This is a genomic window from Pseudomonas paraglycinae (assembly GCF_021601625.1).
Taxonomy (GTDB): Bacteria; Pseudomonadota; Gammaproteobacteria; order Pseudomonadales; family Pseudomonadaceae; genus Aquipseudomonas; species Aquipseudomonas paraglycinae.
The window spans coordinates 1-57,569 of the sequence record NZ_BQHR01000026.1; the positions used below are offsets into that span (position 1 = coordinate 1).

44 protein-coding genes and 4 pseudogenes are annotated in these 57,569 nt (G+C 57.0%); 25 read left to right on the forward strand and 23 right to left on the reverse strand.

Annotated features, from left to right (window positions below; genetic code table 11):
• Positions 1 to 352 precede the first annotated feature (352 nt).
• Together L6D82_RS26715 and aptA are read right to left on the reverse strand one after the other, a co-directional pair.
• Positions 353 to 1,846 carry a CoA-acylating methylmalonate-semialdehyde dehydrogenase gene (locus L6D82_RS26715; RefSeq protein ID WP_236191985.1) on the reverse strand — a complete coding sequence of 498 codons (1,494 nt, stop codon included), beginning with the start codon at positions 1,844 to 1,846 and terminating at the stop codon, positions 353 to 355.
• 76 nt (positions 1,847 to 1,922) lie between these two features.
• Positions 1,923 to 3,272 carry an omega-aminotransferase AptA gene (gene aptA / locus L6D82_RS26720; protein ID WP_011332325.1) on the reverse strand — a complete coding sequence of 450 codons (1,350 nt, stop codon included), beginning with the start codon at positions 3,270 to 3,272 and terminating at the stop codon, positions 1,923 to 1,925.
• 139 nt (positions 3,273 to 3,411) lie between these two features.
• Here aptA and L6D82_RS26725 point away from each other — a divergent pair, with 139 nt between their 5' ends.
• The 6 genes from L6D82_RS26725 to L6D82_RS26750 all read left to right on the forward strand — a co-directional run bounded on the left by L6D82_RS26725 (position 3,412) and on the right by L6D82_RS26750 (position 9,801).
• Entirely contained in the window at positions 3,412 to 4,332 is a 921-nt protein-coding gene (locus L6D82_RS26725; protein WP_236191986.1) for a LysR family transcriptional regulator, read from the forward strand.
• A gap of 95 nt (positions 4,333 to 4,427) precedes the next feature.
• Positions 4,428 to 5,078, forward strand: a complete 651-nt coding sequence (locus L6D82_RS26730; protein WP_102688494.1) for a TetR/AcrR family transcriptional regulator — start codon at positions 4,428 to 4,430, stop codon at positions 5,076 to 5,078.
• Between the two features lie 8 nt (positions 5,079 to 5,086).
• Positions 5,087 to 5,668, forward strand: a complete 582-nt coding sequence (locus tag L6D82_RS26735; protein ID WP_102718463.1) for an IMPACT family protein — start codon at positions 5,087 to 5,089, stop codon at positions 5,666 to 5,668.
• A gap of 537 nt (positions 5,669 to 6,205) precedes the next feature.
• Positions 6,206 to 7,756 carry an ABC transporter ATP-binding protein gene (locus L6D82_RS26740; protein ID WP_102718464.1) on the forward strand — a complete coding sequence of 517 codons (1,551 nt, stop codon included), beginning with the start codon at positions 6,206 to 6,208 and terminating at the stop codon, positions 7,754 to 7,756.
• 12 nt (positions 7,757 to 7,768) lie between these two features.
• On the forward strand, positions 7,769 to 8,875 hold the full coding sequence (locus L6D82_RS26745) for an ABC transporter permease (protein ID WP_236191987.1): 1,107 nt from the start codon (positions 7,769 to 7,771) through the stop codon (positions 8,873 to 8,875).
• A complete protein-coding gene (locus L6D82_RS26750; protein WP_236191988.1) occupies positions 8,875 to 9,801 on the forward strand; it encodes an ABC transporter permease in 927 nt (308 codons plus the stop codon). The genes L6D82_RS26745 and L6D82_RS26750 overlap by 1 nt, the downstream gene beginning before the upstream one ends.
• Here the strand turns inward: L6D82_RS26750 and L6D82_RS26755 are convergent.
• Positions 9,798 to 10,214 (reverse strand): hypothetical protein, encoded by a 417-nt coding sequence (locus L6D82_RS26755; RefSeq protein WP_236191989.1) that lies wholly within the window; start codon positions 10,212 to 10,214, stop codon positions 9,798 to 9,800. The two genes, L6D82_RS26750 and L6D82_RS26755, sit on opposite strands and share 4 nt — an antisense overlap.
• 83 nt (positions 10,215 to 10,297) lie before the next feature.
• On the opposite strand from L6D82_RS26755, the gene L6D82_RS26760 reads away from it, so the two are divergent.
• The 3 genes from L6D82_RS26760 (at position 10,298) to L6D82_RS26770 (ending at position 12,914) form a co-directional block, all read left to right on the forward strand.
• Complete coding sequence (locus L6D82_RS26760) at positions 10,298 to 10,648, forward strand: MerR family transcriptional regulator (protein ID WP_236191990.1); 351 nt, start codon at positions 10,298 to 10,300, stop codon at positions 10,646 to 10,648.
• A gap of 36 nt (positions 10,649 to 10,684) precedes the next feature.
• Positions 10,685 to 11,371 (forward strand): SDR family oxidoreductase, encoded by a 687-nt coding sequence (locus L6D82_RS26765; protein WP_236192011.1) that lies wholly within the window; start codon positions 10,685 to 10,687, stop codon positions 11,369 to 11,371.
• Positions 11,372 to 11,555: 184 nt separating this feature from the next.
• Complete coding sequence (locus L6D82_RS26770) at positions 11,556 to 12,914, forward strand: 8-oxoguanine deaminase (protein ID WP_236191991.1); 1,359 nt, start codon at positions 11,556 to 11,558, stop codon at positions 12,912 to 12,914.
• A 45-nt stretch (positions 12,915 to 12,959) separates the two neighbouring features.
• Here L6D82_RS26770 and L6D82_RS26775 read toward each other — a convergent pair.
• Positions 12,960 to 13,745 (reverse strand): annotated as a pseudogene (locus L6D82_RS26775) (calcium:cation antiporter); the annotation flags it as partial.
• Between the two features lie 302 nt (positions 13,746 to 14,047).
• On the opposite strand from L6D82_RS26775, the gene L6D82_RS26780 reads away from it, so the two are divergent.
• Complete coding sequence (locus tag L6D82_RS26780) at positions 14,048 to 15,271, forward strand: hypothetical protein (RefSeq protein WP_236191992.1); 1,224 nt, start codon at positions 14,048 to 14,050, stop codon at positions 15,269 to 15,271.
• A gap of 538 nt (positions 15,272 to 15,809) precedes the next feature.
• On the opposite strand, the gene L6D82_RS26785 is transcribed toward L6D82_RS26780, so the two are convergent.
• The 3 genes from L6D82_RS26785 to L6D82_RS26795 all read right to left on the reverse strand — a co-directional run bounded on the left by L6D82_RS26785 (position 15,810) and on the right by L6D82_RS26795 (position 18,897).
• A complete protein-coding gene (locus L6D82_RS26785; RefSeq protein ID WP_236191993.1) occupies positions 15,810 to 17,300 on the reverse strand; it encodes a Shedu immune nuclease family protein in 1,491 nt (496 codons plus the stop codon).
• Between the two features lie 94 nt (positions 17,301 to 17,394).
• Positions 17,395 to 18,381: a restriction endonuclease gene (locus tag L6D82_RS26790; RefSeq protein ID WP_236191994.1), complete on the reverse strand. Its 987-nt coding sequence runs from the start codon at positions 18,379 to 18,381 to the stop codon at positions 17,395 to 17,397.
• Between the two features lie 48 nt (positions 18,382 to 18,429).
• Positions 18,430 to 18,897 carry a 3'-5' exoribonuclease gene (locus L6D82_RS26795; RefSeq protein WP_236191995.1) on the reverse strand — a complete coding sequence of 156 codons (468 nt, stop codon included), beginning with the start codon at positions 18,895 to 18,897 and terminating at the stop codon, positions 18,430 to 18,432.
• Between the two features lie 150 nt (positions 18,898 to 19,047).
• Between L6D82_RS26795 and L6D82_RS26800 the strand changes: the two genes are divergently transcribed.
• Positions 19,048 to 19,383 carry a hypothetical protein gene (locus L6D82_RS26800; RefSeq protein WP_236191996.1) on the forward strand — a complete coding sequence of 112 codons (336 nt, stop codon included), beginning with the start codon at positions 19,048 to 19,050 and terminating at the stop codon, positions 19,381 to 19,383.
• A gap of 319 nt (positions 19,384 to 19,702) precedes the next feature.
• Here L6D82_RS26800 and L6D82_RS26805 read toward each other — a convergent pair whose 3' ends face one another.
• The 8 genes from L6D82_RS26805 to L6D82_RS26840 form a co-directional block, all read right to left on the reverse strand.
• A complete protein-coding gene (locus L6D82_RS26805; RefSeq protein WP_236191997.1) occupies positions 19,703 to 20,464 on the reverse strand; it encodes a hypothetical protein in 762 nt (253 codons plus the stop codon).
• A gap of 989 nt (positions 20,465 to 21,453) precedes the next feature.
• Positions 21,454 to 22,959, reverse strand: coding sequence for a hypothetical protein (locus L6D82_RS26810; protein WP_236191998.1), 1,506 nt, complete (start codon positions 22,957 to 22,959; stop codon positions 21,454 to 21,456).
• Between the two features lie 464 nt (positions 22,960 to 23,423).
• The gene (locus L6D82_RS26815; RefSeq protein WP_090465155.1) at positions 23,424 to 24,086 is read right to left on the reverse strand and encodes a hypothetical protein; all 663 of its coding nucleotides are present in this window, start codon (positions 24,084 to 24,086) and stop codon (positions 23,424 to 23,426) included.
• Positions 24,087 to 24,880: 794 nt separating this feature from the next.
• A complete protein-coding gene (locus tag L6D82_RS26820; protein WP_236191999.1) occupies positions 24,881 to 25,543 on the reverse strand; it encodes a hypothetical protein in 663 nt (220 codons plus the stop codon).
• A gap of 397 nt (positions 25,544 to 25,940) precedes the next feature.
• Complete coding sequence (locus L6D82_RS26825; protein ID WP_236192000.1) at positions 25,941 to 26,606, reverse strand: HNH endonuclease; 666 nt, start codon at positions 26,604 to 26,606, stop codon at positions 25,941 to 25,943.
• Positions 26,606 to 28,102: an AAA family ATPase gene (locus L6D82_RS26830; RefSeq protein WP_236192001.1), complete on the reverse strand. Its 1,497-nt coding sequence runs from the start codon at positions 28,100 to 28,102 to the stop codon at positions 26,606 to 26,608. Before L6D82_RS26830 ends, L6D82_RS26825 begins: the two co-directional genes overlap by 1 nt.
• A 566-nt stretch (positions 28,103 to 28,668) precedes the next feature.
• Complete coding sequence (locus tag L6D82_RS26835; RefSeq protein ID WP_236192002.1) at positions 28,669 to 33,168, reverse strand: NACHT domain-containing protein; 4,500 nt, start codon at positions 33,166 to 33,168, stop codon at positions 28,669 to 28,671.
• A gap of 214 nt (positions 33,169 to 33,382) precedes the next feature.
• Entirely contained in the window at positions 33,383 to 34,303 is a 921-nt protein-coding gene (locus L6D82_RS26840) for a DUF808 domain-containing protein (protein ID WP_236192003.1), read from the reverse strand.
• A 351-nt stretch (positions 34,304 to 34,654) separates the two neighbouring features.
• Between L6D82_RS26840 and L6D82_RS26845 the strand changes: the two genes are divergently transcribed.
• Both L6D82_RS26845 and L6D82_RS26850 read left to right on the forward strand, forming a co-directional pair.
• The gene (locus L6D82_RS26845) at positions 34,655 to 36,574 is read left to right on the forward strand and encodes an ATP-dependent nuclease (protein ID WP_236192004.1); all 1,920 of its coding nucleotides are present in this window, start codon (positions 34,655 to 34,657) and stop codon (positions 36,572 to 36,574) included.
• Entirely contained in the window at positions 36,571 to 38,247 is a 1,677-nt protein-coding gene (locus tag L6D82_RS26850) for a UvrD-helicase domain-containing protein (RefSeq protein ID WP_236192005.1), read from the forward strand. Before L6D82_RS26845 ends, L6D82_RS26850 begins: the two co-directional genes overlap by 4 nt.
• A gap of 540 nt (positions 38,248 to 38,787) precedes the next feature.
• Here the strand turns inward: L6D82_RS26850 and L6D82_RS26855 are convergent.
• Positions 38,788 to 39,114, reverse strand: a pseudogene (locus L6D82_RS26855) (calcium:proton antiporter); the annotation flags it as partial.
• Positions 39,115 to 39,400: 286 nt separating this feature from the next.
• On the opposite strand from L6D82_RS26855, the gene L6D82_RS26860 reads away from it, so the two are divergent.
• The 3 genes from L6D82_RS26860 (at position 39,401) to L6D82_RS26870 (ending at position 42,636) form a co-directional block, all read left to right on the forward strand.
• Positions 39,401 to 40,474 carry a BMP family ABC transporter substrate-binding protein gene (locus L6D82_RS26860; protein ID WP_011332314.1) on the forward strand — a complete coding sequence of 358 codons (1,074 nt, stop codon included), beginning with the start codon at positions 39,401 to 39,403 and terminating at the stop codon, positions 40,472 to 40,474.
• Between the two features lie 162 nt (positions 40,475 to 40,636).
• Entirely contained in the window at positions 40,637 to 41,602 is a 966-nt protein-coding gene (locus L6D82_RS26865; RefSeq protein ID WP_236192006.1) for a 2-oxoglutarate and iron-dependent oxygenase domain-containing protein, read from the forward strand.
• Between the two features lie 80 nt (positions 41,603 to 41,682).
• A complete protein-coding gene (locus L6D82_RS26870; protein WP_085748592.1) occupies positions 41,683 to 42,636 on the forward strand; it encodes an adenosine deaminase in 954 nt (317 codons plus the stop codon).
• A 49-nt stretch (positions 42,637 to 42,685) separates the two neighbouring features.
• Here L6D82_RS26870 and L6D82_RS26875 read toward each other — a convergent pair whose 3' ends face one another.
• Positions 42,686 to 44,065, reverse strand: a complete 1,380-nt coding sequence (locus L6D82_RS26875) for an MFS transporter (protein ID WP_102688504.1) — start codon at positions 44,063 to 44,065, stop codon at positions 42,686 to 42,688.
• 126 nt (positions 44,066 to 44,191) lie between these two features.
• Positions 44,192 to 44,927 (reverse strand): annotated as a pseudogene (locus L6D82_RS26880) (ArsR/SmtB family transcription factor).
• Here L6D82_RS26880 and L6D82_RS26885 point away from each other — a divergent pair.
• The gene (locus tag L6D82_RS26885; protein ID WP_236192012.1) at positions 44,848 to 45,018 is read left to right on the forward strand and encodes a hypothetical protein; all 171 of its coding nucleotides are present in this window, start codon (positions 44,848 to 44,850) and stop codon (positions 45,016 to 45,018) included. The pseudogene L6D82_RS26880 and the gene L6D82_RS26885 overlap by 80 nt on opposite strands.
• Before the next feature lie 214 nt (positions 45,019 to 45,232).
• Here the strand turns inward: L6D82_RS26885 and L6D82_RS26890 are convergent, their stop codons facing one another.
• Positions 45,233 to 46,162 (reverse strand): LysR family transcriptional regulator, encoded by a 930-nt coding sequence (locus L6D82_RS26890; protein ID WP_085748594.1) that lies wholly within the window; start codon positions 46,160 to 46,162, stop codon positions 45,233 to 45,235.
• A gap of 117 nt (positions 46,163 to 46,279) precedes the next feature.
• Here L6D82_RS26890 and L6D82_RS26895 point away from each other — a divergent pair, with 117 nt between their 5' ends.
• From L6D82_RS26895 to L6D82_RS26905, 3 genes are all read left to right on the forward strand, one after another.
• Positions 46,280 to 46,573, forward strand: a complete 294-nt coding sequence (locus L6D82_RS26895; protein WP_011332308.1) for a putative quinol monooxygenase — start codon at positions 46,280 to 46,282, stop codon at positions 46,571 to 46,573.
• A 31-nt stretch (positions 46,574 to 46,604) separates the two neighbouring features.
• Positions 46,605 to 47,618, forward strand: coding sequence for a zinc-binding alcohol dehydrogenase family protein (locus tag L6D82_RS26900; protein ID WP_236192007.1), 1,014 nt, complete (start codon positions 46,605 to 46,607; stop codon positions 47,616 to 47,618).
• 167 nt (positions 47,619 to 47,785) lie between these two features.
• Complete coding sequence (locus L6D82_RS26905; RefSeq protein ID WP_011332306.1) at positions 47,786 to 47,959, forward strand: hypothetical protein; 174 nt, start codon at positions 47,786 to 47,788, stop codon at positions 47,957 to 47,959.
• A gap of 10 nt (positions 47,960 to 47,969) precedes the next feature.
• Here L6D82_RS26905 and L6D82_RS26910 read toward each other — a convergent pair whose 3' ends face one another.
• Both L6D82_RS26910 and L6D82_RS26915 read right to left on the reverse strand, forming a co-directional pair.
• Positions 47,970 to 49,172, reverse strand: coding sequence for a multidrug effflux MFS transporter (locus L6D82_RS26910; protein WP_102718472.1), 1,203 nt, complete (start codon positions 49,170 to 49,172; stop codon positions 47,970 to 47,972).
• A 103-nt stretch (positions 49,173 to 49,275) separates the two neighbouring features.
• Entirely contained in the window at positions 49,276 to 49,473 is a 198-nt protein-coding gene (locus tag L6D82_RS26915; protein WP_007958490.1) for a heavy-metal-associated domain-containing protein, read from the reverse strand.
• Positions 49,474 to 49,621: 148 nt separating this feature from the next.
• On the opposite strand from L6D82_RS26915, the gene L6D82_RS26920 reads away from it, so the two are divergent.
• From L6D82_RS26920 to cueR, 3 genes are all read left to right on the forward strand, one after another.
• Positions 49,622 to 50,005: a hypothetical protein gene (locus L6D82_RS26920; protein ID WP_085609268.1), complete on the forward strand. Its 384-nt coding sequence runs from the start codon at positions 49,622 to 49,624 to the stop codon at positions 50,003 to 50,005.
• A gap of 137 nt (positions 50,006 to 50,142) precedes the next feature.
• The gene (locus tag L6D82_RS26925) at positions 50,143 to 52,536 is read left to right on the forward strand and encodes a heavy metal translocating P-type ATPase (protein WP_236192008.1); all 2,394 of its coding nucleotides are present in this window, start codon (positions 50,143 to 50,145) and stop codon (positions 52,534 to 52,536) included.
• On the forward strand, positions 52,533 to 52,946 hold the full coding sequence (gene cueR, locus L6D82_RS26930; protein WP_236192009.1) for a Cu(I)-responsive transcriptional regulator: 414 nt from the start codon (positions 52,533 to 52,535) through the stop codon (positions 52,944 to 52,946). Before L6D82_RS26925 ends, cueR begins: the two co-directional genes overlap by 4 nt.
• Here the strand turns inward: cueR and L6D82_RS26935 are convergent.
• Complete coding sequence (locus L6D82_RS26935; protein WP_236192010.1) at positions 52,900 to 54,117, reverse strand: MFS transporter; 1,218 nt, start codon at positions 54,115 to 54,117, stop codon at positions 52,900 to 52,902. The genes cueR and L6D82_RS26935 overlap by 47 nt on opposite strands.
• A 56-nt stretch (positions 54,118 to 54,173) precedes the next feature.
• A complete protein-coding gene (locus L6D82_RS26940) occupies positions 54,174 to 55,070 on the reverse strand; it encodes a PA4780 family RIO1-like protein kinase (RefSeq protein WP_192563381.1) in 897 nt (298 codons plus the stop codon).
• Positions 55,071 to 55,512: 442 nt separating this feature from the next.
• On the opposite strand from L6D82_RS26940, the pseudogene L6D82_RS28780 reads away from it, so the two are divergent.
• Together L6D82_RS28780 and L6D82_RS28785 are read left to right on the forward strand one after the other, a co-directional pair.
• A pseudogene (locus L6D82_RS28780) lies at positions 55,513 to 56,601 on the forward strand (cache domain-containing protein); the annotation flags it as partial.
• Between the two features lie 129 nt (positions 56,602 to 56,730).
• The gene (locus tag L6D82_RS28785) at positions 56,731 to 57,459 is read left to right on the forward strand and encodes a methyl-accepting chemotaxis protein (protein WP_371320909.1); all 729 of its coding nucleotides are present in this window, start codon (positions 56,731 to 56,733) and stop codon (positions 57,457 to 57,459) included.
• Positions 57,460 to 57,569 lie beyond the last annotated feature (110 nt).

The window sequence follows — 57,569 nt, forward strand, 5'->3', positions numbered from 1 at the left end:
TCCGATCTCTCGTTAGCGGGAGGCGAATTCTACAGCGTTACACGCTGCTGTCAACACCTCTTTTTCTCCGCTTTCGACCGAGAAGATCGAACCGTTGAAAGCACCAAAAGAACCGGCATTTCCAACTGCTTCCAGGCTTCGATGAACTGAAGCGACCCGCCTTCGAAACCTACCTAACTCATTGAATCTCAAGGAGTTTTCCGTTTCGACTGCGCCGGAAGTGGGGCGAATTATAGAGACTCAGAATTTGCCGTCAACCCTTATTTTCATAAATCTGTCATATCGGTCAAAAAAGCCCCGACACGCGAAGGCCGACCTTAAAAGGTCGGCCTTCGTTGCACTGCCCTTCTACTTACAAGCTAGGGAATGCGAATTGCGAAGCCTCATGGCTCGCACGCTGCGGCCAGCGCTGGGTGATCGCCTTGCGACGGGTATAGAAGCGCACACCATCCGGACCATAGGCATGCAGATCGCCGAACAGCGAACGCTTCCAACCACCGAAGCTGTGGTAAGCCACTGGCACCGGCAATGGAACGTTGACGCCGACCATGCCGACTTCGATCTCGTCGCAGAACAGACGCGCCGCTTCACCGTCACGGGTGAAGATGCAAGTGCCGTTGCCGTATTCGTGATCGTTGATCAGTTGCATCGCCTCTTCCAGGCTGTTCACCCGGACGACGCACAGCACCGGCCCGAAGATCTCTTCTTTATAGATACGCATCTCAGGAGTGACGTTGTCGAACAGGCAGCCCCCCAGGAAGAAGCCTTCTTCATGACCGGCAACGCTCAGACCACGTCCGTCGACCACCAGGGTCGCGCCCGCCGCCACGCCGTCTTCGACATAGCCGCTGACCTTGTCGCGCGCCTGACCGGTAACCAGCGGCCCCATGTCCAGACCACACGAAGTGCCGGCACCGATTTTCAGCGCCTTGATCTGAGGAACCAGTTTGGCCACCAGTGCATCCGCCACCTGATCGCCCACACACACGGCTACCGAAATCGCCATGCAGCGCTCGCCGCAAGAACCGTAAGCCGCGCCCATCAGTGCGCTGACCGCGTTGTCCAGATCCGCATCCGGCATCAGCACCGCGTGGTTCTTCGCGCCGCCCAGTGCCTGAACGCGTTTGCCGCGCTTGGTGCCTTCGGCATAGATGTATTCGGCAATCGGCGTCGAACCCACGAAGCTCAGCGCTTTGACTTCCGGCGCTTCGATCAGCGCGTCCACCGCAGTCTTGTCACCGTGCACCACGCTCAGCACACCTTTCGGCAGGCCTGCTTCCAGCAGCAGTTGTGCGATCAGCAGGGTCGAGCTCGGATCACGCTCGGACGGCTTGAGGATAAAGCAGTTGCCGCAGACGATCGCCAGCGGATACATCCACAGCGGCACCATCGCCGGGAAGTTGAACGGGGTGATACCGGCCACCACGCCCAGCGGCTGGAAGTCCGACCACGCATCGATGTTCGGGCCGACGTTGCGGCTGTACTCGCCCTTGAGGATTTCCGGCGCTGCGCAGGCGAACTCGACGTTCTCGATACCACGCTTCAGTTCACCGGCAGCGTCTTCCAGGGTCTTGCCGTGTTCTTCGCTGATCAATTGCGAGATACGTGCTTCGTTTTGCTCCAGCAATTGCTTGAAGCGGAACATCACCTGAGCACGTTTGGCCGGTGGCGTGTTACGCCAGGCCGGGAACGCAGCCTTGGCGGCATCGATGGCGTGCTGGATGGTTTCGCGAGTCGCCAGCGGCAGTTTGTGGATAGCCTGACCGGTAGACGGGTTGAACACATCGACCGCGCGACCGTTCTCGGTCACCAGTTCGCCATTGATCAAATGCGGGATAACGCTCATCGGGGAACTCCTGAATTCTTGTGCGCAGACGCCCGGAAGGGCGCCTGCTATTGGCGTATCTATATAGAAGGAAAAATCAGTCGAGCTTGTTCAGCACTTCGCCGACCGCGTCGAACAGACGATCAAGGTCCTGCGGCTTGCTGTTGAAGGTTGGGCCGAACTGCAGGGTGTCGCCACCGAAGCGCACGTAGAACCCGGCTTTCCACAACGCCATACCGGCTTCGAACGGACGCACGATGGCGTCGCCGTCACGGCCCGCAATCTGGATCGCACCGGCCAGGCCGAAGTTGCGAATGTCGATGACGTTCTTCGCGCCTTTCAGACCATGCAGAGCATTTTCGAAATGCGGTGCGACTTCGGCCACGCTCTGCACCAGGTTTTCCTTTTGCAGCAGGTCGAGAGCTGCCAAGCCAGCGGCGCAAGCCACCGGGTGCGCCGAGTAGGTGTAGCCGTGCGGGAATTCCACGGCGTATTCCGGGGTCGGCTGGTTCATGAAGGTCTGGTAGATCTCGGAGCTGGCAATCACCGCGCCCATCGGGATCGCGCCGTTAGTGACTTGCTTGGCGATGCACATCAGGTCCGGGGTCACGCCGAACGTGGTGGCGCCGAACATGGTGCCGGTACGGCCGAACCCGGTAATCACTTCGTCGAATACCAGCAGGATGTTGTGCTGGTCGCAGATTTCACGCAGACGCTTGAGGTAGCCCTGTGGCGGAACCAGCACGCCAGCGGAACCGGCCATCGGCTCAACGAACACCGCTGCGATGTTCGACGCATCGTGCAGTTCGATCAGCTTCAGCAGCTCATCGGCCAGGGCGATACCGCCCTGCTCCGGCATGCCACGGGAGAACGCATTGCTCGCCAGCAAAGTGTGCGGCAGGTGATCGACATCCATCATCGCCTGACCGAACAGCTTGCGGTTGCCGTTGACGCCGCCGAGGCTGGTGCCGGCGATGTTCACACCGTGGTAGCCACGGGCGCGGCCGATCATCTTGGTCTTGGTCGACTGGCCTTTGAGGCGCCAGTAAGCGCGGACCATTTTCACCGCGGTATCGGCGCATTCGGAACCGGAGTCAGTGAAGAACACGTGGTTCAGGTTACCCGGGGTCAGATCGGTGATTTTCTCCGCCAGCTGGAACGACAGCGGGTGGCCGTACTGGAAGCCCGGCGAGTAATCGAGGGTGCCCAACTGCTTGGCCACCGCTTCCTGGATTTCCTTGCGGGTATGCCCGGCGCCGCAGGTCCACAGACCGGACAGCGAGTCGTACACCTTGCGGCCCTTGTCGTCGATCAGCCAGCTGCCTTCGGCACCAACGATCAGACGCGGGTCGCGCTGGAAGTTGCGGTTGGCGGTGTACGGCATCCAGTGCGCGTCCAGCTTCAGTTGACTGGCCAGTGGCGACGGCGCGTTTTCAGGCATGTTCATCGGGCAAAACCTCGCAGGGCAATAAGCTTCAGAGAGATAGAAAGCGTTGTTGCAGCTAAATTGCCACGCGGATAAAGTCGGTGAAATTCAACTCTTCTAACCTTCAGTTAGAACTCTGCTAAACAATGAGAACATCAGCATGAGCAGCCGCCGCCCCGATCCACTGGCCCAGGTCAGTGACTTTGATATTCGCCTGCTGCGGATTTTTCGCAGCGTGGTGGAGTGCGGCGGCTTCTCGGCGGCGGAAACCGTACTCGGCATCGGTCGCTCGGCGATCAGCCAGCAGATGAGCGATCTGGAACAACGCCTCGGCCTGCGCCTTTGCCAACGCGGGCGCGCCGGTTTCTCCCTGACCGAAGAGGGTCGTGAGGTTTACCAGTCGGCGCTGCAGCTGTTGAGTGCACTGGAGAGCTTTCGCACCGAGGTCAACGGCCTGCATCAGCACCTGCGCGGCGAGTTGATCATCGGCCTGACCGACAACCTCGTCACCCTGCCCCACATGCGCATCACCCACGCGCTCGCGCAGTTGAAGGAGCGCGGGCCGGACGTGCAGATCCAGATCCGCATGATCGCTCCCAATGAAGTCGAGCAAGGCGTGCTCGATGGGCGCCTGCATGTCGGCGTGGTGCCGCAGGCCAGTGCGTTGTCGGGACTGGAATATCAGCCGCTGTACAGCGAACGCTCGCTGCTTTATTGCGCGGTCGGCCATCCGCTGTTTTACGTTGACGATAAACAGTTGGATGAAGAGCGCCTCAACAGCCAGGACGCCATCGCCCCGACCTTCCGTTTGCCGGCGGAGATCCAGGCGCACTATCAGGCCCTCAATTGCACCGCCAGCGCTTCCGACCGCGAAGGCATGGCGTTCCTGATTCTGACCGGGCGTTACATCGGTTACCTGCCGGATCACTACGCCAGTCTCTGGGTACAACAAGGTCGCTTGCGCGCACTCAAGGCCAGCACCCGCTTCTATGATTTGAGCCTGGCTTCGGTCACCCGCAAGGGCCGCCGCCCTCATCTGGTACTGGAAAACTTTCTCGAAAGCCTCGCAGCCACCCGCTGACGACCGGGGTTTTATTCGCCCGGGGCTTGTCCCGCGCCGGTGGTTGCGCTATCAACGCAACTGGTTGCACCCCACAGACCAACCCGGAAGTGCCTATGACCTTTGAAGTCCCCGCTCACGGCGGCAAACCTGCCAGCCGCATTCGTCAGAAGAATGAAGAGACCATCATCAAAGCCGCCGAAGACGAGTTCGCCCGTCACGGGTACAAAGGCACGAGCATGAACACCATCGCCACCAAGGCCGGACTGCCCAAGGCGAATCTGCATTACTACTTCAGCAACAAGCTCGGGTTGTACGTGGCGGTGCTGAGCAACATCCTTCAATTGTGGGACAGCACCTTCAACTCCCTCACGGCCGAGGACGATCCGGCCGAAGCGCTGACCCGCTACATCCGCGCGAAAATGGAATTCTCCCGTCGCCAGCCGCAAGCGTCGCGGATCTTCGCGATGGAAGTGATCAGCGGCGGCGAATGCCTGACCGAATATTTCAACCAGGATTACCGCGCCTGGTTCCAGGGCCGCGCCGGCGTTTTCCAGGCCTGGATCGACGCGGGCAAAATGGATCCGGTCGACCCGGTGCACCTGATCTTCCTGTTGTGGGGCAGCACCCAGCATTACGCCGACTTCGCCACCCAGATCTGCCGGGTGACCGGTCGCAGCAAGTTGACCAAACAGGATATGGAAGACGCCGGCAACAATCTGATCCGCATCATTCTCAAAGGCTGCGGCCTCACTGCTTCTATATAAGTCGTTTTATGCCATTCACCCTCAGCGGCTTTTGCGAGTTCCGCGAAGAAATCCGCAAAAGCCGTTTCATCACTTTCGCCGCGCCGATCGGCAGCCCCGCTGAGGCGCAAGCCTTCATCGAGCAGCACAGCGACTTGAACGCTTCGCACAATTGCTGGGCGTGGAAACTCGGCGACCAGTACCGCAGCAACGACGACGGTGAACCCGGCGGCACTGCCGGGCGACCGATTCTCGCGGCCATCGAAGCGCAGGACTGCGATCAGGTCGCGGTGCTGGTGATCCGTTGGTACGGCGGCATTCAACTGGGCACCGGCGGTCTGGCCCGGGCCTATGGCGGCGGCGCCAACAAATGCCTGCAGGCAGCGCCGAAGATCGAGTTGATCAGTCGCGTGCCCGTGCGTTGCGCCTGCGCCTTTGGCGAACTGGCGCTGGTTAAACTGCGGGTCGCGGATCTGGGCGGATTGGTGGTCGAGGAAAACTTCACCGCCAATGGTGTCGAGCTGCAACTGGCCGTGGGTGAAGCGCACATCGAGCAGTTGCAGAATCAGTTGGCCGATCTGAGCCGTGGGCGAATCCTGCTGCAGCGTTGAAGCCCCGCCATTTTTTAGGGCACAAGCCGATTTGCTTATACCCGAGACTTGCCCACATCCGCTGTGCACCCGGCTGTGGATAACCTGAGCACAGGAGGCTGTAACCCTTCTGTCACGTGGCTTTGCGGGATTTGCTCACTTTTCGTCCAATCGCCCATCACAACGAACAATTTCACGTAAAAACAATCGCTTAGCGTTGTTTATCGCTTTTAGAAGAAAGCCCGGCAGTGCTTATGCCCGCGATTTTGTCTTGCGCACAAATACTGTGGAGCAACCTGTGGATAAGCCGTTCATGGCTGGCGCAGTCGCAGGTTCTGCATGGCTTTGGCGAGGTTGTTCGTTTTTTGATCAGCCCGGTGCGGGCAAAACTGGAGCCTGATCAAAGGCTTTGCCCTCAAGTGGTGCCGCGCAAGACGTCGAATTCATTTCACAGGCTCTACGCCACAGGCTGGCAAACAGCAGTCGCCTGCGTTCCTGACTCAATGGCCAGGAAATTGCTTTATCCACAGGCACAACTCCAAGCGACCCGAGCCTGTCATGCCAAACCCCACGTCCACACCGCGCCTGCAACTGCGCCACATCAGCAAACGTTATCCCGGTTGCCTCGCCAATGACGCCATCGACCTGAGCATCGCCCCCGGTGAAATCCACGCGCTGCTCGGTGAAAACGGTGCAGGCAAAAGCACGTTGATGAAGATCATCTACGGCGTCACCCAGGCCGATTCGGGCGAGATGCTGTGGCAGGGTCAACCGGTGAGCATGCGCAATCCGGCCCAGGCGCGGCAGTTGGGCATCGGCATGGTGTTCCAGCACTTCTCGCTGTTCGAGACTTTGAGCGTGGCGCAAAACATTGCATTGGCGATGGGTGCAGCGGCCGGTTCGCCGAAACAGCTTGAGGCGAAAATCCGTGAAGTGTCGCGCCGATATGGCATGGCGCTGGAACCCCAGCGACTTGTCCACAGCCTGTCGATCGGCGAGCGGCAACGAGTCGAGATCGTTCGTTGCCTGATGCAGGACATTCGCCTGCTGATTCTCGATGAGCCGACCTCGGTGCTCACGCCGCAGGAAGCCGACGAGTTGTTCATCACCCTGCGCCGGCTCGCGGCCGAGGGCTGCAGCATTCTGTTCATCAGCCACAAACTCGGCGAGGTGCGCGCCTTGTGCCACAGCGCCACGGTATTGCGTGGTGGCCGAGTGGCCGGGCATTGCGTACCGGCCGACTGCACTGATCGGCAACTGGCGCAATTGATGGTGGGAGAAGCCGCGACATTGATCGGCGAGTTCACGAAGGTCACCGGTGGCGTGGCGTTCTTGCAGGTCAGTGGATTGAACTGGCACAACCCGGATCCGTTCGGCTGCTCCCTGAGCGACATCGATCTGCAGGTGCGCAGCGGTGAAATCGTCGGCATCGCCGGCGTGGCGGGCAACGGTCAGGACGAGTTACTCGCCTTGCTCAGCGGCGAACAAACGTTGCCCCGCGAATCAGCGGCAACCATCCGTTTCCGAGAACACCCCGTCGCCGATCGGCGCCCGGATGCGCGACGCAAACTCGGCCTGGCGTTCGTCCCCGCCGAACGCCTCGGGCATGGCGCGGTGCCGGACATGAGCCTGGCGGACAACGCCCTGCTCACCGCTTTTCAACAAGGCCTGGTCAGCCACGGCTTGATAGAGCGCGGCAAGGTCGAAACCCTCGCCCGAACGATCATCCAGCGCTTCGGCGTGAAAACCCCGGACACCCAGACCGCCGCCCGCAGCCTGTCCGGCGGCAACCTGCAGAAATTCATCCTCGGCCGGGAAATCCTCCAGCAACCGAAACTGCTGATCGCCGCGCACCCGACCTGGGGCGTGGATGTCGGCGCGGCGGCCACCATCCACCGCGCGCTGATTGCCCTGCGCGATGCCGGGGCGGCGATTCTGGTGATCTCCGAAGACCTCGACGAACTGTTCCAGATCAGCGACCGCCTCGGCGCGCTGTGCGGCGGGCGCCTGTCAGCGTTGCAGGACACGGCGCTGACCCGCCTCAGCGACGTCGGCGGCTGGATGGCCGGCCAGTTCGACACCCCTCAATCACAACCGGCCACGGTTTAACGGAGCTTTCCCATGTTGCTTTCCCTCGAACCCCGTGGCCGGCAGTCGCGCCTGATGCTGTGGTGCTCGCCGGTGCTGGCGGCGGCGCTGACGCTGGTCTGCGGATCTTTGCTGTTCGTCGCCCTTGGCCATGATCCGCTGAAGACTTTGCACACCTTGTTGATCGCCCCGATCAGTGACCTGTACGGCGTCTCCGAGCTGCTGGTCAAAACCCTGCCGATTCTGTTGTGTGCGTTGGGCCTCGCAGTGGCCTATCAGGCGCGGATCTGGAACATCGGCGCCGAAGGCCAATTGCTGCTCGGCGCCCTCGCCGGCAGTGCGCTGGCGGTGAACATCATCGATGTGCAAAGCCGTTGGGCGCTGGTGCTGATCCTGCTGACTGGCACGTTCGCCGGCGCCGCGTGGGCCGGCCTCACCGCCTGGTTGCGCACGCGCTTCAACGCCAACGAAATCCTCACCAGCATCATGCTCAATTACATCGCGCTGAACCTGTTGCTGTTCTGCGTACACGGGCCGCTGAAGGATCCGGCCGGATTCAACTTTCCCGAGTCGGCGATGTTCAGCGACGCCAGCCGCCTGCCGCTGTTGATGGAAGACGGGCGGGCACATATCGGCGTGTATTTCGCCTTGCTCGCGCTGGTCGCGGTGTGGGTGTTGCTGCAGAAAAGCTTTGTCGGTTTCCAGATCAAGGTGCTAGGGCTGGACAAGCGTGCGGCAGGGTTTGTCGGGTTTCGCGAAAAGCGGCTGATCTGGCTCGCCCTGCTGATCAGTGGTGGATTGGCCGGGCTCGCCGGTGTCTGCGAAGTCACCGGGCCGATCGGCCAACTGGTGCCGCAGGTCTCGCCGGGCTACGGCTATGCGGCGATCACCGTGGCGTTCCTCGGGCGGCTCAATCCGATCGGCATTCTGTTTTCCAGCCTGTTGATGGCGCTGCTGTACATCGGTGGCGAGAGCGCGCAGATGACGCTGAATCTGCCGCAGGCAATCACTCAGTTGTTCCAGGGAATGATGCTGTTTTTCCTGCTGGCCTGTGACGTGCTGATCCTCTATCGGCCACGTCTTAATCTGCGCTGGGCACGGCGCACTTCTACCACCGCCGTAACCGCCGGAGCGCTGTGATGGATATCGATCTGCTGAGCAATATTTTCTACGCCATGGTGCGCTGCGGTACGCCACTACTCTTGGTGGCGCTGGGTGAATTGATCTGCGAGAAGAGCGGCGTACTCAACCTCGGTCAGGAAGGCATGATGCTGTTTGGCGCGGTGATCGGTTTCATCGTCGCGTTCAACAGCGGCAACCTTTGGTTGGGCGTTGTTTTGGCGATGCTCGCCGGGATGCTGTTGTCATCGCTGTTTGCTCTGGTGGCGCTGGTGTTCAACGCCAATCAGGTGGCAACCGGGCTGGCGCTGACGATTTTTGGCGTGGGCCTGTCGACCTTTGTCGGCGCCGCGTGGGTCGGCAAACCGCTGGCGGGATTCGAGCCGATGGCGATTCCCTACCTGAGCGAAATCCCGCTGATCGGCCGCATGCTGTTTGCCCAGGATCTGCTGGTGTACCTGTCGTTCGCGCTGTTTGCGCTGGTGGCGTGGGTGATCGTGAAAAGCCGTGTCGGGCTGATCGTTCAAGCGGTCGGCGAGAATCCTGATGCGGCCAGTGCCATGGGCTTGCCGGTGCTGACCGTGCGCACACTGGCGGTATTGTTCGGCGGGGCGATGGCCGGACTGGCCGGCGCTTATCTGTCGCTGGCGTACACGCCGATGTGGGCCGAGAACATGACCGCCGGACGCGGCTGGATCGCGCTGGCGCTGGTGGTGTTCGCCAGTTGGCGGGTGTGGCGGTTGCTGCTCGGCGCGTATCTGTTCGGACTCGCCAGCATCCTGCACCTGGTGGCGCAGGGGTTGGGGCTGGCGATTCCTTCGAGTCTGCTGGCGATGTTGCCGTACGTCGCGACGATTCTGGTGCTGGTGCTGTTGTCGCGCGATGCAGTGCGTACACGGTTGTATGCGCCGGTGTCACTGGGGCAGCCGTGGCAGGCCGGGCGCTAAGCCGTTACGGCTCGCGACAGCGGCCGAACCGGAAACGCCTGAGCAATGCCCCACGCCACTTCGAGAACCAGGAAACCCACCACCAACGAGCTGGCGCCGTGGGCCACGGCATACGTCATCCATCCGGCGAAGAGAAATCGCGTCACCGCGTCATAGCGCCCATAAACCGGCTGCGGATCACGAATCCGCAGCACCGCCCACATGCACACCACCGAACCGAACAAATTGGCTATCAACCGATGTGCAGGTTCGAACGGCGGCAGCTCGCCGGGCAGCTCCAGCGCCTGACTGAGCGCCGTCAGCAACCCATGCAACACAGCAAAACTCCACGGCGTGACAAACGCCGCCGTCACGATCAAGTCATACCAGGCGCTGACGCGCACCACCTGCCGATACTGCGTTGAAGTCCACATCATCCTTGCTCCGAAAATTCAGGGAGCAACTACGGTAAAGCCTGGAGTATGCTCCAGGGTCAAACACTTTCGAGACCAGCAAGATGCGCATCGGTGAGTTGGCCCAGGCCTGCGATGTCAGCCGTGACACGCTGCGTTTTTACGAGCAGCGCGGATTGATCGCGGCGCAACGCAGCGCCAACGGTTATCGCGACTATCCGCCGGAGATGGTGCAACTGGTGCTCTATATCAAAACGGCGCAGCGTCTGGGCTTTACCCTCGGCGAGATCGGCAACAGCGTTGGCGCGCTGTGGCAATCGCCAAACCCCGACACCACCGTCACGCAACTGCTGCAAGACAAACTCAAGCTGGTCGAAACCCGCATGGCCGAGCTCGGTGAGTTGCGCCAGGAATTGCAACATCGGCTCGGTCAACGTTGTCCATTGAACCCGTGATCTTTCAACCTTCTAGGAAAGCCAATCATGTCCGCACTGAATCCTGCCAAGCACGCACTGATCATCGGCGCCTCCCGGGGCCTGGGCCTGGGTCTGGTGAAAACCCTGCTGGCCGACGGCTGGCAAGTCACCGCCACGGTTCGCAATCCTGCCAACGCCGAGGCTCTCAAAGCACTGGGCAACGTGCAAATCGAAAAACTCGACATGGACGACCAGCAAGCGGTAATCGCCCTGAGCCAGAAGCTCAAGGGCGAGACCTTTGACCTGCTGTTCGTCAACGCCGGAGTCAAAGGCCCTGACGTGCAAACTCCGGGCGGCGCGACGCTGGCGGAAGTCGGTCAGTTGTTCTTCACCAACGCGGTGGCACCGATCAATCTGGCCCAGCGCTTCGTCGGGCAGATCCGCGACGGCAGCGGCGTGCTGGCGTTCATGAGTTCGGTGCTCGGCAGTGTGACCATGCCCGACGCGCCGGAACTGGCGCTGTACAAGGCCAGCAAGGCGGCGCTGAACTCGATGACCAACAGCTTCGTCACGCAGTTGGGCGAGCAGAAACTCACGGTGCTGTCGCTGCATCCGGGCTGGGTGAAAACCGACATGGGCGGCGAAGGTGCCGACATCGACGTGGAGACCAGCACCCGTGGCCTGGTGGATCAGGTGGACGCGTTTGCCGGCAAGGGCGGCCATCATTTCGTGAACTACAAGGGTGAAACCATTCCCTGGTAATCACTGAACCCTGTGGGGGGCTTGCCCCCGCAGGGTTATCCCGGTGTCTGGTCGGGTTGGGCTTGCCCGTCGCAACATTTTGTTCGAAACTCCGCACCTCGCCCCTCGCGGCGACCCTGGATCAGCAGACAGGGCAACACTGAGCTGGCAACCCTGAACCCCACTTTCAGAGGAGCCGGCCACAATGCCTGCGACCCGTACCTGGTTAAAAAATCCCCTCGCCATTTTCACGGCCAACGGTCTCGATGCCCGTGGCGGTCTGGTGCTGCAAGACGGTGTGATCACCGAAGTGCTCGGCGCCGGCCAGCAACCTTCCGCCCCATGCAATGAAGTGTTCGACGCCCGTGAACACGTGATCCTGCCGGGCCTGATCAACACCCATCATCACTTCTATCAGACCCTGACCCGCGCCTGGGCGCCGGTGGTCAATCAGCCGTTGTTCCCGTGGCTGAAAACCCTCTACCCGGTGTGGGCGCGCCTGACGCCTGAAAAACTCGCCCTCGCCACCAAAGTCGCGCTGGCCGAGTTGCTGTTGTCGGGTTGCACCACCGCCGCCGACCACCATTACCTGTTCCCGAATGGTCTGGAAAACGCCATCGACGTGCAAGTCGAAAGCGTGCGCGAACTGGGCATGCGCGCGATGCTCACCCGCGGTTCGATGAGCCTCGGCGAGAAGGACGGCGGCCTGCCTCCGCAGCAGACCGTGCAGGAAGGCCAAGTGATTCTCGACGACAGCCAGCGCCTGATTCACGAGTACCACGAACGTGGCGACGGCGCGCAAATCCAGATCGCCCTGGCACCGTGCTCGCCGTTCTCGGTGACCCCGGAAATCATGTCCGCCAGCGCCGAACTGGCGAACAAACTTGATGTGCGTCTGCACACCCACCTCGCCGAAACCCTCGACGAAGAAGACTTCTGCCTGCAACGCTTCGGCCTGCGCACCGTGGATTATCTGGACAGCGTCGGCTGGCTCGGCCCGCGCACCTGGCTGGCCCACGGCATCCATTTCAACCCCGACGAAATCGCCCGCCTCGGCGCGGCCGGCACCGGTATCTGCCATTGCCCGAGCTCGAACATGCGTCTGGCGTCCGGCATCTGCCCGAGTATCGATCTGACCGATGCCGGCGCGTTGTTCGGTATCGGTGTGGATGGCTCGGCGTCCAACGATGCGTCGAACATGATCCTCGAAGCGCGTCAGGCCCTGTACATCCAGCGCCTGCGTTATGGCGCCGAGAAGATCACCCCGGAACGCGTGCTGGGCTGGGCGACCAAGGGCTCGGCGAGCTTGTTGGGCCGCACCGATATCGGTGAATTGGCGGTGGGCAAGCAGGCGGATCTGGCATTGTTCAAGCTCGATGAGCTGCGCTTCTCCGGCAGTCATGACCCGATCTCGGCGTTGCTGTTGTGCGGTGCGGACCGAGCGGATCGCGTGATGGTCGGCGGCAAGTGGCGCGTGGTTGACGGGCAGGTTGAAGGCCTGGATCTCAAAGGCCTGATTGCCGATCACAGCCAAGCGGCTCGGCAGTTGATTGCCGGCACCTGATCTCCCCCCTCTGATCGTTCCCACGCTCCGCGTGGGAACGATCAATCACAACCCCAGCAGCGACAACATGATGAACGTCGCAAACAACACAAAGTGGGTCATGCCCTCAATCGCATTGGTCTCGCCGTCATTGAGGTTGATCGCGCTGACGATCAGCGTGATGAAGATCATCACCGTCTGCACCGGCGTCATCGCCATCTGAAACGGCTGCCCCGTGTAGAGCGCCATCGCTTCCATCACCGGCACCGTCAGGATCACCGTCGATAACGAAGCACCCATCGCAATGTTGACCACCGACTGCATGCGGTTGGCCAACGCCGCGCGTAACGCAGTCAGAATCTCCGGCGCCGCCGAAATCGCCGCCACCAGAATCGCCGTGATCACCGGCGGTGCGCCCGTCCCTTCCAGGCCCAGATCGAGGGTCTTGGACATCACCTCGGCCAGTGCGCCGATCACCACCACACCGAACACCAGAATGCCGATCGACAGCGCCAGGCTGACCGGTTTCGGCTCTTGTTCCACGGGCTCTTTCTTGCGACGTTTGTCCGGGTAGCTGTAGCTGAAAAAGTAGCTGTGCGGCCCGACCTGCATGCGCAGGAACAACGCATAAAGCAGCACCATCGCGCCGATGGTGAAGGCCGAATAGATTTTCCAGTTGGCCTCGGGGATGAACTCCGGCACCACCATCGACACGCCCATGGCGGTGAGGATCATCACGCTGTAGCTGCGGGCCGAGTCATCGTTGTAGGACTGCTCACCATGCTTGATCCCGCCCATCAGCGCGGCGAGGCCGAGGATGCCGTTGATGTCGAGCATAATAATTTTGTAGACACGGACACCGGTGTCAAAAGAGGCAGCCTCCCTCTGCTTTGAATAGCCGTTTGGGCGCAAGGAAAAATACGCTTTAAACAGATAATTCGAGGGCGAGGCGCCACAACCAATTTTCTTGCTTTAACGGTACGCTAGTGGCATACTTTTAAAGGTGATTTGACATTTTGTCAAAATAGACACAGGATCCTATTATTCAAGGAGAATCCTGTGCGAACACTTGCCCCCTTCCATACCTACCCAAATCCCAAAAGCCGATTAATTTTCGAAGCTTTCGCGTTGAGTTCTGAAACGGAGCGCTGCACGTGCCCGTAACCTTCCACTACGACTCGAACAGCCATACATGTTCGTTTTTCGCACCGTCGGAGAAAAATGGTAAAGGAGAACGTGAGTTCCGATGCCCAATGGCACCCATAATTACATGGGCGGAATTCAATTCTTATGCTCAAGCAGCAGTGGACAACCTCAAGTCTGAATCACCGGACAGCATCATTGAGCAAGTCGAGATACTGAAAAACATTCAGCGTTACGCAATCGCAGAAAGCACGTCCCTGCCCAAATGCGCCCTGGAATGGGACGAATTCCTTATAGGACATTTTGAATTTACTTTGGATGACTTAGGCCCAAGCGGAAAAAGAACTCCAGAAACCAGAATATCCAGATGGTCAAGTATCGAGCGATTTTATAATAAGCTGCAAACTCATGAGCTTATTCCCAAAGACGCTTACATACCATCCAGGCATTTATCCGATGGCAATAACATGCCGAGGAAACCACGGACACCTGTTGGAAAACTATCAAAACAGATTTCGGAGACAAGTGGACGCTGGAGTAAAGAAGCGCTTGTTAGCAGAGACCTTTGCCTAGATGAAGATGAGTTTCTGTGCCGTATCTCGCAAAGCCTCTGCTCTGCAATTCAAGCAACCATTGACGGATGCTGCGAATATTTGGAAAAGATGAAAACCGCCCACGAGCTAGGACGAAAGCTCATTGAAAAAGTTGACCCCGCCGAATTAAATAGACGCATCACAAGCGGGGACTACTATGCTGATGGAGTTCACGTCGCCGACCCGAAAAGCAAAAATTGCTTGCCATGGGTCTTAGCTGTAGCAAACTACTTCCTCAAAGAAACCGAGCAACTCAACTCTATTAGCTATGTTGCATTATCAAATATTGATTTCTTCAAAGACTTAACTCGCAAGGCGACCAAAGACGAATATTCCAAACTAATTCGTCAAGCCATTGGCCATGTCGGCATACACACTGTCAACTCCACAGAAAACTTTAGCCGACTCCTAGGCCACCTTTCAGCTCGGGATTGTGCTGCAATTGCTTCAATTCTGATGATTGACCAACCAAAATTCCCATCTACAGGCCTTCAAGGTGCCAAGCTAACGACTTCGGAAGGCACACCCTTAATTGAAGTGCAAATCGACGAAAGAGCAATCCAATTCGCCATTGAAAAACCGAGAGCCGATCAATTTCAAGTCGAAACCCTCACCGCTCGAAGCGCCGAGATGAATTTCTAGAAAGAGCGTCAGGCATTGTTGTTCCTCTACTGGAACGGGTCAAAAAGGCTCGAGAGGTATATCGGCTGAGTAGTCGAGGAGAATATGACATCGTGATGGCAGCCAACCTTACTGAGCTGGCCAAGCTGCTCGCTGCCCTAGAAGCGTTTGCGGACGAGTGAGCTTTGCAGCCGTACCAACGCGTTGCCGGACGCTGAAATGATCCAAAAAGAAGTTCTCGAGATGTTGAGTGAGGCCAAAGTGCTTGCACTGAGATTCTATCGGCTGACCGGCAAACCGCTTGGGATTACTAGCGTGGTGGCCGAGTACGAATCGGCTACAAAACTAGCCTCCTGATACATCCTGCAAAAAGGCCGCTGTGCTGGAGCCGCCATCAGCCCGGCGACTCGTAGAATTCAGGGCAACCGTTGAGCAGCGCGCAAGGGATACCTCGCGAGTATGTGGCAGGCGTAATGATCCCCAGATAGGGACATTAACCAGAATTCTAGGCTGAATGCGCCCGTTCGGGCACGTTATGCTGAGCGATGGTGTGCGGTCATCAGAATGGCAGGTCTTCATCACTGATCGCCTCAGGCTTCGCTGGTGGTCGTGGAGTCAGCGCCTGACGAATGCTCTCAAGACGTACAAGCAGCTCATCGAACGTGATCACCAGTACATCCTTTAGTCCATGTCTATATTGCTCGAAAGCTTCCTGCTTATCCTCCTCCTCCGGCGTACGACCAATTATGACAATGGCGGCAACTGCATGGGCGTGAACACGTTCTTTGAAACCACGCGCTAGGCCAAAGATCTCGCGCTGGACGTTGCCACGCTGACTGATGATCTGGCCGACTGAGCCGCTGAGCTCGAAGGATGGGGTATAGGTTTGCCGATATTGCCTTCCGAGCAGATCATGTTGAGGATGTTTGATCTCAATGAGGGCAAGATTTCCTGTAGCTCTAGCCGCCATCAGAAAGTCGGAATATTGGCCGCCGCGTCCGCCGAAGCCTTTTCCGCCCACATAGGGCTGATCAGCGATTTTCTTCACGGGATAACCAAAAGCCATGTCCAGTACAAATGGATGTTCGCTCAGGAAGGCCTGCCATTTCGGCTCCCCGACCTTGCTTGCCATCATTGTTTTATACACCTCGATGAGCTCGGCGAGAGTTACCAGCTCAATTTCTGCTTTTAAGTTGTAGAGAGTGCGAGGCGCGGACTTTGCGAGGGCTGGGACGTTCTGTTGCGCAAGCTTGACAGCCTGTTGCTGATCTTTCGGAGAAAGACTAGGCGTCACCGAGCCCAGTGACACCAAGCTTGCAAGCAAGTCCGGGGAAAGCTTTCGTGCCTGGGGTGGATAGAGCTCTGGCGCTGCGTGGTGAAGCAAGCTCGTGTAACAGACGAGTTTCTTGTCCGCCGCTGTCTCTCGTTGATGACGTTGGGTCAGTCGATCCAAGCTTTTCTTCAACTGCTCAAGTCGGTCAATTCCCAAGTAGAACTCGCTGCCCTTAATCTTCGCATCGTCGCTACCGGCTCCGCCGTGCAGGATAAGAGTGTCCACTCCCTCCAAATTACTAAGCGCGTGAACAAGGTATCGGTATTCGTAGTGAAACCCTAGGCCGTAGCGCCAGTCCTTGGACAGTCCTGCGGGCACCCCGCTGAGAAGTTCATCAACCTCGTACTGATCGGTCGGATGTGCATAAGGCTGGTATACGGGCCTAGTTATGATGATCGACGTCACGTTGCCGTATTTGGGCTTAGCGTACTCAGGATGTTCTGAGCGGGCGTTGATGGGATAAAGCGTCAGATACTCTGGAGCCACTTCCAGAATTAGATGCCAACCAGGCGCATCATCTGACAGAGCGACATCGCTGTAGTAGACACGAGATTTCCCATAGATCTCTTCACTTAAAGATTCGTACTCTTCGCCTGACTCAAGGGTTTCGAGCTCTTCTTCGGTAAGACCTCTCGCGTCTTCAAGATCGAAACGAAGAAAAGGGCCACCGTCGGTGCGCTGCTGCATGGCGTATTGGGAGGGGCGCATAGAAGGCATTGCCTGTCATCCTTGATCGTAGGTGGAGCTTCAGTGGTCTTTTAGAGCCACGGAGCTTCGGGCGTTCTCTCCCATTCGAAGTGCCTACCTGTAGCTAGAACGGGATTGGGTCGTCGAACTGTACGGCTGTTTTTTTCGGCACCAGTGGCGCAATCAAAGGCGATACCACGAAGAGGTTAACGATGTCCTCCCTGTCCATGAAGAGGATCTGACTTCGTTTGGATTGATCAAGCTTGCCACCGATCCAATTTCTAGCAGCCTTGGTGATTTCTCCACCCGCGACGATGAAAGCGTGGTCAACTAAAACGCGTTTACTGAGCTCTGAGTCAAAGATCTCATGACCCAGCATCATCAGCACTTGGTTATGGATCTCCGCTACGTTGGCTTGTCCTGCCTTCGTTACGCCGGAGGAATCGAGCTTTCCCTTTTTCACCTGAATGCCAAAGTAGATGACGTGCTGGGTAGGAAGTGTGAACTTCATCCAGATGTCCTTCCCATACTCCAAGGCCTTGTCCTTGTGGCCAGCGGACGTGATCCGAGCGAAACCCAGCTGCCGGAATAGTGGAAGTAAAACATGCTCGATCAGATCGTCCTCGGAGCACTGATCAAGGTACGAGATCAACTGGTTTTTCTTCTCAATTTCTGCGGCAGAAAGAGGACGGTGGGGACTCGAGGATTCATTCCCTATTGCGCCGGTGCTGCAGTGACGCAGATAGCACTGGCCGTCATCTCCGTAGAAAGCTTCGAAGCCTTCCCGTTTAATCGCTGCATTCAGAACCTTGAGCGCCTCCAAGCGGGGCGGTTTTTCGTTGAAGGCATCCTCACTATCCATGAGAAGGCGAATCACACGGAGCATGGCATCCGGTGGCATCAGCGGATTAGAGCTTGGGAAATCTAGGATTTTCTGCAGAACATCCGCGACCCAGAATCGCCGCGTTGAACCGTCGTGGACGAACTCAGTATCGGCGTCCCGGAAGAATCGGGTAAGGTTTGGGCCTGTGAGGTAGCGGAAATAACTTTCAGGTTTGTCACCGCAGATCATCTCTGCGACTTGCTCCGACGTACGTTCCTTCCATTTCATACTTCGCTCTCCTATCGGCCAATAGGGACTTCGGATTCATGCGCCTTATTAGGGTAGCTCTTTCTTTGGACTCTCTGGGGCGAACATGCTGGCTATGATACGGGCATCCAGGAGAGCGTGATGTGGAAGTGGAATCCCGTCGTTTATGGCATCTAAAGTGGTAGCATCAGTGGGGTGAGTCTGAACGTTCCTTGGCCATTTACCATCGGCATATGCGAGCTCGCAGAAAAGCTCCCAGTCATACTGTGGGGCGTCGGTGACAATTTCCAAGGTTTCCTCGAACGACGCAAGAAACTCCAACAACGCTGATCTTGCCCCAATGATCGGTAGTGCATAGCTTCCGCCCCAGAGCTGCGGAAGGACGATCTCTACGACGAAGTCGCTGCAGTCTGCTTCTCGCCATGTGCCGAGTAATTCCACGTAGAATTCGCGCCCATTCTCGGCCACCAATGCGAGCGATATAAGCTTCGCTGACGCCGAGAGCTGGGTAAACTCGCAATCAAGAAAGAGCCTCATGCTGTTAGCACTCCGTGAAGACTAGGGCTTGCCTACATATGACGCAGGAAGGGAACCGACGAGAGTTGGCTCTCGAGCATCTGGGCTCAGAGTCCGTGCTTCAATCCTATTAGAAATTGTCGAGCTAAGCTCCGCCCTTTGAGATGATGTATGAACTCAGAATTAACTGAAGAAGAAATGCGTCGTGCCCTGTTCGGTACGCCTCACCCCGAAGAGCATGTGTCTGCTCCTGTGGTAGAGGAGCCTGTGGCTGAAATTGTTTTTACGAAACCGGTAGCTGCTCCCGTAGCGAAGAAGAAAGCGGCGAAAGCGTTCACGCCCAGGCTTAAGGTCACGCTCCGGGTTGGGAACGAATTTGAGGGGAAGATGCAGGAGTTGACTCACGAGGCCGACACGTTGAGCTCGTTGCTTGCTGAGCAAGAGGCAGTTAAGGCTGCCAGGAAGAAGTACAAATATGTGGAAGTGGTATCGGTCAAATCGATGTAGACGCTCCCGCTGGCCTGGCTATGTCGCTAGACGTGCACCCAACAGGATCATCAAGTGTGGCACCTAGTATGAGCGGCTGTCGCAAACCAGCCGCCTAGTGATGGCGAGCGTATTCTCGGGTGATTAGCCGGTGAGAATTTAACATCGTCACTGCGGCCAACCTTACTGAGCTAGCCAAACTTCTCACCGCACTTGAAGCGTTTGCAGATGACTGACCGCATGACATTCTTCGGCGGTGATGGCAAGGGTTGCACCGACCGCCCCACTCTCCAGTCTTAATTGGGGTAGGGGGAGAGAATGGCTGTTACGGCCATTCTCGCTACACCTTAAAGGCGAGGATTTGGTTCCTGGTAGCTTGGTTCTGCATGAACAGCAGGATGTCGAAAACCCGGCCTGGTGTGTCCTGCAGCCCCTTGTGGTTGCTCTCCAGAATCCCCTTCACGAACACTTCCCGGTGTAGGCTCCAGCAGTGCCCCAGATAAAACGGGAGCTGGCAAATTCGACGGCCTGTGGCTTGCTGTACATTCCTCGGAAGGCGTTGTTGTCCGGTGAAGCCCGCTTTTCCGGCTCGAGTTAGCCCGCCTCTTACTTGGCTATCCAGTGCCGGCATCAGCCCGGTGATAAGAAGCAGCGCCTTCATGGGGTAAGTGATGCTGGTGTTGTTGATAAACAGCACGTGCGCCAGCGTGTTCAGGATCCCCAGAATCTCCTTGTCGAAGGCTCCAACCTCATTGATTGGCGCATTGGCCGCCAGAAGGCGATGCCCCTGCTGATCGAGGCTGAATGCCGCAAGGCTTTGCTGGCTCAGTTTGAGCAGGCGCCCATGTAGCCGTTTGTCCTTCAGGGCGCTTTCGATTTGAGGGAGGGCATGAAGCGTTGGGCTTCTGCGTTTGCATGCGCCCCAGTTACGTAGCGCTGTGAATAGCGCCAGGGCGAGTAGGGCTGCATTGGCGCTGCCCGGTGGTGCGTTGAGATATCGACGTGCAATGGGCTGCACGTTGGCGAAGTCCTGGTGGTAGGCCTGGCTGAAACCGTTAATGGCCAGTTTGATGTCGAGGGCGCTGCCAACCAGTCGAAGCATGTTGTCCATCACAGGTGGAGGGGGAGGCACGAGTGTGTGATCTCCCCTTGCAACTGGTCAAGCAGTGACCATGAGCATGGCTTGACGAAGATCTTGGGGGCTGCAGGCTTGCTGAAAGGCTACAAAGCGACCTCGCACTGGTAATGCGGAGAAGCCGTGGCCGGGTTCGGCGCAGTTCCCACGGATGCGCGGGTGGTTCGTGATCGGAACAGGATCACCGGAGCAGGGGTTACGGCGGGGCTGGATTTCGGCCTAAGTATGGTGCCGAGTTGCGTGGCCAGATCTATGCCGAGTGCACCCAGCTGATGAGCGAATACGACCCTGAGCCACCTTTCAACGCGGGGTCAATGAAGACCGCTCCGCCAAACGTGAAGAAGGCCATGATCGATTTGGTGGCTGACTTTTCGAATAAGGCTGAAGCACTCGCCGGTCTCACTAAGGGCTGATGTCCCCAGCGGATCAGGACGAGCTTGGATGGCATCTTGATCCTTGCTCGATCATAAATTTCATTAAAATCGATGGCTTGTAGTCATATCGGTGTCCTGAAAGGTGCGCTCGAGATGTCGATTAATTTTAGTACCCCTACAGATAAATTGGCCCAAGACTGAGAATTCACCCCATGCAGACATCGTCATCGATGACCTGCCTGGTGGAGCCTGTTGAGGGTGTTTTCGACCTTCACATCGTCCGCCGCCCCCAGGGGGTTGGGGGGCCCCGGAATCACTTCCGGCGTCGGCCTAATGGCCAAAGCGTTCAGCGCGTCGTCCTAGGATGACTGCGACCTTGTACATGGCAACGACGGTTGTGCAGGGTGAACGCCGAGTAAACGGTGAGCAGAATGAAAAACTTCATTCAATCTGTTTGGCGTCTGGTGGTCGATGTATCTCGAGTGCTCCGTGCGGGCCTCGCGCTTCTAGACTACTACGACCGTCACAATCCTTAACCAGCCACCCGCCTGAGGCAACTCAGGCGGGTTCTTTTCCAGCGTTTTACTGCTCGGGAGTGCCGAAGGTCGCCTCGAAAAGCGCAAGCTTCTCCTTGAGGAGATCCAGATCCTGGGTATCGAGAATCTTCATGAGCGACTGGTTGATGGTGTTGCTCAAAAGGGCGCGGCCCTTGAACACATCTCCTTGGCCAAGCATGGTGTAAGAGAAATATTCAGCTCGTCCTGCCCAGTACCGATTTGAACCCTCGGGAACATCAAGGTTCCAGTGCTCAAACCGAACGGCTTTCAGGTATTCTTGCAGTCCCCCAGAAATGTTGCCTTGCCCGTACCAGTACGGTTTATAAGGGTTGCTCTTATGAAGTTCGGACAACACCAGTGCCATAGCTCCGAGAGCCAATGACATACTGATATCTTTCTTGAATTCGGCGAAGTTCAGAACTTTGCAAAGCTTACCAAATAGAGGTAGGGCTTTTTCAAATGTGCTGTCATCTATTTCCCGATCTAGAAGATTGGAATAGAACCACTTAAACTCACCTGCATTATCTCTAAACTGAGACTCACAGGTTTCCGCATCGATCAGCAGGTGCTGCGGTGTAGCGAGTGGCAGCTTTATATAATTCGCCAGTTCGGCAATCAGATACCGTGCTTCGCCAAACGGAGGCTCGTGCTCTATAACGTTTTCGAGGAGTTTTATATTCCCCTCTGTGTGATGATCGTGCTCCAGTCTAGTTAAATAGGTATATAACTGTTCATCTATTGGCAGCCGAACGGCCTCTTGATCTTCGACGCACAGTACACCTTGGATACGGGTTGCCAAGTGATTGATGAGTTGCGTGAACTGTTGCAGGTTTCCTCCGCACTCCACACCGGCTTCCTGAGCGAGCTTCTGGTCTGCGTTGTCCAGTATGGCCCGTATGCCCCCATACACGTTGTTTATGGATGCGAGTCTCTCAAGCGGCATCTCAAAACTGGCATGGGTTTTTATATCGGAGACTAATAGAACCTCTTCCGAAGCACCTTTGAATCCATGGCAGTCGCGCACCTCATAGGATGGGTTATTACTGATCCGTGGAGAGGCCAGAAAAGTGAAGAGCTTGCTCTGCTCAGTCTGGAAGCGGTAGAGTGTCTTAAGCACTTTAAGGGTTTTGTTCTTGTCCTCCGAGAAGAACTCAGAAAAACTTCTGCCGAGTAGTGGTAAGGCCTTTTTCTTTATGCTTTTTAGCCTTTCGAAGGCCTCGACCTTGCATTCCTTTCGGATTTCATCTTCAAGTGCTTTGTAAGTTTGGAGGTTCTCTGGAAGCTGCTTGAGATTTCCCAGGTCAAAATCTCCTGGGAACATGTTGGCTCTTTCTTCTTCCGTTACTAGGTTGTTAACAATAACGTATAGTTGGCTTACGCTCTCAGGTTGGCCGCCCAGCATCCTCCCGCCCACCCGAAGATTTCGATAATCTCGGTGGTGCACGTAGTCATACGAAGCAATTGAGGCGTCATCACCGAATTTAGCTTTAACTTCATCTTCAAACATTTCACGGAAAAGCTCCTTATCCACATCTCACTCCATTTACACATCGACAGATAGGTAGGATGGCATAATGCCTTACTTTCAGTGTTTGTGCTGCCCTCCGCCCTATCTGCGCGACTTCGAGAAGTTCGTGGCCTTGTGGCACCAGGAGCTTGAGCACCTGAACGCCCATCGGGCTCACAGCTCTAGTGAAAGGTCGCGATGAAGAGAATGATCCTGTGTATGGCAGAGGCCGGTGAGCCGATCTTGCAGCAGGCTCTCTAAGCCGTCCGGGCCCATCAGAAGGCTATGGATTAAGGCGACCAGCCGAGGAGATCGGGAAGGCTCCGTCTTGAGGCTGATCACCTGTGTCAAACCGTCATCGACTACCAGTTGCACGCACTGGGTAGGCTGGTTCAAACCCAGCACTGATAGTCCGGCTGAGTGGTTGGGCCTTGCCGAGCTATGAGGCCGTATTGCCACCAAGTCCTGACTGCCCGGATGAGGGCGGATCAGGTAGCAAACAAAGCCTTAACTCCATCCTTCAAGAATGACCAGTTGCTGATCACCAGCGAGATAGCTGTGGAAATCAGAATGCTGAGGATGGCCCACTTCACCGTAGCCTTAACCCCTGACTTACCCTCCTCTTGGACAGGTCGAATGATATTTTTATAGATGTGCTCATAACCTTCTGACACCACGCGGATGCTATCGAAATGGCTCTGAATCTCGCGCAGTGGGCCGGACAACGGCTTGAGGAGTTCGTTTGATGCTACGTGTTTGTTGACCTCATCTATCTGACGCTTCGTGTCGCTGATTCGATTGGTCAGGGCGCTGGGATTGAAAGTCAGGATGTTGGTTATGCGCTGATCCAGGGCGACGTATTCCGTTTCAATCTTCTCAGCCAATGCTGCGACGTAGCGATGAGTGTCGTCGTCGACGACGCAGATGATGATTGGCTTGAAGCCATCCTCACCAATTTCCGAGTAGTCGACCACTCCAGCCTGATCGAGCTTGTAAAGCAGGTACTCCAGTGCATTCCAGTTACCTACAAGGCTACCCAGATCAGCCGTGACGTCGGGATTGTCGAAGTCTACGCCCCCTTTTTCGTCCGCATGGCGGATAAGGCAGAGCAGAATTCTGAGCTCTTGCAACGGTGTGATTTGGTCATCCATTGTTGTTGTCATGTAAACCGGTTTACTCAGCTTGCAGAGATGATGGCCTGAACCTGTGAGGCTTTCTCTGATCAATGTGAACAGAGCGAACAGGAGTACCCAGGCGCCAGGCCGGTTTATCGCACAACCCGAGTAAAACGCCTAGATGGCTTGGCCTCATCCAACAGGCAGAACCGCCATATTCAGAACGGAACCGCCTGAACAAAGGTCACCATCCTTTATGGGTCAGAAGCGCAAGCGGAGCGCGCCGGCCCATAATGGGCCAAAGGCGAGAGGATGGAAGCCCGATAGGGCCGTAACCTTGCGAATCCAAGGTGCGGTTCACGACAGCCGTCCCCTTAGGGGCGAGCCACCAAGCTTGCGGAATCAAGGAATCCTTGGAGCCCTCGCCACGGCTGACTTACAGCGCGGAACCCTCCCAGTTTCTTCGGATTTCTTTGCGGATTTCATTCAGGCCACCAACCGCGCAAGCGTCACGGGGCTTCAGGCGGCACAAGCCTGCAGACACCGGCTTTCCATTCCTGGTGATCACGAATGAGTGCCCCCTGCTGCAGGAGCTTCATGATCCTCCGGAAACGCCGCCTCGCCTGGGTCGCACTGATCACCTGCATGCTGAAGCCCTCACTACCGCAAATGGGGTTAAGGTGGCCAGCTCTTCAGCCGCCCCCCGTTCACTTACATGTCGGGATGCACGTCGTCGAAGAAATTGAAGTCCACCTCGAACTCCAAGTTGCCAACCGGGCCAGCAGGTCAGCCCGCAGGGCTCCCTCGGCATACGGCTCAACGTCCACCCATTAGCTGTAGATCATCCCGTCATCCGAGGTGTTCGCGGTCACTTCCGCGTCTGCCAGAAGCTCCGCATCCTCCAGCGATATCTTCAGCTCATTGGCCAGCGCTTGCGCCATGCTCATGCTCATGCTCATGCTCATGCTGGGACGGTGCTCCTCGCTTTCAGCGGCCTGCTGCTGCGCCATGTACTTCCATTCATCCCTGCGATCACGATCTGCATCCGTTTCGCTACTGGTGATGGAAACACCGTCTTCACCGAGCGACCACTTGCAGTCGCGGCGAATCAGCTCAACCTCGGTCTGAAGGAGCTTGAGCACGCCTGTCGCATCCTCATACGTGGCAGACTCCACCTCGTATTCACCGATAGAAAACTCACTGGCGTTGGTCTCGGCCATCGCGCCGGACAGCATGTGCTCCAGCTCCTGATCCAGCTCGGAGAACACATCGTCCTCGTGGATCGCGTCCTTGAAGTCACGCACGCCAAAGACGGCGAGCATCAAACGCGGATCCGTGGGGCTTCGCTGGGCGACGACTTTGAGCTCGTGGTAATCCTCGAACCCTGCATGACGCGCGAGTGCTTCTTGGGCAGCCGAAAGCTTCATGTCGTGTTGGCGAGCATGCTGCTTGGCTTGCGATTTGAAAATGCTTATAGGGGAAAAATCAGACATAGCAGTGTCACCAGAACTATCGACGCTTTGGGTACCGATTGCCGGTTCACCGGGCAGCGTCTAGTTAGGGACATGCCGATGTAAAACGAGAGGGTGTATTTACGATGGGCTATTGCTTCGCGAAACAGGCGCCAGGCGACCATCACCGCCTGGCTGGAATCCTAGGTTAGGAAAATCTGCTTCGCAATAGCCTTCGGAACGGCGATCACCACCCGCTTTCGCTGGATGCAGCTAGAGGAGTTGCTCGGATGTAGGCAATGATCGCAACAGGAGCGCCTGCCCACGATGGGCCGAAAGTAATTTTTTCTGATCTTCCTGGTAGAGTGCTCAGATCGCCCATAGGGGCGATCATTTTTTTCCGGAAACGCCCTCATGCTGCCTAGAAAAATTGAAATGTTCAGGGTGCAAAATTTTCAGCAAAATCTGGATTAATGGTGAAATTTATTGTGCCAAGAAATTTTGATATTTCTTGGGGGGTTGCATCGGGCGCACAATTATTCAGAAAATCACTAACCTTCTTGGTTATAGCATAACTAAAATCTTTCCACTCACCATACTCATACGAAAACCTCAGCAGGTTACACATAATAAACGTCTCTCTGCCCTTGTGCTTGTTCTTTGGCATGTATATAACTTTGCCCGAGAAGTGTGCGATCTCCATGTGATCCTCATACTTATCGTAGTGAGGGTGTATGATTTTGTAGGACTCTTTATCTCTAGGGTAAAACGCTTGTGGTCTGAGCGCACCAGTCAGCACATCTTGGTCGAGCTTACTTAGATTGCATTCCTTACATGCAAGAGCAAGGTTTTCTGGCTCAAACAAAAATCTAGGATGTGCTGATTTTGCAATAATGTGCTCCACATCCCAGCTCAACCCGTGGTTTTCTCTCTTCAGCATTCGACAATAGGCGCATTTATAGCCTTGTTGTTGCAGATAGTGTTTCCGAATTGATGCTCTGAGCGGAAGCATGGGCCCAGTGGTTTCGTTCCATATCTTATGGCTTGTCCCATCGTACTTGTTAATGTAGTCGGAATCGTCCACGCTAAAGACTATCGGCTTCATCAGTATAGTGTCCCAAGCTGGCTGATCAGATGATAAACCGGATCTACATCACTCATTTTGCTCTGGAGCTTAAACAATCTCACTGCCGTTTCCCTATCATCCTCATTAAAATCCTCTCGCTTAGCGATTTTTGTGAGAAGTATGAGAACAGTTCGCAATAAGTATTCATTGTTCTGCCCTGGCGACTGGAATATCTCTGCGAGCTGGAAGTCTGCAGATCTCTTTGCATACTCATAGGGCTTATAAAGCCTTCCCTCTTCGAGACTTAACACATATCCATTATCAGTCACGAGACCTGAAACTAATTGAGGTGAGTGCGTTGCAATGATGAAGTGGCAACCATGATAATCAGCAAAAACTTCTTGAAGCTGCTTTACTAAACTGCTCTGCCATTGCGGATGAAGGCTTATTTCCGGTTCGTCAATACAGATTAATGAGCCGTTTTGAATAGAGCCAGCGATGCCCAGCATCATCGTAAGCATACATTGCTGGCCCGAGCTTGCTTGGCTTAGCCGCAGTCGGGACTTGTTGATTCTTTTCAGTAGCGTTATATCGTATATCTTTATAATCCCAAATCTTAAAAGTACTGACAGATCACTGAGCAGATCGTGACCAGTTCCAACCTCTAAATCCCAGAGATAAATTTCTAGGTGGGATTTTTTTTGGCGCTTTAATGTGTCAAAGAATTTATATTTGTGGTCGTCTTCATAAGGAAGATAACTGAATTCATCCGATAGAAAATCAATAATCTCCGGGGTACAGGTGAAATATATTTCTTCCTTCTCTTCATCCAGCAACTTATTGAATTGCTTAATATCAAAGGCTAGCTTTACATCTAGATAGGGTGCGAATCCAAGATATTCGAATATATTAGAAAGCCTGTATGCGTTTTGCTGCCCCTTCATAACTCCGTCTATTAATGAAGAAAGACTACTGGGTACGCCGCTCCCATTCGGTCGATCTGATCCGATATAGCTATACTTAATGCCACTAGGCTTTTTCTTGGATTGGCCCAAACTCGGAAATCGGTCATGCCGCCCTGTTGATACTGCGATAACATGTGTAGGACAAACAGCAGACCCTATAGAAAGCCGTACATCTTCGTCGTGTTGAGTGTTTATTGATTGGGCAAATTTTTGTGGAACGAAATAGAGGCTTGAAACCTCTTTGACTTCACTTAATGGTATCTGGCGAGGCCAATTATACGATCCTGAAGATTCCGGAGTTTTCGGATAGTCTCGGACTTGAAAGGGTGCATTAAAGTGCTCAGTGAATGTACCTGTATACCTCGACGGGTCTTCAGGTGCGCTGATGAAGTGAGACGTCAAAGCTTCTGAATAAGGCCTATCTTGCCTTGCGAACACATAGGTACTAACGATTTTTCTTAATAACCGACTTTTCCCAGCAGCGTTTTGGCCTACGACCATCGTAAATGTGTTGTCCGTCCATTCACTTGTTGGGCTATCGCTCAAAGACACTCTTTTTCCATCAGCCAAGACGGACTCTATTTGAAACCGCATTAAAGATGATCCTTATCTACAGTCGAGCGGTGCTTGAAACCAACTATGGAGCCAGCCCATAAGGGGGCCTCAATCGTTTCGTCATCAAGCAACGGGGAGTTTCAGAAAGAGGCAATATGCCAGCTTGCCTACCGCGCCGCCAGTGGGTCGTTATTCAAGCGCTATTCGGGCCTCTGTGGATAAGTCGGATCTTCTAGGTTGCCCGACGGGGAAGTGAGACCGGTCAGGACGCTCATTACTGCAAAGCGGGTGTTGGGAGATGTCCAGGCTCAGCAGTCAGCAAGCCAGTTCTTTACATGTCAGGATGGATTTCGTCTAAAAAGCTCCCTTCACTTCGATGCCCTAGGTGCCAAACCGGGCTAACGGATCTGCTCGCAGATTTACCTTGGCATACGACTCAACTTCCCCCTAATAGCTAGAGATAATCCTGTAATCCGAGGTCTTCGCTGTTACTTCCGCGTCTGCCAGAAGCTCTGACGTCGTCAAGGGGGATCCGAAATTCACTCACCAGCGACTGCGCCATGCTTCTGCGGGCATTTCAGCTACAACTTTACTGAAACATACCGTTTTGATTCCCCCCTAGCCCAGTCATCGCTCCATTGAAGCATTTGTGGCTTGCCACGCTCGTGCCACACCACTCCTTCTGAGCGTCGCCGAGATGCATTTGTGTTTTCACCGCCAGGCCAAGCGCTACGTTCCGTGACAAAGATCCATACGCAAGCGAGCCCATCTTCCTTCAGGAATGTCTGGAAAAGCTGTTGGTCTATGAACGCGTGGGAGCCATCACCTAGGCTTCTGCCGCAAACGAAGCGAGTGTCCCCAGCATGATCCACATAAATATTTGCATTTTCAGGATCAGGCTTTAGGTTGAGCCGCTGGGCGAGCCAAGGCGCTGGTATCAAAGCTTGAGCGCCTTCGGGCATTGAGACATCCAGATGTGGTTCCCAGTAGTGACGAAAGCATGGGTAAGCGACCTCTACCTCACCCAAGTCGTGAAAGTAGTATATTGACCACTGCTCTTGAGCCCATGTGGAGCGCCATGGCGCCTCTCTGAGATAACCATCGTTGGTGAAATCGCGTGCAGTCCATGAGTCCACGTCCAACCTTTGCTTCGTCCGGATGTAATCGAGAAGCTGCTGTTCGTCTTTTTGTTTAACGACTACTGGCAATAGGAAGCGCCACTGTGCCTGCCTGGAGCCATGCTCCCGACCTTGCCTCTCTTTGTATCGCTCGGTTACTGAACGATGTTCGTGCAAGACTACCCACGTTCCTCCGGTTAAATCGTCACGGCTAACTAGGTTCATGATGCCGGTTGAAGGTTCCTCTTCAAAAGGCCATTTCCCCACATCCGCTTCGAGAGTCTCTTGAATTGATATCTCAAATTTCTCAACCGAAGGATATTGTCTTTGGGAGCGACTGCGCTCGTCAGCAAGCAAAATGGTTGGATCGATTTCTCGATGAGTACCGATGTCCAATGGGTAGGTATACCGACGCGATCCCTGCTCAGTCCTTTCCGACAACCATCTGTTGTCGGCCAGGCTGCAGAGAAGCTCATCAAGAGCAAGCCATTGGTATTTTTTCCCTATGCGCTCAACTAACGGCCGATCACGACTGTAGTCATGGCGAAGGCTACGATCATGTGGAAACAGCTTTTTCGTCCAGCCCAACCCATAGGCCCGCTTGGCAACCCAGCGCTTTGCCGCATTTATGTCGATATGAGGTAGCTGTTCGCGTTCATTTTTCGAGGACTTGAAGCGTTTTTTATACTCTTTCTTGTATCTAACCTGTTCATCAGGGCTCAAAATCTCAAGTAATAGGTTTTCTGCTCTCGTGAAGTTTCTTGAGCGTTCCTCAACGTCTTGCTCAGAAAGATTGAGCCTGAGATCTCTGAAGTGATTAGGACTAAAATCACGCATCAACTTCAGGACGTCAGTCCTCAATTCGCAGTGGTTGATCACCTCATCCTCGAACCGCTCATATATCTCGGTAGCGTTCATAGGCTCAGGCGAAACCAGCGGTACGTTCAAGAATGAACTGACCCTGGGTTGGATTTCATAGCTCGCAAAATCGCCGCCCCAACCTGTGCAAGAATCCAAGATTTGGGAGTCCCCAGCCCGCTTTGCAACCTTCTCGAGGGCCTCTTCGGACACGGAAAGTCTGATGGTTTTGGAGTGATAAGGCGGCATTGCTTTCACAATATCAACTTGCTCGGGCAAGTGACCATTCAGCAACGCGAGCTCTATAATACCTAATGCACTGTCCCTGAGAATGATCGCCAGCGGAACATCCTCTCTGTCAAAAACCTCTCTATTCGCGATCTCAGAATAGTTGTTTAGTCGATGCGGCTCTGGATCGATGCAGCACGCTCCATAGGCTGCAGTGTGCAGGCGCTCAAGGACGTAGAGATCGTCGACATGGGCAAAGTCCATACAAAGCATCCCATACAAGCTGGGGTTCCAAATCATGAGAGACGTGAGCGCCTTGGTGGCTTTGTCTCGAAGCTCTCGATTGGAGCTTGCGAAAAACCAAGTCAGGGTAATTGCGCAGAGATACTGAATATCTGAATCAGTTTGCTCACTCTGCTCAAAGGCACTCCACTCAATCAATCGCTGGACAGTGTTTTCCTCGTCCATGGGCATGCTGTTTAGCTGAATAGTCCACGACGCATCCCGTTTGGCCATGCTCTGAGCAGCTAACCGGTTGTGTAAGGATTTCGCATTCCATGGGTGGCCAGCGCTCGCACTCACTTGGAGAATAATGTCGAAATGCTCTTCCCTTTCGGATAGAAAAAAATTGAAGAGCTCGAGCGTACGGTTGCTGAAGGATTCGTTGGCTCGCCACCGCAGGCTTTCAATGAATGCACTGCCAACAGAGTGTTCATTTGCCCAGTGATCTACGCCACCAGGCATCACGTCTAGAAGCTCCTTTTGGAAACGTTCAGGTAGCTGTACGGAGAGAGCCTCCGTCAACCCGGCCCACTTGTAATGAAGCCGTTTACCATTGTGAATGAATTGAAGCGAACCGCTTTTCAGCGCTTGAGCAGGGTCTTTAACTTCGTCCAAGAGCCCCGAAGCCATCAAGTAGTCTTGTAACCTCTGAAAGCTAAATCGAACAATGTCCTCAGGTGTATCGAACGGATCAGCATCTTTGCTGTTTGGGTTTGGATCCATCCGAAACAACCCGTTTCGCTGAAGCACCTCAAACCATGTTGTTCCTAGTGGAGCTGGAAAGGCGTGAAATTTTTCAGCAACAATTTTTATCGCATCAGAGTGCTGAACATAGTCGCTACGTTTCATCGCCATTTGTGTGGCAATTGCAGAAAGTGCGTGGTTGGTTGGTTTGACAAGATCGTCACTCCCGTCCCTTCCTGCACCTAGGTTTCGAGCAATACTTTTTAGGTAAAAGGAGAATACCTGTTTCGTACCTGTTAGCCCTCTGGGGAACCACTTTTGATTCTCTCTCTCGAGAGCAATGCAGGCACTTCTTAAAAATAACGGATTGATAAACTCGGCAGCTAACCAAGGAATGTTTGGCTGTGAAATTCCTCGTTTTTTAAGATACGTGCGTGCTGCGTGAGCTTGCTCTTCAGGAGTGGTAAAGCCGCGAACGTAAAATGAAGGCACTGCCTCCTTGAGAGTAGCGGGTATAACGTATTGCGTATACTCCGTCCGACAGCTAAACACGACAACCAAGTTTTTATACTTTTCGATCCTACCGATAAACTCTGCAAGCTCCTTACGCCAAAGAGTTATGCCCGCCCCCTCATTTAAAGCATCAATCAAAATCAAGCCACGCTTATGCGTAGCTTCTGCTGCAGCACTCAGTGCCTGAAGTAAGACGTCGGAATCGGTATCACCGAGCCCCAACCTGTTAGTAACTTGTCCCCAGACAGTGTCATTATTTAGGTGCTGCCCCAGTATCAGAATCGCTACTCTGCCGTCTGATATAGCTTGCTGAGCAATGTTGCCGAGTAAGTGAGACTTTCCTATTCCTGCTTCCCCGAAGAGAAAAAAACGGCGGCTAGGTTCTGCAGAGAGATACCTGTCCTGAAGTGATGATCTGAACACGTAACATGCGTCACTCAGCTCGCTTATCTGATGCTGAAGATAGTCTAAAGAATGGTCGCTGGACGTTTTTGACTTTCGGATTTCCTCCTTTGTGTCCCAAGCGACTCTTTGCAGGGAATGGACGTCGTCCGAGATACTTTCAACATGCCCAAGACACTCCTCAAGCGGCCAAGCAAGCCAGGCGTCAGAGGTGAATCTTTGCCTCAGCCCTCTAAGCCTATCCACCTTGGAGGTGATGTTTTCTATTAAAAGGATACTAGCCTTCCCCAATAACTTCACCACATTGGTTATTTTGACCAAAGCAGAAATTTTATCGATCTTGGCCTGAAGCTCGGAAAGGATTCCTTGGTCATGAAGGATTATTTTGAATAACCTTTCAATCCCGACCTCCACATGATCGTCTGGATGATATCTCTCGTCGAGAGACTTAACAGCCCATTCAACTTTTTCTGAAAACCAATTTGTCGAGAACTCAACATCACCAAACCAGTACCTTTTTAGTCCTTCGGCACTCGGAAGGGTCAGTCGATTAGTAAGGTCTGAGGCTGTCCAGGGAATGAATTCTACCGTATGCCCCAATGGTACATATGATGCCCATGTTTCTTTATGAGTTTCCCAATGCTCCCACCCTCTTTTCCCGCTATTTTTTTTCCCGGTCTTATCAGTCAGATCGCAAGCTAAGGCCACAACATATTTGGTCAATGACGGATGTGACTGCAGGGCCCGTTGAACGGAGTCGTCAATATTGGCCCAATCAATTTCACCTGTTTTTAAATAGTATTTGGCTTGGTATCCAATCTTGCTTCCGTCACTACGCAACCAGTAGGCCTCGATACCCCCGTCCCCCCCAGCCCCTTCTATTCGCCTAAATTCCGCATCAGCGGCTGGTGGTTCGCGCCGTGCGAGCTGGCAAACGAGTTCTTCGAAAGCGAGGCGTTGTCCTGAATCCTTGCCCCTAATGCGTCTGTAATCCATGGTTTGTCCGTAACGAAAAGCTGGTAGTCATACTGGCAGAATGCCTAGAGTGTACCGTCTTGCGAGCAGCAAGGATTGTTCGTTTCGCGGACTCTCTCATGAAGGCTAGAGGATTTTTCTGTCAAGGGTTGCCTTCGCTTCTGCGGTGCACAAAGCCCTTCGAATGCCCGCTGAAAAGACGCGGGAGGGAGTACGCCAAGCCAACTCGCGTGGCCTACGTTGATCCTTTGCTAAAGAGAGTCGTAAAGCCTTTAACGACCAACGCCGCAACTAAGCCGACAAGTGCACCTACCAAGCAGTGAATGCCTAGCGTTGCGACTGTTTCCCACGCCCCAGCCCCAGCAAAGAGCGTTTCAGCAAAGTGCTGTACAGGCTCAATGCCTTCTGTGATAAACGCCCCGCCGACCAAGAACATCGCAACAGTGCCAATCCATGACAATGCTTTCATAAGCTTTGGTGCAGCGGACAGCAGCCATCCCCCGACAGTCCTCACCACCGAGCCCCACGTACCAGTAGCTTTAGACTTCTGGAGAATAAGGCCGGCATCATCCAAGCGGACGATCCCCGCAACCAATCCGTAAACGCCCACTGTCATGACCACCGCGATCAGCGCTAACGTCAAAACCTGTTGGAGCATCGGGGCATCAGTAACGATATTTAGGGTGATTACGATGATCTCGGCGCTCAGAATGAAGTCCGTTCGTACAGCCCCTGCAATCTTCCGCTTTTCATAGGAGGCCAGCTCTTCAGGTGTCTTAGGCTTCGTTTTCTTTGGTTGCCCTTTGCCATCGTCTCGACTAGCCGTGAGCTTGTCCTTGATGGCCTCAAAGCCCTCATAACAAAGATATGCTCCCCCAATCATGAGCAGCCAGTGAACCCCGGCAGGCAGCAGTGCGTTCAACGCCAACGCACAAGGCACCAGGATTGCTTTGTTTCTCAGCGACCCCTTAAATACAGCCCATACCACCGGTAGCTCTCGGTCTGCTTTCATGCCGGTAACCTGCTCAGCATTCACAGCAAGGTCGTCGCTTAGGACACTAGCCGATTTCTTTGCAGCGGCTTTGCTCATAAGCGAGATGTCGTCTAGCAGTGTGGCGATGTCATCCAATAGTGCGAACAAGCTACTGCCAGCCATCTAAGGCTCCTTCCGGGATGTTAATTTTTTTCCCTACCACCTTAGGCACAACGAGGCTGATGCCCCGCATACCTTCACTGCATGGGCTCAGAATTGCCCTGTCGTCATGGGATTACGGAAAGCACCTTTCTAGACAATTGACGCACCATACCGTTCATCAATACCTAGCGAGCCGCACCTGAACATTCAAGAACGAACCAAATAATCGTTACTGAATGCTGGCCAACTACCATCTTCTGGATCAAACCGCCTATTCTAAATCACCTATATCCGAGCGGTTCGGCGGTCGGCGACGTGAACCGGGTCAGCAGACACGGGGCAAACAAAATCCTGGACGATGGGCGGTGAGCAATGAAGCTGCAGAGTATTCGGCTATGTAATTTTCAGTCCTTCGCCAATGGGCCTACGGTAATCACATTTGAGGATGTCACCTACCTTATCGGCCCCAATGGCTCAGGAAAGACCGCAGTCCTGCAAGCGCTTTGCAGGTTGTTTGCCTTTGATCCAAGCCTCCGTCGGATCAAACGATCTGACTTCCATGTACCTGCTGATGAGGACTTGGTGCCTGAGGAACGCAGTCTGTGGCTGGAAGCGGATTTCGAATTTCCAGAGCTTCTGGAGGATGAGGACAACACTACCGTCGCCCCGCACTTCGCTCATATGCGATTGGACACACCCGAAGGCATCCCGCGCGTTAGATATCGATTGAGCGCAACCATGGGGATCGATGGCGACATTGAAGAGAACCTAGTGTATGTCCTCGATGTTGATAAAGACGCCAACCCACTGTCCACCGCAGTAGTCACTCGGGCGCATCGTAATACCATTCAAATGCATTACCTTCCCGCCAGACGAGACCCTGCCGACCACATAACCTACGGCGCTAATGCCCTGCTCGGACGCTTGTTACGAGCCGTCAATTGGGAGGATGACCGCGAGCGGATCAAAGGACTCACTGACGAAATCAGCGAATGCTTGTCCGGAAATCAATCGGTAAGTGCATTCAGTGAAAGCCTGAACGCCATGTGGAAACGGCTTCACAGGGGCACCTTCTTCACCGACCCAAAGCTCACGTTCGTTACTTCCGAGATTGAGTCTCTTCTCAGACACATGTCAGTTTCGTTTTCACCAGGGCATGACGAAAATCTAGTCGACTTCTCTCGCCTCAGCGATGGTCAGAAGTCGATGCTATACCTGTCACTTGTTTTGTCCTCTCACGCCATCGGGCGCGCAGTCCTTAACGGTAAGGATGTTTCTTTCGATGCTGACAAACTGAAGCCACCGTCATTTACGCTGATCGCAGTGGAGGAACCTGAAAACAGCCTCTCACCTCATTACCTAGGGCGCATCGTTAATGCTCTCAATAGCTCAATTGGAGGGGCAGACTCCCAGGCAATCATCGCCACGCATGCTCCATCCATGCTCCGCCGCGTGGATCCTGAGAACATTCGCTATCTACGCCTCGCTGCGAACCGCTCCACCAAGGTTACCTGTATAGCCCTACCCGACAAGGAAGATGAAGCTCATAAGTTTGTTCGAGAGGCTGTACAGGCCTTTCCGGAAGTCTATTTCTCCCGGCTAGTGGTACTGGGTGAGGGAGACAGCGAAGAAATTGTTCTTCCGAGAATTCTTCAGGCGAAAGGTGCACCTGTTGATGAGTCGGCGGTGACCATCGCGCCACTGGGCGGTCGTCACGTCAACCATTTTTGGAGATTGCTCTCCGCGCTGGAGACGCCCTATGTAACCCTACTTGATCTCGACGTTGCACGACATCAAGGTGGGTGGGGACGTGTAACCAACGTCAATAATCAACTTGCAAAATTTGCTCCAGAGAAAAAGCTTCCCGCTTGGAATATAGCCAAGTGGAATGATGATCTTCCGGTTCGCACCCACCATTGGTTTGAAGAAGGAAAAGTGAGCGTATTTGTCGAGCTAGAGAAGCGCGGAGTTTTCTTCTCAGAGCCTATGGATTTGGACTTCTCAATGTTGCTGGCCTACCCAGATGCATATGATGTATCGCTAAGCGATCCGGACGAATCAACTGTTAAGGCCGTCCTAGGCAAGAGTCATCATAAGTCTGACCAATACAATGCAGCGGAACAGCAACTTTTTGGCACCTACCACTCCAAGTTCAAACTAGGTAGCAAACCGGCAGCACACATCTCCGCCCTTGCGAAGCTGACTGACGAAGATCTGCTAAAAAGCCTTCCTCCATCGCTAGATCGTTTAGCAGACGCAATCATCGCGGCGCTGGAGGACATCCCAGAATGATCAGCGCAGATGTATGGAAAGTCGCCGATGGCTTGACCTTGGAAACAAACGCCCTTCTTGCAGTGAGGGAGCTTGGAAAGTCGCTCGCGCTTACCGCAGGCCCAGGCGCAGGCAAAACGGAGGTTCTGGCGCAGCGTGCAGACTTTTTGCTACGCACCGGAAACTGTCGCTACCCCAAGCGAATACTGGCGATCTCCTTCAAGGTCGATGCGAGCATAAACCTCAAGGAACGGATTCGTCGCAGATGCGGACTTGATCTGGCTGCACGCTTCGACAGCTACACCTTTCACGGCTTCGCCAAGCGCATCATTGATAGGTTTAGACCCGTGCTCACGGGCGGGGACTCTCTTGAGCCAAACTACTCCATAGGCGACGAATCAATCCAAGGCAAACAAATTAAGTTCGCGCAGCTCATACCTCTCGCAACGAAGATCTTGACCAATTCAGTAGTTGCAAGAAATGCAATTTGTCAGACCTACGCCGATGTGTTCCTTGATGAGTTCCAAGACTGCACTACTGAGCAGTACGCACTGCTGAAGCTTATCTTCATGAATAAGCCAATTCGATTGACCGCCGTCGGTGACACCAAACAGAAAATTATGGGCTGGGCCGGAGCACTGGATGGCATATTTATAGACTACGCAAAGGACTTCGACGCCCGACCACTCAATCTATATCGAAACTTCCGATCTAAGCCTCGGCTTTTGCGGATGCAGAACGAGATCATTCGAACCCTTGATCCTGCTGCGGTGATGGCAGATGACCTGATCATTGGAAACGAAGGCGAACTCCTCGCTCGAAACTACGATAACAGTCACAGCGAAGCAGCCGCGTTGGCCGACATCATCCAGAGGTGGATAGATGTAGAGGAAATACCCCTACCAGAAATAGCGATTCTTTTCCCCAGGCAGATAGACCTGTATGGCACCCCCCTCATGGAGCAACTGGCAGCTAGAGGAATTCCCTATCGCAACGAGCATGAGTCTCAAGATCTGGTTAATGAGCCCGCTGCTCGCCTAATCATTGACTACCTATCATGCCTGTATCGGGAGAGAGAACCGAAGGCGTGGATCAATTTGATGGAGCAACTGGTTTCATTTAATGACGAGGACGGTGACTCTGAGCTTCAGAGAAACTTCGAGCGCCTCTATCTTGCCCAGCGCAAGGAAGTGAAAAAATTGGCCCGATCTGACGCGCCTTATTCAGGATGGTGGGAGCTAACTATGAAGTTCCTGAAGAACATCGGCCTACCCGTGCTGACGACCCTTTCTTCTGACTACGAAGCAAAAGCCAGATTGAACGAGGTTATCAAGAACACGAGACAGCAAATTGAGAAACTGCTCGAGCAAGAACCGGATTTGCTCAAAGCACTTGATCTGTTCTCCAACGATCAAGCAGTCCGATTTCTGACGATTCATAAAAGTAAGGGATTGGAATTCCACTCTGTAATTATGATCGGTGTAGAAACCCAGACATTTTGGGGCAAAGTACAAGAGGAGCGTTGCGGCTTCTTTGTAGGTGTTTCACGCGCCAAGGAACGATTGATGATTACGACATGCGACTTACGCCATCGACCGGCCTCAAAGCCTCCAAGGTGGAATGAGCATCGCACTCCTCATGCTGAGTTCGTCACATACATAACCCCATTTCTTTCCGCTCAGCCAGATGCCTGACAGGTAACTGTGTCGCTGACGTTGTAGGAGCTCGGGGCAAGGATGCGCCCCACACGGCAAGCTATACATAGACCTCAGGCAGAGCCACAGAATCTGGCCGAGGAAAATCTCCGGGCTTGCGAGGTATGCCATAGATCGAGGTGTGTCAGGAAGGACTAGGCAAGAGCACTCCCAATCAAATACACATCCTTAAGCTTCCACATCAGGAGCAGGAGCAGGAGCAGGAGCAGGTCAAAGCCTAAGGGCTTTGACAACAAAGCGGAGTGTGTCTAGAAAAATGAAGCTGTAACAACAGTACCCACGACCTGGTAGTAGGTATGCAGGTTTACTCCCCATCGACAAGACCGGCATCTCTTTTCAATGTGGCTGAGGCGCAAGGAGTTTGACACCGGGCATGACACCGAGTTTAGACACAGTGCACGTGGAGAAAACACATTGGAAGTCATCAAAATCAGAAAAATATCTAAATAAAATCAATATCTTGAGCCAACAACCAATTAAGTTGATTGACACATTTTGACCTCATAAGAGCATTGTCTACAAAATCACCGCCGAATAGATCGTGTCGCGCACCAGGGTCGGCGAGGCTTCGTTGCTCATCATGATCGCCAGAATCACCACTTCCACCAGCACGGCGGCCAGGGTCAGGATCATCGTGCCGTACGGGTCGCCGACTTTTTCCGCGAGCAATTCGGCCTGATGGGCGACGCGCATCGAGGCGGCGACGATGAACGCAATCAGCACCAGCCCGGCCGTCAGCGCGACGATCTGGCCGCTGTGCAGCAGCCAGTGCTCCAGCGGATACGCAACACAGGTGGCAATGACGGCCAACAGCAGAAAGCTTTCTTGCTTGAGGATGGTGAACATGACGGGCCTTTTTGCCGAAGAGTGCGAATGAGCTACTGACTGCGGGGCGGCGCTAATGGTTCGTTACACCTTAGCGCACCAGCCGATGGCAGCTTTATCTACGCCTGCACTTTTATTGGCCTTTGCGGCCTCTTCGCAGGCAAGCCCGCTCCCACAGGGATCGCGGCGTTTTGTGGGAGCGGGCTTGCCCGCGATGGACGCGCCTCGGTTTCAAGCCAGATTGTTGTCCGCTTGGTCAGCCTTTTGCATTGCCCTCCCCACACACAACAAAAGGGAGTTCGCGTTCATGCAAAAACGTCCACTGCAAACACTGCTGTGCATCGCCATGGGCCTTGGCCTCAGCCTGAGCGCCAGTGCCGCCGATCCACTGAAAGTCGGTTTCGTCTACATCGGCCCCATCGGCGACCACGGCTGGACGTATCAGCATGAACAGGGGCGCAAGGCGCTGGCGGAAAAACTCGGCACGCAGATCACCACCAACTACGTGGAAAATGTCGCCGAAGGCGCCGACGCCGAGCGGGTGATCCGCAACATGGCCAAGGACAATTACGACCTGATCTTCACCACCTCTTTCGGCTACATGAACCCAACGGTGAAAGTCGCCAAACAGTTTCCCAAGGTGACCTTCGAACACGCCACCGGCTACAAGCAGGACAAGAACCTCGGCACCTATCTCGCGCGCACCTACGAGGGCCGTTACGTCGGTGGCTTCCTCGCGGCGAAGATGACCAAGACCAAAAAGATCGGTTACGTCGCCTCGTTCCCGATCCCCGAAGTGATCCGCGACATCAACGCCATCCAGCTGGCCTTGAACAAGTACAACCCCGGCACCGAGATCAAAGTGGTATGGGTCAACTCGTGGTTCGATCCCGGCAAAGAGGCCGATGCCGCCAACGCGCTGATCGATCAGGGCGTGGACGTGGTGTTCCAGCACACCGACAGCCCGGCGCCGATCCAGGCCGCCGAGCGACGCGGTGTGTATGCCGTGGGCTACGCTTCGGACATGGCGCACTTCGGGCCGAAAGCGGTGCTGACCTCGATCGTCAACGACTGGGCGCCGCACTACATTCAGGCGACCCAGAGCGTGATCGACCACAACTGGAAATCCCAGGACTACTGGGGCGGTTTGAAGGAGGGCACGGTCGAACTGCCGATCAGCGATCTGGTGCCGGCACCGGTGAAGGCCGAAGCCGAGCAGATCATCGCCGACATCAAGAGCGGCGCCCTGCAACCGTTCACCGGGCCGATCAAGGATCAGGCCGGCGTCGAGAAAATCCCGGCGGGGGTGAGCGCCACCAACGCCGAACTGGCGTCGATGAATTACTACGTCGAAGGCATGAAGGCCGAGATGCCGAAGTAAATTCCAACATCGACCCTGTGATCGTTCCCACGCTCCGCGTGGGAATGCAGCCCGGGACGCTCCGCGTCCCTGCCGAAAGCGGACGCGGAGCGTCCATTGAGGCATTCCCACGCAGACGGTTCGACGCCTCGACGTGGGAACGATCATTAAAGAGCATTCGAAATGAACCAACTCCCGATCATCGACATCTCGCCGCTCTACTCCGACGACCAGAACGCCTGGCCCGCCGTCGCCGAACAGATCGACCACGCCTGCCGCGAATGGGGCTTTTTCTACATCAAGGGCCACCCGATTTCTGCGCAGCGCATCGAATCCCTGCTCGATCACGCCCGGCACTTCTTCGCGCTGCCGAGCGCGGAAAAACTCAAGATCGACATCACCCAGACCGTCCATCACCGAGGCTACGGCGCCATGGCCACCGAACAACTCGACCCGGACAAACCCAGCGACCTCAAGGAAACCTTCGACATGGGCCTGCACCTGTCGGCCGATCATCCCGAGGTGCTGGCGGAAAAACCGTTGCGAGGCCCCAACCGTCATCCGGCGATTCCCGGTTGGGAAACACTGATGGAGCAGCACTACCTCGACATGCAGGCCCTCGCGCAAACCCTGTTGCGGGCCATGACGTTAGCGCTGGGCATCGAGCGCGACTTCTTCGACACGCGCTTCAACGAGCCGGTCAGCGTGCTGCGGATGATCCACTACCCGCCGCGCCACACCGCCAGTTCCGCCGAACAGCAAGGTGCGGGCGCGCACACCGATTACGGCTGCATCACGCTGCTGTATCAGGACGCGGCCGGCGGCTTGCAGGTGAAAAATGTCAAAGGCCAGTGGATCGACGCACCGCCCATCGACGGCACGTTCGTGGTCAACCTTGGCGACATGATGGCGCGCTGGAGCAACGACCGTTATCGCTCGACCCCGCACCGGGTGATCAGCCCGCTCGGGGTGGATCGCTACTCGATGCCGTTCTTCGCCGAACCGCACCCGGACACGCGTATCGAGTGCCTGCCCGGTTGCCAGGACGCACACCATCCGGCGAAATATCCGACCACCACCTGCGCCGAATTCCTGCTGTCGCGCTTTGCCGATACCTACGCCTATCGACGGGAGCAGGAAGCGGTGTGATGGATCGGTTGGTCAGGTTTTGCCAATTGTTTCGGCGGGCATCTGTAGAATGCCGCCATTGCACCTGATGAGAAAAGAATATGTACGACTGGCTCAACGCCCTGCCCAAGGCCGAACTGCACCTGCACCTCGAAGGCTCGCTGGAGCCCGAGTTGCTGTTCGCCCTGGCCGAACGCAACAAGATCGCCCTGCCGTGGAGCGACGTCGAAACCCTGCGCAAGGCTTACGCCTTCAACAACCTGCAGGAATTCCTCGACCTGTATTACCAGGGCGCCGACGTGCTGCGCACCTCTCAGGATTTCTACGACCTGACCTGGGCCTACCTGCTGCGCTGCAAAGAGCAGAACGTGATTCACACCGAACCGTTCTTCGATCCGCAGACCCACACTGACCGGGGTATCCCGTTCGAAGTGGTGCTCAACGGCATCGCCGCCGCGCTGAAGGATGGCGAGCAGCAACTGGGCATCACCAGCGGCTTGATCCTGAGTTTCCTGCGCCACCTGAGCGAAGACGAAGCGCAGAAAACCCTCGACCAGGCGCTGCCGTTCCGTGATGCATTTGTCGCCGTAGGTCTGGACAGTTCCGAAATGGGTCACCCGCCGAGCAAGTTCCAGCGCGTGTTCGATCGTGCCCGTCACGAAGGTTTCCTGACCGTCGCCCACGCTGGCGAAGAAGGTCCGCCGGAGTACATTTGGGAAGCCATCGACCTGCTGAAAATCCAGCGTATCGACCATGGCGTGCGCGCCATCGAAGACGAGCGCCTGATGCAGCGGATCATCGACGAGCAGATCCCGCTGACCGTATGCCCGCTGTCGAACACCAAGCTCTGCGTGTTCGATCACATGTCGCAGCACAACATCCTCAACATGCTCGAGCGTGGCGTGAAGGTCACGGTGAACTCCGATGACCCGGCGTACTTCGGCGGTTACGTGACCGAGAACTTCCACGCGCTGCACACTCACCTGGGCATGACCCAGGATCAGGCCAAGCGCCTGGCGCAGAACAGCCTGGATGCGCGGTTGGTAAAACCGTAACAGTACAAAGCCGTTCGAACACGCCCGTGTTCGAACGGCTTTTCAGGTCTCAGCGCACAACTGCTTCAGTCAGCTCTTCCAACGTCTTGCCCCGGGTCTCCATCCCGAACAGCCACACCACTCCCGCTGCAATCGCAAAGCACAGCGCCCCCAACGCAAACACCCCGCCCTGCCCGGTGATCGGGAACACCAGCCCGGTGACCAACGGACCGAGCAACGACCCCACGCGCCCGATGGCCGAGGCGAACCCCGAGCCCGTCGCCCGCGCCGAGGTCGGATACAGTTCCGGCGTGTAGGTGTAGAGCACCGCCCACATGCCGAACAGGAAAAACTGCATCAACAGCCCCGTGCCGATCAGCAGCGCCACGTTGCCGCCAAAAACCGCGCTTTGTCCGTACAGAAACGCCATCACCCCGCCGCCGAGCAACGTGACGATGCACACCGGCTTGCGTCCCCAACGTTCCACCAGCCAGGCCGCCATCAGGAAGCCGGGAATCCCGCCGAGGGAAATCAGCACCGTGTAATACACCGACTGAGTCACGGCAAAACCCGACTGTTGCAACAACGCACTGAGCCAGGACGTCAGACCGTAAAAGCCGAGTAACGCAAAGAACCACAGGCTCCAGATCATCGTCGTGCGCTGGCGATACAGCGGTGACCAGATCTGTTTGAGTGCCGAAAGGAAATGGCCCGGCGGGGACACGCTGCGTGGCAGACGAACCGGCTCCGGCAATGCAGCACCACCGAGTGAGGCCTGTACCCGCGCCTCGATCCCGCGCAACACTTTGTCCGCCGCGTCATGCTTGCCGGCCTGTTCCAGCCAGCGCGGCGACTCGGGAATGAAAAAGCGGATCGCCAGCACGAACACTGCCGGCACCGCCAGCACCAGAAAGATGTCGCGCCAGCCAATCAACGGCAGCAGGAAATACGACAGCACGCCCGCCGCGACGAAACCCAGCGGCCAGAAACCGTCCATCAAGGCGATGTAACGACCCCGACGCTGGGCAGGAATCAACTCCGACAACATCGACTGGGCAATCGGAAACTCCATACCCATGCCGATTCCCAGCAGGATGCGAAACAGCGTCAGGCTCTCGACCGTCTGCGCCGTGGAGCACAGGTAACTGGCCAGTCCCCACAAGACGATGCTCCACTGGAACACCGGTTTGCGACCGAACCGATCCGCCAGCAATCCGGACAGCGACGCCCCCAGCACCATGCCGAAAAAACTCGAACTGGCCAGCAGGCCAGCCTGCGCACTGCTCAGGCCGAACTCGGCTTTGATCGAGCCGAGCAGGAAGGTCATCATCGCCAGATCCATGGAGTCGAAAAAAAACGCCAGGGCGATGATGATGAAGATGATCCGGTGATAACCGCTGACTGGCAGGCGCTCCAGTCGATCTGCCGCGCTGAAGTTTCCCGTGTCCATGCCACCTCCTCAATCCGAAAAGTCCCCGGATCGAGTGTGCGCGATAGCGGTTGCGCGCCTGTGCCAGATGCGACGTGTTCGCAGCCGTTGACGACGTTCAGTAGCAAGCCAGTGGAAGAAAGCGCTCTACAACGCCATTTCCAGCTCGGTTTCACAGGCGAAACGATGAATTTCCCGCTGGCCCGCCGCCGTCAGTTGCAGGGCTCTGGAATCGTTGGGCAGCACCAGCCAGCCCGACTGCATGAACAGCTGCAGCAACGCCGCGCCCAGCGAGCCCCCCATGTGCGGGCGACGCTCGCTCCAGTCCGGACAGGCGCACGCCACCTGAGCGTTGCGGTGGGCCAGCGCCTGGATGTACACCCCGCGCCCGGCCAGTTGTGTCGAGCCTTTGTGCGTGACCACCACTCTATGTTCAAGCTGCTCGATCCAGCCGGCGTCGAGCAGGCGCTGGTACAGGTCGGCGGCCAGCGTTCCACCCAGATGGTCGTCGCAAAACCGCGCGCGCAGCAGTGACGAAGGCGCCGCCTGGGGTCTGACGACCGGCGAGGCACGCTTGAATACGTCGGGGATTTCTCGTGGAGCGCTGGCCAACGTGGCGCTGGCCAGCGCTTCGATGGCCGCGCCGATTTCGGGAGCCGCCAGGCGGAAGAAGCGTTTGCGACCGCGCGCCTCGACCTTCAACAGACCGCCAGCGGACAAGCGCCCCCAGATGCGCACTGGCCGATGACGGCGATAGCCCCGCCAGCAACGCCAGCTCCTCGGTCTGCCGCGCCGAGCCATCCATGAGCGCCCACATCATTGCGCTGCGTTTGGGATCGGCCAGCAACGTGGCGATCTGGCTGATGCAAGGTGCATGTTCCATCTATTCACTCCCTGTTGAATCGTATCGTCTACAGCTCATAGACATCTTGACCAGTAATCAGTCGTCGGCCAAGGCGCGCAAAATACCTTGAGCCCAAGCGAGGCAGCGCGCCGCAGCAAGGAAACCGCAGCACTGTCGCGACCCTCGTCCCTACCCGGCCGGTTGCGGTCTGATCGTTCTCGCATCGGCCTTTTGGTGCGGGCATCAGGCGGTCGCTAGTATAAGCGGGTTGCTCGCGGCGTCCTGCGCCGGAGCGGCCGTGGTTGGTGATTGTTCCTGAGAGAAATTTCGCTATTTACCTGCGACTAATGGTCAGACTTCTGGAAAACGGGAAAACGGCTACTCAATTCGGCGCAACGGCTGGCGAGCATCTCCCTCAGAAGGTTCACCGGCTTACTCAATTGTGCGCGATGGGCGCACAGCAGATTCAGCGGAGCGCGTTCGCAGAGCAGCTCCGGCAACAGCACTTTCAGCCGTCCCGCCAGCACATCACCGGCCACATCGAGCCACGACTTGTAAGCAATGCCGGCTCCCGCCACAGCCCAAAGGCGCACCACATCGGCGTCGTCACTGAAGCGGTCGCCACTGACGGTCAGGCCGACCTCGCGCTTGCCGTCGTGGAAACTCCAATGGTCGTGCACCCGGCCTCCGAGCATATAAAGCAGGCAGTTGTGCTGTGCGAGCTGTTCCAGATGCAGCGGTTCGCCGTGCCGGGCCAGGTAGGCCGGTGATGCACACAGCACCCGTCGGTTGTGCGGGGCAATCGGCAACGCCACCAGACTGGAATCCTCCGGCTCGCCGTAGCGCAAGGCGATGTCCACCGGCTGGCGAAACAGGTCGGCGATGCGGTCACCCAGCAGCAGGCGCACCGTCAGTTTCGGGTGTTCGCGCTGAAAATCATCGAGCCACGGCAACAGCAAGTTGCGCCCGAAATCCGAGGGCGCCGACAGCTGCAGAATTCCGCTGACCTGATCCTGCCCGCTGGCCAGCAGGCGGCGACCCTCATCAAGGTTGCTCAGCGCCGCCCGGGCGTATTCGAGAAACCCTTCACCTTCAGCCGTCAGCCGCAAACTGCGAGTGGAGCGTGCCAACAGCCGCGCGCCCAGTTGCTGTTCTATACGTTTGAGTGCGGCACTGGCCACGGCGGCGGACAGGTCCATCACCCGCGCCGCCGCCGACAGGCTGCCCAGATCCGCCGCCCGGACAAACAACTGCAAGTCATCGAAACGCAGCATCGTCAGCCCCGATTATCAAAAAAATATTGAAAGAGACTGCTCTTTTAGCCGGTTTTATCTCCGGCAGAAATAGCCAATCATGCCATCCATCGAATTCATCCCGTCCCGGAGTCGAACATGTCCCAGCCTTTCACCGCCATCGCCACCCTGATTGCCCGACCTGGCCAGCAGGACGCCCTCGAACAGCACCTGCGTGCCCTGATCGAACCGACCCGCGCCGAAGCCGGTTGCGGTCAATACGAACTGCACCAGGATCTGGCCAACCCGCTGGCCTTCTACATGATCGAGCAGTGGGCCAGCGACGAAGCCCTGCAAGCCCATGATGCCAGCGCCCATATCCAGCATTTCCGCAGCCAGGCCGAGGCGTTCCTCGAACACTTCGAACTCAAGCGCCTGCGCGTCATTGCCTGAAACCTTCCTTTATTCACTTTCGGAGTTCGCCATGAAAGCCATCGCCTATTACGCCTCGCTCCCGATCAGCGACGAAAAATCCCTGCAAGACATCGAACTGCCAGAGCCGGTAGCCGGCCCGCGCGACTTGCTGGTGGAAGTCAAAGCGATTTCGGTCAACCCGGTGGACACCAAGGTTCGCCAGAACGTCGCGCCGGAAGGCGGCGCCGCCAAGGTGCTGGGCTGGGACGTGGCCGGTGTGGTCAAGTCGGTCGGCAGTGAAGTGACCTTGTTCAAGGCCGGCGACAAGGTGTTCTACGCCGGCTCCATCGCCCGGGCCGGTGGCAACAGCGAACTGCACGTGGTGGATGAGCGGATCGTCGGCCATATGCCAAAAACCCTCGGTTTCGCCGAAGCCGCTGCTCTGCCGCTGACCGCGATTACCGCTTGGGAATTGCTGTTCGAACGCCTGCAGATTCGCGAAGGCAATACCGATGAAGGCCAGAGCCTGCTGATCGTCGGTGCGGCGGGCGGCGTCGGTTCGATCCTCACCCAACTCGCCAGCCAGTTGACCGGGCTCAAAGTGATCGGCACCGCCTCCCGCCCGGAGACCCGCAACTGGGTGACCGAGCTGGGTGCTGACCTGGTGATTGATCACAGCCAGCCGTTGAGCGAAGAACTGAAACGCGCCGATGTCACCCACGTGACCCACGTTGCCAGCCTGACCCAGACCGACCAGCACCTGGACCAACTGGTCGAAGCCCTGGCGCCACAAGGCAAACTGGCACTGATCGACGATCCGAAAGCGCTGGACGTGACCAAGCTAAAACGCAAGAGCCTGTCGCTGCACTGGGAGTTCATGTACACCCGCTCGCTGTTCGAAACGCCGGACATGATCGAGCAGCACAAACTGCTCAACCGGGTGGCCGGGCTGATCGACAGCGGGACGTTGAAAACCACGGTCGGCGAGCACTTCGGCACGATCAACGCGAGCAACCTGCGCCGCGCCCATGAACTGCTGGAAAGTGGCAAGGCCAAGGGGAAAATTGTTTTAGAAGGTTTCTAAAACTCGCAAGACCGCAGCCTTCTCCAGCCTCCGATGTGGCTGGCTCGGGGGCTGCGGTGTTTTTTTGCCGTCAGTCAGATGCTTGACCCTTGTCACAATTGCGATCGTATTCAGGACTACAATCGAGTCCTCTGCGATGCAGATCTTTTACGTACGGGAGGTCAGCAATGAAGATCCTGATAAAAGAAGTGGCAAAGTCCCAGTGGCAAGTTCGTCTCGACCAACACGCCGTGACCTTCCGCAGTGAGGCCGAAGCTCGAGCCTTCACCCGCACCCTCGAAGCGCGTATCTGCGCGCCCCATCAGATTCCCGACCTCGGCCAGCAACGCGCTGTCGGCTGAGTTCTTCCGTTCAGACTTCGGTCTGTGCCTTTGCCAGCGCCCGGGCATTCTGCATGCGCCGGGTGAGCGTCGCTGCGCACACCACCAGCAAACCACACAAGCTGATGACGATGGCCATCGGCACGGCGGTGCCATCGTGCAGGATCCCCACCAGCGCCGAAGCCCCGGCGGCGACGCTGAACTGCATGCTGCCGAGCAACGCTGAAGCACTGCCGGCGCGACCGCCCTGCCCGTTCATCGCACACGCCGCCGCATTGGGGCTGATGCAGCCGAGGCTGGCCACGCAGATGAACAATGGAATCAGCAATGGCCACAGCGCCTCGGTGTGCAAGGCGCTGACCGCGAGCAGCGTCAGCCCGGCGCACAGGTAAACCCAGACCGCCCGCGACAACAGGAACGCCGGACCACGCTTGGCCAGCAGTCGCGCATTGACCTGCGCCACCAGAATGAACCCGGCCGCATTGGTGCCGAACAGCCAGCCGAAATGTTCGGCCGGCACGCCGTACAGTTTGATGAATATGAACGGGGAGCCGGCGATGTAGGCAAACATCCCGGCGATGGCGATGCCGCCGGTCAGGGCATGGCCCATGTAGACCGGGTCCGCCAGTAGCCGACCGTACTGACGCAGCGCGCCGGACAACGGCTGACGCGGAACATGCGCCGGCAGACTTTCCGGCAGGCCGAGGGCCACCGCCAGCCCGGCGAGGGCACTGAATACCGTCAGCACCAGGAAGATCGACTGCCATCCAGACGTGTTCACCAGCAGACCGCCGAGCATCGGCGCCAGGATCGGTGCCAGCCCCATCACCAGCATCAACTGCGAGAAGACTTTCGCCGACCCCACCGCGTCGCACTTGTCGCTGACCACCGCCCGGGCAATCACCATCCCCGCACAACCGCCCAGCGCCTGCAGCAGCCGTGCCGCGATGAGCCACTCCAGATTCGGCGCATAGGCGCAGGCCACCGACGCCAGCGTGAACAGCGTGAGACCGATCAGCAACGGAATCCGCCGGCCGAAGCGATCCGCCAACGGCCCGTAAGCCAGTTGACCGATGGACAGGCCGAAGAAGTAAGCCGACAGCGTCAGCTGGACGTGTTTCTCGTCGGTGCCGAACGCCAGCGCCATGGTGGGAAACGCGGGTAGATAGAAGTCGATCGCCAACGGACCGAAAGCGGTCAGGGCACCGAGAATCAGAAGGGTACGGAAGTTCATCAGGCGTCCAGGTCGGGCGGGGAGTTGAGTTGAGTTCAGCCCGACAGTCTAGCCGCGCGAGGACGCCTTGAACATTCCGATAGCTCGCTAACTATTAAAAAGATCAGGCGAGCTTGATCGCATAACCTTCTTCACTGATCGCCTCGATCACCTGTTCGGCGCTCAACGCACTTTCGACCCCGACTTCCTTCGCCGCCAGATCGACCCGCACGCTGGCGGCCGGATCCTTGCTCTGCACCGCCTGGGTGACGGCTTTGACACAGTGACCGCAGGACATGCCTTCAACAGTGAACACTTGCATGGAATGACTCCTTTGAGTGAGGTTGCCGGCAGTTTCGGGCTTGCCACGATGGCAAGGTCAAGTTCTGCAAAAAACTGCCGGGCTGGCAATCGTCGCCGCGCTCGGCCAAGCTGCATGCATCAATGACATGAATTCAGGAGATTCAGCCATGCGCTGGTCAGCTTTCAGCCTGTTTGGCTTTCTCAGCCTCTTTGCCGCGATCCCTTCGGTGCATGCCGCCGGGGAAGATTACGGGGTGCTGATCATTTCCCGCGAGCGCCTGGAAGTCGCGACCTCGTGCGAAATCGGCGTGTACATCCAGGATCAACTGTCGGCGCGCCTGTTCCAGGAGCAAAGCACGTCGTTCAACCTGCCGCCGGGCAATGTCTCGCTGCGCCTTAAACTGCTGCCGGGACAAATGCCGGGCTGCAACCCGGGCATGCTCGCGCCGGGCTCGCAGGAGATCAGACTGCATGCCGGCGACATCCTGAAATTCCGCATCGCGATGAACCAGGAAGGCATGTACCTCAAGCCGACCGGCCTCGGTTACTAAGGCCTGCCGCTCGTTCCCACGCTCTGCGTGGGAACGATCAGGCGAACAAGCGAGCAGCCGGTAGCGGAAACTGGCGCTTGACCTTGCCAGCATGGCAAGGTTGATCCTGTAGGCATCTTCTACAGGGAGTACGACCGATGTCCGATTCCATCACGTTCGATCTGCCCATCAGCGGCATGACCTGCGCCAGTTGCGCCGGTCGTGTCGAGCGGGCGTTGAGCAAAGTCAGCGGCGCCAGCGCCGTCAGCGTCAACCTCGCCACCGAACAGGCCCGGGTGCAGGCCCCCGGCGACAGCCTGCCGGCGCTGATGGAGGCGGTCGAACGCGCCGGTTACAGCGTGCCGCAGCAAACCGTGGAATTGAACATCGACGGCATGACCTGCGCGTCCTGCGTCGGTCGTGTCGAACGTGCCCTGAATAAAGTGCCGGGGGTGAAAAGCGTCAGCGTCAACCTCGCCAATGAACGTGCTCATCTCGAATTGCTCGGCGCGGTCGATCCGCAAACCCTGATCGCCGCCGTGAGCAAGGCCGGCTATTCGGCCAGTCTCTTCGAACTCGAACATCCACAATCCGACAATCGCCAGCAACGCCTGAACCATGAACGCTGGGCGCTGATCTGCGCCATCGCCCTCGCCTTGCCGCTGGTGCTGCCGATGCTGCTGCAACCGTTCGGCATTCACTGGATGCTGCCGGCCTGGGCGCAGTTCGCCCTCGCGACCCCGGTGCAATTCATCTTCGGCGCGCGGTTTTATGTGGCCGCCTGGAAAGCCGTGCGCGCCGGCGCCGGCAACATGGACTTGCTGGTCGCGCTGGGCACCAGCGCCGGTTATGGCCTGAGTCTCTATGAATGGGCGACTGCTGACGGACGCATGCCGCACCTGTATTTCGAAGCCTCGGCGGTGGTCATCGCTCTGGTGCTGCTCGGCAAATACCTGGAAAGCCGCGCCAAACGCCAGACCGCCAGCGCCATCCGCGCACTGGAAGCGTTGCGCCCGGAGCGGGCGATTCAAGTCATCGATGGCCGCGAACAGGACATCGCCATCAGCGCCCTGCGCCTCGGTGACCTCGTATTGGTCAAACCCGGTGAACGCTTCCCGGTGGACGGCGAAGTGCTGGAAGGCCAGAGCCACGCTGACGAAGCGTTGATCAGTGGCGAAAGCCTGCCGGTACCCAAACAACCGGGCGACAAGGTTACCGGCGGGGCAATCAATGGCGAAGGTCGCTTGCTGGTGAGCACCACGGCGCTCGGCGCGGAAAGCGTGCTGGCGCGGATCATCCGCCTGGTGGAGGACGCCCAGGCCGCGAAAGCACCGATCCAGAAACTGGTGGATAAAGTCAGTCAGGTGTTCGTGCCGACCGTGTTGCTGCTGGCCCTGGCCACGCTGATCGGCTGGTGGCTGTACGGCGCGCCGCTGGAAACCGCGTTGATCAATGCCGTCGCAGTGCTGGTGATCGCCTGCCCCTGCGCCCTCGGCCTGGCGACACCGACCGCGATCATGGCTGGCACCGGCGTGGCCGCGCGGCACGGGATTCTGATCAAGGATGCCGAAGCACTGGAACGTGCCCATGAAGTCAGCGCCGTGGTGTTCGACAAGACCGGCACCCTGACCTCCGGCACGCCGCGCATTGCGCATTTCAGTGCGATCGACGGTGACGAAAACGCCCTGCTGACAGCGGCCGGCGCGCTGCAACGCGGCAGCGAGCATCCGCTGGCCAAAGCGGTGCTGGATGCCTGTGCCGAACGTAGCCTGAACGTACCGGATGTCAGCGACAGCCAGTCCCTGACCGGGCGCGGCATCGCCGGCAGCCTCGACGGCCGGCGCCTGGCGCTGGGCAACCGGCGCTTGCTGGAAGAAAGCGGTCTGAACGCCGGAAACCTGAGCGAATCTGCCAAGGCCTGGGAAACCGAGGGTCGCACGCTGTCGTGGCTGATCGAGCAAAGTCCGACGCCCCGCGTACTCGGCCTGTTCGCCTTCGGCGACACCCTCAAGCCCGGCGCGCTGCACGCGGTGCAACAACTGGCCGCCCAGCACATCCACAGCCACCTGCTGACCGGCGACAACCGCGGCAGCGCCCGGGTGGTCGCCGATGCGCTGGGCATCGAAAACGTCCACGCCGAAGTGCTGCCGGCGGAGAAAGCCGCCACTGTCGCCGAGCTGAAGAAAACCGGGGTCGTGGCCATGGTCGGCGACGGCATCAACGACGCACCGGCGCTGGCCGCCGCAGACATCGGCATCGCCATGGGCGGCGGCACCGACGTGGCCATGCACGCCGCCGGCATCACCCTGATGCGCGGCGATCCTCGGCTGGTGCCGGCGGCGCTGGAGATCAGCCGCAAGACCTACGCGAAGATCCGCCAGAACCTGTTCTGGGCCTTCGTCTACAACCTGATCGGCATTCCGCTGGCGGCGTTCGGCTTTCTCAATCCGGTGCTGGCCGGCGCGGCAATGGCCCTGTCGAGCGTCAGCGTGGTGAGCAATGCGCTACTGTTGAAAACCTGGAAACCCGAGGATCTGGAGGACAACCGATGAACATCGGCCAAGCGGCCCGCCACAGTGGCCTGAGCGCGAAGATGATCCGTTATTACGAGTCGATCGGCCTGCTCAAGGCTGCCCATCGCACCGACAGCGGCTATCGCGTCTACGGTGACGATGACCTGCATACGCTGGCTTTCATCAAGCGCTCGCGGGACCTGGGCTTTTCGCTGGAGGAAGTCGGCAAGCTGCTGACGCTCTGGCAGGATCGCCAGCGCGCCAGCGCCGATGTGAAGGCCCTGGCCCGCCAGCACATCGACGAGCTGAATCAGAAGATCCGCGAACTCGGCGAACTGCGCGACACCCTGCAGGATCTGGTCGAGCACTGCCACGGCGACCATCGCCCGGACTGCCCGATCCTCAAGGAACTGGCGTCGGGCTGCTGCCCGCAACCCGCGCGCGTCTGAGCAACAGGATTTTCATCGACAGCACTGTGGCGAGGGGAATGCCGTGGAACAACAGCACCACGGCACCCGGCGCCCACCACTCATAGAACGGTGCGGCAATCAGCATGCCGACGCCGAACCCGGTCATCTGCAACAGCGTCAGAAAACTGAAGATCGGCAGGCGCAGGGGCTCCGGCTCCCGTTGCAGCCGTGACATCAGGCCGACTTCCGAAAACCCGTCACCCAATCCGGCCGGCAGAGAAAACAGCAACAGACCAACGACGCTGTGCTGCTGGAACATCAGGATGAAGCCGCAGGACATCAGCAGCACGCCGCCGAAATAGCGGCGCTCCAGATGGATGTTTTCCGAGCCGTTCAGGCGACTGGCGATTCGCGCGCCGAGCAGTTTGCCGGCGGCCCACACCGCGAGCATCAGGCCCAGCGTGGTGCTGGCTGAGTCCGGCGTGAGCAGTCTGGAAATGATCGGGAAGCCGACGTTGTGCGCAGCGCTGCCAAGGGTGTCAGCCATGGTCACCGCCAGCATCGCGGCCACCACCGGAGCGCTGCGCAGGCCTTGCAGCAAAGCCGACCATTCACCCTGTTTAGCGCTGGATTCGACCACCGGCTCCGGTGCGCTGAACCGCAGCGGCGCAATCAACACTGCCGCCAGCAGATAGGTCAGCGCATTCAGCGCAAACACCGTTTCAAAACCAAATCCCGCGACCAGCAGCCCGGACACCAGACTGCCGCCGACCATCGCCATGGACGAGGCGGACGTGATCCAGGCATTGGTCTTGAGCAGCTGCGCCGGCTCGATCAAGCGCGGCAACTGGCTGTTGAGACCGATGGCGAACATCGAATTACCAAAGCCAAGGCCGAACGCAATCAGCGGCAGCAACAGCGCCTGCTGACTGACCGGCACGATCAGCAACAGCCCGAGCACAGCGGCGCGCAGCAGATCGAAGGCAATCAACGGCAGACGGCCACTGCATCGGCGATAAAACGCAGTGCCGATCAGGCTGGCGAAAATCCCGCCGCCCACGCGACTGGCCAGAAAGATCCCGACGCTCATCGCGCTGTTGCTCAGCAGGTAGACATACGTGGCCAGCGCAACCATGTTCAGGAAAGCGCCGAAATCGGAAATCAACCGGGCCGTGATGATCAGCCGGGCATTGCGGGAAGTGGTGGTCACAATCAATCCTTGAATGTGTAAAACCCGGCCGAAGCCGGGTTTTCTTTTTCAGATGCTCACTGCATCCACGGTGGCGGAGGCGGTTCGTCGGACTTGCCCTTGGGCTCGTCGTCCGCCGCGCGGATGGCTTGCTTGCGCTCCTCATCCAGACGCGCCGCTTCGATCTCGCGCAGCACCCCGCCGACATCGGCCAGGTCCTCGGGATCGTCGAACTCGCCGGTCAGCACGCTGGCCGGGTGCAACGTACCCGCTTCGTACAACGCCCACATTTCCTTGGCGTATTTGGTCTTCTTCAACTCCGGGGCAAAGCGACCGAAGTACGAAGCCATGTTGCCGACGTCACGCTCGAGCATGCTGAACGCGTGGTTGTTGCCGGCGGCGTCCACCGCTTGCGGCAGGTCGATGATGACCGGCCCCGTCGGCGTCAGCAGCACGTTGAACTCCGAGAGGTCACCGTGCACCAGACCGGTACACAACATCAGCACGATCTGCGAAATCAGGAACGCGTGATATTCGCGGGCCTGATCCGGCTCCAGCACCACATCGTTCAGACGCGGCGCGGCATCGCCGTATTCATCGGCCACCAGCTCCATCAGCAGCACGCCTTCGAGGAAGTCGTACGGCTTGGGCACACGCACACCGGCGCTGGCCAGGCGGAACAGCGCCGCGACCTCGGCGTTCTGCCAGGCGTCTTCGGCTTCCTTGCGCCCGAACTTGGAACCCTTGGCCATCGCCCGGGCCTGTCGGCTGTTGCGAACCTTGCGGCCTTCCTGATACTCGGCCGCCTGGCGGAAACTGCGTTTGTTCGCCTCCTTGTAGACCTTTGCGCAACGTAACTGATTGCCGCAGCGCACCACATAAACAGCTGCTTCTTTGCCACTCATGAGTGGACGCAGCACTTCGTCGACCAGACCGTCCTCGATCAGGGGTTCAATGCGTTTTGGAGTCTTCATCAGCTTTTATTGTGGGTCCTTTATTACCAAACACGCGAATGTCATTCGTTATACGGCAATCCTCGCATCACGGGGAGGGGTTGCCGACCTGTGAACCTGTGGATGCACACACTGTGCCGGATAAACCGGGCCGATCCGCCTCTTTATCGACCGCTGCGAATCATAGCCGAGGCTGCCGAAGTTGTTGGCGACAGCACTTGAGGGCATTTGCGACAGAATCTGACATCCCGCTGCACGCAGCTCGTAAGAATTTTCTCTTCCGGCCTCAATTTCCCCCTCCGGCAGCCGAATTCCTCAGAGACAGAGGAATTTGTCCGACAATCGTTCCAAAAAAAACTTCGATGTCGCACTCATGGAAACGGGTGGAAAACAACGTTTTTCGGCTGCCAATAACCGCGAGTCATCTGCACTGCGTGGGCCTACAAGAAAATCTGGAGCGCGGATGAACATCAAACAGAAGTTGACCTGGGCGTTTGCAATCATCGCCTGCTTGCCCGTGGTGCTGGTCGCCACGCTGGTGGTACTGAACCTGCGCAGCGATGCACGGGACGATTTTGTCGACAGCAGCGGGCGCGAGATCCGTCAGGTCAGCAACGCCATGCAGCTTTTCTTTGACGGCATCAGCCAGAACGTCGATTACCTGGCGACGCAACCGCTGATCAAGAACACCGACGACAGCCTCAAGACCTACATGAGCGCCAACGCCGAAAGCATTCCGCAGGGCGAGATGGACAAGAAGGTCTTCGCCTTTCTGCAGGATCTGGGCAACAGTCACCCGGCCTACGCCTACGCAATCGTCGGCACCGCTGCCGGCGGCTACGTATCCTGGCCCGACGATCCCAAGCTGAGCAACTACGACCCGCGTCAACGCCCGTGGTACAAGGCCGCGCAGGCCAAGCCCGGCAAGCCGTTTCGCACCGCCGCCTATTACTGGGCGCAGGACGATGCGACCTATGTCAGCACCGTGCGCACCATCGACAACAAGCTCGGCAGCAACGGCGGCGTGGTCAGTATCGACGTGACGCTCAAGCAGCTCACCGAGATCGTCAAACAGATCAAACTCGGCGAAAGCGGTTACTTGATGCTGCTGGAGAACAGCGGCACGGTGCTGGTCGATCCCAAGCAGCCGGAGCACAACTTCAAGCCGCTCGACAGCCTCGGCGAGGGCTACGCGCAACTGGCCAAGGCCGGCAAAGGGCTGGTGGAAGTCGAGCTCAACGGCGAACGTTACATGGCCAACGTCTGGCCTTCGGAACAACTGGGCTGGACCTTCATCGGCCTGATCAAACAGAACGACGTGATGAGCTCGGCCACTAAACTCACCTGGCTGATCGCAATCATCGCTGCCGTGCTGGCGGTGATCTTCGCGGTGGTCGGCGCCAGTTTCGCCAGCCTGATCGTGCGGCCGATCCGCAGCGTGGCCAGCGGTCTGGAAGGCATCGCCCAGGGCGAAGGCGACCTGACCAAGAACCTCGACATCCGTGGCAGCGACGAAACCGCGCAACTGGCCAACTGGTTCAACCAGTTCCTCACCGCGATCCGCAGCCTGATCCAGCACATCGGCGGCGCGGCCGGGAAAATCCTCGCCACCTCGCAGAGTTCGACCCGGGTTTCCGGCGACATGGCCGAAGCCGCCGGGCGCCAGCGCGAAGCGGTGGACATGGTTTCGACCGCGTTCCACGAAATGGTCGCCACCGCCAACGAAGTCGCCCGCTCGTGCAGCCAGGCAGCGGAGTCGGCCGACAGCGGCCAGCGTCAGGCCCGCGAAGGTCAGCAACAGATCGATGCGGCGGTGCACAGCGTCGATCAACTGAGCCAGGAACTGGAGCAGTCGGCGCAGTCGATGCAACAACTGGAACGCGACAGCAACGACATCCAGTCGATCCTCGGCACCATCCGCTCCATCGCCGAACAGACCAACCTGCTGGCACTCAACGCGGCTATCGAGGCGGCGCGGGCCGGTGAGCAAGGCCGTGGATTTGCGGTGGTAGCCGATGAGGTTCGCGCACTGGCCAAACGCACGGCTGACTCGACGGCGGAAATCGACGGGCTGCTGGGCAACCTCGCCAAACGCACCAGCGCGGTGACCCAGCAGATGCGTGCCAGTCTTGATGTGTCGCAGCAATCGGTAGCGCGGATTGGCGAGGCGCGGGAGAGCTTTGGGCAGATCCGTGAGTCGGTGGATGTGATTCGTGACATGAACACGCAGATTGCGACGGCGGCGGAAGAGCAGCATCAGGTGGCTGAGGACATCAATCGGCACATCAGCCAGATTCATGGTGATGCGCAGTTGGTGGCGGAGCTGGCGAATTCGGCGCGGCTGGATTCGCAGAGTCTGGCGGGGTTGTCGAATGAGCTGGATGGGTTGGTGCGCAGGTTCCGGACTTGAGATTGGGGGCAACCTTAAAAGCCCCCTCACCCCAGCCCTCCCGAAACGTCGGACCGCCCGGAGGGAGAGGGAGCCGACCGAGGTGTCTTGCGTCATACATCAACCTGAAA

Coding starts and splice junctions, on each gene's coding strand:
- L6D82_RS26715 (WP_236191985.1), bottom strand. CDS start 1,846: ATGAGCGTTATCCCGCATTTGATCAATGGCGAACTGGTGACCGAGAAC.
- aptA (WP_011332325.1), bottom strand. CDS start 3,272: ATGAACATGCCTGAAAACGCGCCGTCGCCACTGGCCAGTCAACTGAAG.
- L6D82_RS26725 (WP_236191986.1), top strand. CDS start 3,412: ATGAGCAGCCGCCGCCCCGATCCACTGGCCCAGGTCAGTGACTTTGAT.
- L6D82_RS26730 (WP_102688494.1), top strand. CDS start 4,428: ATGACCTTTGAAGTCCCCGCTCACGGCGGCAAACCTGCCAGCCGCATT.
- L6D82_RS26735 (WP_102718463.1), top strand. CDS start 5,087: ATGCCATTCACCCTCAGCGGCTTTTGCGAGTTCCGCGAAGAAATCCGC.
- L6D82_RS26740 (WP_102718464.1), top strand. CDS start 6,206: ATGCCAAACCCCACGTCCACACCGCGCCTGCAACTGCGCCACATCAGC.
- L6D82_RS26745 (WP_236191987.1), top strand. CDS start 7,769: ATGTTGCTTTCCCTCGAACCCCGTGGCCGGCAGTCGCGCCTGATGCTG.
- L6D82_RS26750 (WP_236191988.1), top strand. CDS start 8,875: ATGGATATCGATCTGCTGAGCAATATTTTCTACGCCATGGTGCGCTGC.
- L6D82_RS26755 (WP_236191989.1), bottom strand. CDS start 10,214: ATGTGGACTTCAACGCAGTATCGGCAGGTGGTGCGCGTCAGCGCCTGG.
- L6D82_RS26760 (WP_236191990.1), top strand. CDS start 10,298: ATGCGCATCGGTGAGTTGGCCCAGGCCTGCGATGTCAGCCGTGACACG.
- L6D82_RS26770 (WP_236191991.1), top strand. CDS start 11,556: ATGCCTGCGACCCGTACCTGGTTAAAAAATCCCCTCGCCATTTTCACG.
- L6D82_RS26785 (WP_236191993.1), bottom strand. CDS start 17,300: ATGCCTTCTATGCGCCCCTCCCAATACGCCATGCAGCAGCGCACCGAC.
- L6D82_RS26790 (WP_236191994.1), bottom strand. CDS start 18,381: ATGAAATGGAAGGAACGTACGTCGGAGCAAGTCGCAGAGATGATCTGC.
- L6D82_RS26795 (WP_236191995.1), bottom strand. CDS start 18,897: ATGAGGCTCTTTCTTGATTGCGAGTTTACCCAGCTCTCGGCGTCAGCG.
- L6D82_RS26800 (WP_236191996.1), top strand. CDS start 19,048: ATGAACTCAGAATTAACTGAAGAAGAAATGCGTCGTGCCCTGTTCGGT.
- L6D82_RS26805 (WP_236191997.1), bottom strand. CDS start 20,464: ATGCTTCGACTGGTTGGCAGCGCCCTCGACATCAAACTGGCCATTAAC.
- L6D82_RS26815 (WP_090465155.1), bottom strand. CDS start 24,086: ATGGATGACCAAATCACACCGTTGCAAGAGCTCAGAATTCTGCTCTGC.
- L6D82_RS26820 (WP_236191999.1), bottom strand. CDS start 25,543: ATGTCTGATTTTTCCCCTATAAGCATTTTCAAATCGCAAGCCAAGCAG.
- L6D82_RS26825 (WP_236192000.1), bottom strand. CDS start 26,606: ATGAAGCCGATAGTCTTTAGCGTGGACGATTCCGACTACATTAACAAG.
- L6D82_RS26835 (WP_236192002.1), bottom strand. CDS start 33,168: ATGGATTACAGACGCATTAGGGGCAAGGATTCAGGACAACGCCTCGCT.
- L6D82_RS26840 (WP_236192003.1), bottom strand. CDS start 34,303: ATGGCTGGCAGTAGCTTGTTCGCACTATTGGATGACATCGCCACACTG.
- L6D82_RS26845 (WP_236192004.1), top strand. CDS start 34,655: ATGAAGCTGCAGAGTATTCGGCTATGTAATTTTCAGTCCTTCGCCAAT.
- L6D82_RS26850 (WP_236192005.1), top strand. CDS start 36,571: ATGATCAGCGCAGATGTATGGAAAGTCGCCGATGGCTTGACCTTGGAA.
- L6D82_RS26860 (WP_011332314.1), top strand. CDS start 39,401: ATGCAAAAACGTCCACTGCAAACACTGCTGTGCATCGCCATGGGCCTT.
- L6D82_RS26865 (WP_236192006.1), top strand. CDS start 40,637: ATGAACCAACTCCCGATCATCGACATCTCGCCGCTCTACTCCGACGAC.
- L6D82_RS26870 (WP_085748592.1), top strand. CDS start 41,683: ATGTACGACTGGCTCAACGCCCTGCCCAAGGCCGAACTGCACCTGCAC.
- L6D82_RS26875 (WP_102688504.1), bottom strand. CDS start 44,065: ATGGACACGGGAAACTTCAGCGCGGCAGATCGACTGGAGCGCCTGCCA.
- L6D82_RS26885 (WP_236192012.1), top strand. CDS start 44,848: ATGAGCGCCCACATCATTGCGCTGCGTTTGGGATCGGCCAGCAACGTG.
- L6D82_RS26890 (WP_085748594.1), bottom strand. CDS start 46,162: ATGCTGCGTTTCGATGACTTGCAGTTGTTTGTCCGGGCGGCGGATCTG.
- L6D82_RS26895 (WP_011332308.1), top strand. CDS start 46,280: ATGTCCCAGCCTTTCACCGCCATCGCCACCCTGATTGCCCGACCTGGC.
- L6D82_RS26900 (WP_236192007.1), top strand. CDS start 46,605: ATGAAAGCCATCGCCTATTACGCCTCGCTCCCGATCAGCGACGAAAAA.
- L6D82_RS26905 (WP_011332306.1), top strand. CDS start 47,786: ATGAAGATCCTGATAAAAGAAGTGGCAAAGTCCCAGTGGCAAGTTCGT.
- L6D82_RS26910 (WP_102718472.1), bottom strand. CDS start 49,172: ATGAACTTCCGTACCCTTCTGATTCTCGGTGCCCTGACCGCTTTCGGT.
- L6D82_RS26915 (WP_007958490.1), bottom strand. CDS start 49,473: ATGCAAGTGTTCACTGTTGAAGGCATGTCCTGCGGTCACTGTGTCAAA.
- L6D82_RS26920 (WP_085609268.1), top strand. CDS start 49,622: ATGCGCTGGTCAGCTTTCAGCCTGTTTGGCTTTCTCAGCCTCTTTGCC.
- L6D82_RS26925 (WP_236192008.1), top strand. CDS start 50,143: ATGTCCGATTCCATCACGTTCGATCTGCCCATCAGCGGCATGACCTGC.
- cueR (WP_236192009.1), top strand. CDS start 52,533: ATGAACATCGGCCAAGCGGCCCGCCACAGTGGCCTGAGCGCGAAGATG.
- L6D82_RS26940 (WP_192563381.1), bottom strand. CDS start 55,070: ATGAAGACTCCAAAACGCATTGAACCCCTGATCGAGGACGGTCTGGTC.
- L6D82_RS28785 (WP_371320909.1), top strand. CDS start 56,731: ATGGTTTCGACCGCGTTCCACGAAATGGTCGCCACCGCCAACGAAGTC.